Source organism: Cystobacter fuscus (genome assembly GCF_044360685.1).
GTDB classification, from domain to species: domain Bacteria; phylum Myxococcota; class Myxococcia; order Myxococcales; family Myxococcaceae; genus Cystobacter; species Cystobacter fuscus_C.
This window is the reverse complement of record NZ_CP043491.1, coordinates 5,976,946-6,034,076: the sequence shown is the minus strand read 5'-3', so window position 1 is coordinate 6,034,076 and position 57,131 is coordinate 5,976,946. Positions and strand designations below refer to the sequence as shown.

Below are 57,131 nucleotides of genomic sequence, written 5' to 3'. Positions count from 1 at the left end.
CGCCATCGCGAATGCCTCGAAGCCCTGGCCCAACGGCAGCCTCAAGCCACCGAGCAACTCCAGCGCCACATCCGGCGCCACGAGCGACTCGGCCGCCTCCAGCGCGATCTCGGCGCGCAGGCCTTCGCCGCGCGTGGCCACCACGAGCCCCTGCTCGAGCTCGCTTCCGAAGTTGCGGCCGGGCTCGACCTCCGTGGAGCGGATCCTCACGCCCGCGCTGGCACCCAGCGACACTGGACCCACCTCGCGTCCCACGGCCACCCGGGGCGCGAACTGGAACCCCGCCCAGCCATTCTGACGGCCGAACGCGCTCGCCGTTCCGCCGGGCAGTCCGATGTCCAGTCCCAGGCCGAGGAACACCGGCGCCCCGTCCTCACGGCGAAGCAGCGCATAGCGCGCGCCCAGCTCCGGCGTTCCCAGTCCGAAGGAGGTCGGCGCCGTCACGCCGACCAGCGACTCCGCGCCCGAGCCTCCCTGGGCGATGATGATGGGCAGCCGCGCGGACAGCTCCAGGCGCTCGACGGGAGACCAGGCCCCCGCGAGCCAGCCCGCGACGCGGTAGTCGATGATGGAGCGCTCCACGCCATCACTGCCCCTGAGCAGCAGGATGCCGCGCTCGTAGCCGGCCATGAGGAGCAGCCGATAGCTCCCCTCGGGGAGCACGTGGCCGGTGTCCACCAGCAGCGAGTCCGTCGCCGCGGGATTGAAGCGCAGGCGCTCCAGGTCCATCGGGAGGATGGGCCCGGCGCTCTGGGTCTGGGCATGGACGGAGGGGGCGAGGAAGGCGGCCAGGAGCGCGGCCAGCGCCGGGCCCTGAGCCTGGGTCCGCGAGGAGCGGCGACGGCGCGACCCGCTCCACCAGGCCAGCCCCAGCAGGAGCGCCAGCGACGAGACCGTCCCACTGCCCGTGCTCTGGCAGCCCCCGCCGGCAATGGACACCACCACCGCCTGGACCGAGACCTGGAAGGAGCACTGCGCGGAGTTGCCGGCCTCGTCCGTGGCGGTGACGGTGACGCGCGTGGCGCCATGTCTGAAGACGCTGCCCGAGGCCGGCGAGGCGGTCACCGTCGAAGAGGAGACGGCGTCCGTGGACGCGGGAAGCTCGAACGTCACGGACGTGCCCGAGGCATCATCCGAGCGCACCTGGATGTCCGCCGGGCACGTCACGGACGGGGGCGTCGTGTCCTGGACGGTGTACTGGAACGCGCACGACGCCGTGTTGCCCGAGGTGTCCGTCGCCGTGGCCGTGACGGTCGTGCTCCCGAGAGGGAAGGTGCTCTCGCGGGGCGGCGAATAGGTCACGGTGGGAGGGGTGGGATCCGTGTCGGTGGCCGTGGCGGACGGCCAGTTGCCCGGGGCTCCGTCGGGGCCCACGGCTTCGCTCACGGTGTCCGCGGGGCAGGTGATGACGGGAGGCGGATTCAGGACGCCGATGTCCACGGTGGCGACGTTGCTGTCCTGGCCGCAGTCCCGGACCTTGAAGGTGAAGCTGTCGGGGCCCTCGTAGCCCGGTTCGGGCGTGTAGGTGAGGGACGGCGGCGTGCCGCTCAGCGTCCCATGGGATGGGGGAGTGACGAGGGTCCAGCTCAACGTCTGCCCCACATCCGGATCGCTCCCGACGAGGGTGATGGCCACGGGCGTGCCGGTGGTCGTGGAGACCGTCTGGGACTGCGCCGTGGGCACGGTATTGGGGAGCACCGTCACCATGCGCCCACCCGGAATGGCATTGGCGAAGACGGACAGGGCATACGCCCCTTGCGGAACATCGGCCGGGACGGTCACCGTCGCGCTCGTGGCGGACATGTCCGTCGCAGGAAGCGTCCACATCCGCCCCCCCTCGGCGCCTCGCAGGCGCACCAGGGGGAAGTCCGTCGGGGAGTCACCGCCGCTGCCGCCGCTCGCGCCCGAGATGCCCCGGAAGCGCAGGCCCTGGAGGACGCTCGGACAGGCGGAGAAGAGGACGTCCGGCTGATTCACCACCGGGCGCCACGCGGGTTGGGCGCCGGTGTCCTCGTACAGCTCGGCTCCCGTCGCGGCCGAGCCACCCGCGAGGAGCACCTCGCCCGAGGGCAGGGCGGCCGCGACGAGCCCTCCGCCCGTGGACGGAGCACTGACGGTGGTCCAATCATGAAGGGCGGGGTCATAGACATCCGCCGAGGTGGAGGGCGTGCCCGGCGCGCTCAGGCCGCCCGCGACCAGGACCTTGCCCGAGGGCGCGAGCGTCGCGGTGTGGAACGCATGCGCCTGGGAGAGCGCGGGCCCGGCGGACCACGTGTTGGAGCCAGCGTCATACAGCTCCGTGGACGTGCGGCCCACGGCGCCCGAGAGCCCTCCCGCCGCCAGGAGCTGGCCGGAGGGCAGCAGCGTCAGCGTGAGTCCTTCGCGGCCCTGGGCCAGCCCCGCGGCGGGGACCCAGGTATTGCTGGCCGGGTCGTACACCTCGGCCGAGGCGAGCGCCGCGCCCGCGCCGTTGCGTCCCCCGGCGACGAGCACCCGGCCATCGGGAAGCAGCGCGGCGGCATGCGCGGACCGGACCGTGGCCAGGGAGCCCGCCGGAGTCCACGTGTTGGCGGCGGGGTCATAGAGTTCCGCCGACCCGAGCACCGTGGTGTCGCGCTGCCCGCCCACGACGAGCACCCTGCCGTCGGTGAGGAGCGTGGCGGTGTGGAAGAACCTGGCGCCGGCGAGCGGCGCGGTCGGGCTCCAGGCATTGGCGGCCTCGTCGTAGCGCTCGGTCGAGCCCACCGAGCTGCCCGCGCTCAGGCCGCCGACGACGAGCACCGAGCCCGAGCGCAGCAGCGTCGCCGTGGCGCGCTCACGCGGAATGGAGAGGGCCGGCGCGGACGTCCAGGCGTTGCCCGCCCGGTCGTAGAGCTGCGCCGAGGCGAGCGACGCACCGCCGCCGTCGCGGCCTCCGGCGACGAGGACGCGGCCGGAGGGCAGCAGCGCCACCAGGGGATCCGCCCGGGTGCCTCCCAGCGCGCCAGCCGGGGTCCACCCATTGACGCCCGGGTCATACAGCTCCGTGCTCGCGAAGAAGAGGGGGCCCGCCACGTTGTTGCCGCCCGTGGCCAGCACCTTGCCGGACGGCAGCAGCGTCGCGGTGTGATTCTCCCGCCCGACCACCAGGGGGCCCCCGGAGGACCACGCGCCGGTGGCGGGGTCATAGATCTCCGAGACCTGCTGCGGAGCCTGGCCGCTGATGGAGCCGCCGGTCACCAGGACCTTGCCATTGGGCAGCAGCGTGGCCGTATGGCCCGAGCGCGCGGAGGCCAGGCTGCCCGTGGCGGTCCACGTGTTGCTCGCCGGATCGTACAGCTCGGCATCGGACAGGGCTCCGCTGGCGCCGAGGCCACCGGCGATCAGCACGCGGCCATCGGGCAGCAACGTGCTGGTGAAGAAGTGCCGCGCGACGAGGGGCGGCCTGGCGGCGGACCAGGTGCCGGTCGCGGGATCATAGAGGTCCGCGCCGGGGACCTCACCCGCCTGGTTGAGGCCACTCACGGCGAGCACCCTGCCGTCCTGGAGCCGCGTGGCGGAATGTGCCTCCCGGCCCAGCGTCATGCCGCCAGTGGGCGTGAACGTGTTGGTGACGGGATCGTACAGGTCGGCGGAGGTGAGCTGGACTCCAGAGGGATTCGTTCCACCGGCGACCAGCACCTGCCCCGACTCCAGGCGGGTGACGCTGGGCCGCACACGCTCCTCCGACAGATCACCCGTGGCCGTCCACGTGTCCGTGGCGGGATCATAGACGCTGCCCGTCAGGGAGCCCGCCAGCGCGAGCACCTTGCCATTGGGGAGCAGCACGGCGTGCGTGTTGCTGCCCCGGATGCCGGGCACCCCCGCGGAGGTCCACGTATCGGTGGCCGGGTCGTAGAGCTCCGCGCCGTTGATGGGGCCCAACCCGGTGACGCCATTGACGATCAGGAGCTTGCCGGAGCCGAGCAGGACGGCGGCATGCCGCGTGCGCGGACTGTCCATGGGCGCGGTGGAGGACCAACCGGGGGCCACGGCCAGGGGCGCGGTGATGGAAGCCACGGCGGCGTCGTTGGCGGGCGCCGGGGCTTCCTTCCCGCAGGACAGCAGGAGCGTGCTCCCCAAGAACACCAGCACCCTGCTGCGGACATCGCGAGGTAACAGCATCACGGGAACTCCAATACGAGGGACCGTTCGGTCTTATACACTCGATGGAGGCCGCCGGGATCTGATACTTGGATCAGCCCGACACATCACCAGGTGGCCTGGGTGTCGGGAATGCAGGGTTGGTAGAGGTAGCCGCTCGCGGTCGGTCCCACCAGTTCGAGGTCACGGCGGCTCGAATTGATGTGCCATTGGTTCGCGCGAGTGCAGTTCGGGTTGGTGTTGTATTCCAGTACGGCTACCGCTTCTTTCCTCACTTCAATTTCTTCACTCCATCACTCCTCGTCCTCGCAGGGCAGGTGGGCGCGGGCCATGAAGTCGGCCCGGTTGGCGACTCCGAAGGGCTTGAGCTTCTCGTAGATGTGACCCAGGTGCTTCTTCACGGTCCCGGGGCTGTTCTTCTCGCCCTTCTTGTTGAGGAGCCGATCGGCGATCTCCTTGTCGGACAGACCTTTGTACAGGAGGTTGGCGATCTCGATCTCCTTGGGCGTCAGGACCTTGAGCCAGACGATGAGCTGGGGATGCGTCACCTCCTGGAAGCGCAGCTGCCAGTACGACTTGTTCCCCACGGGCGGCAATTGGAAGTAGGTCACCCGCAGGGTCTTCCGGCTGCCCTCCATCTCCCAGACTCCCGTTCCGGTCTGCAGGAAGCTCGCCTGGCTCATCGCCTTGTTCAGCTTCTCCAGCAGGGCCAGGGGCAATTGCCCCGGGGGATCCGTGAACCACTTCTCCATCAGCCTGGCGATGGGACCCAGGCTCCGCACCACCTCGAAGCGGGTGGTCAGCACGAGGCTCGCCGTCTTCTGGGCCACCGTTTGCGCCTCCAACAGCCGGCCCGTCAGCTCCCGCTCCACGAACACCTGACAGCGCTGGATGGCCGAGGCGAGGTGCGGCGCGATGTACTGGATGAGGTCGCGCTCGTGGTCGGAGAAGGGCCGGGGCTTGAGGCGGTAGGCGCTGAAGCCACCATTGCCGTCCCAGCCCGCCTGGGTCAGATAGACCGACATGACGTGCTCGAGCGGTACGCCCATGTCCTGGCCGATCCGGTAGATCTTGGTGGCCTGCAGATCCTTGTGCGCGATGATGTCTCCATCCCGCATGACCCGGTTGGGGTTGCGCACGTTGGCGTCACGGATGAAGTCATCCTTCTTCCATTCCTCATACCGGGCGAAGTACACCTCGGGCATCTTCGCCACCAACCAGTCGTCCAGCGAGGGCTGTCCGATGCGCGAGGCGCACAGGGCCATGCAGTCCGCGGACGTCAATCGGATCAGGCTGTCCTCCGTGGTACGCACGACCTCCGAGAGGGTCTTGGCGTGGTTCAGCGCTTCCACCAGCTGGCCGATGAGCAAGCGCTCCTTGGGCTTCATGTGGATCTGATCCCGTTTCATCCTCCCGCCTTTCTTCCAGACCCGTGAGGTTGTTCCAGCTCCGAGCCGGATGTCCACTCGTGGATCTAATCCCCCCGCCGCGGGCTGTCCGTACCTCCCAAGGGGTATGGACAGGGGGCCCCCCATGCATTCTCGGCCTCGAGATGAGGGGAGGGTGCTGGAGCGGCGCCATCCGTCTCTCTTGACACGAGACCGCATGCTCATATTATGAGCGTAATATGAGTGGGTGCCGCGGCGGCGCGGCCCGGCACGAGGTTCCATCTAAGGTCCGCGCGTCGGCCTTCATGTCAGGGAGACGGAAATGCCATTGTGGAAGATCTATCACCCGGTGGGTGCATTCACCGGCGAGGACAAGCACGCCCTCTCCAAGAGAATCACGGAGATCTATTCGATCCTGCCGAAGTTCTATGTCGGTGTGATCTTCCAGGAGATCGCGGCGGACTCGTTTTATATTGGCGGAGAGCCGACGAAGAACTTTGTCAGGATTCATGCGGATCATATTGCCCGCACGCTGAATTCAGATGAGGCCAAGGCGAGATTCCTCGCCAGGGTCGATGCCGCTGTCGCTCCATTCATCAAGGACCGAGGCTTCGATTGGGAGTTCCACGTCGACGAGACGCCCTTCGAACTCTGGACGGTCCAGGGTTACCGGCCGCCACGCCCGGAAACGGAAGATGAGAAGCGGTGGATCGCGGAGAACAAGCCCTCACCCAGGACCCATGCCTGAGGCGGGCCGAGGAATCGAGATCATGAGCAAGGAAAAAGGCCTGGCGGTCGTCACGGGTGCTTCTTCGGGTATTGGTGCCATCTATGCCGCGCGGCTGGCGGCACGCGGCTACTCGCTCTTGCTGGTTGCGCGTCGGCCTGACCGCCTCGCCAGCCTCAAGGATGAATTGTCTCGCGCGCACCGGGTGGACGTGGAGACGCTCGTCGCGGATCTCGAGAGTCCCTCGGATCTGTCGGCCGTCGAGGCGCGCGTCGCGTCCGACGACGTTGCCTTCCTCGTCAACAACGCCGGCGCGGGCGGTCTGGGCAGAAGCGCCAACATGACCGCCGATCAGCTCGATCGCATCATCAAGTTGAACGTCACCGCCCTCACGCGCCTCTCGCACGCGGCGCTGTCGGCCTTCCGAAAGCGCAACGCGGGCGCTCTGGTGAACATCGGCTCGGTCATGGCGCATTCGCCATCGGCGAGTGGCGCCGCCTACAGCGCCTCGAAGGCCTATGTGCTGAACTTCACCCGGTCCTTGCAACTGGAGTACGCGGACAAGCCGATCCAGATTCAACTCGTCATGCCCGGGCCGATCCGCACCGAGTTCTTCTCGTCACAAGGCATGAGCGACGCGGTCTTTCCGAACGAGGCCTATCTCACCGCTGAACAGCTCGTGGACGCCGCGCTCGCCGGGCTCGACGCGGGGGAGGGCGTGACCGTGCCGTCCATGCCCGACGTGCGGACCTGGAACGCGTTGGAGGCGGCGCGCGTCGAGTTCATGAAGGCGACACTGTCGGGCAAGGTCGCGCCGCGCTACCACGGGTAACTTTCAAAACGGAACGCCAGGACCCCCATGCGCCCTGGCAACCGTTCACGGGCACGGAGGACCCCACCGCCCGTGTGTTACGAGCGTGGCCCCTGGTGCGCTACGAGAGGTGCTGAGACTTCAGGAGGAAGACGGCATGCGCGCTTCACATGAGTTCGAGCCGCGGGGGGCGGCGATGCTCCACGGCGATTCTCCACCGGTGGGGGTGCGGACGCGGCGAGGACCCGTCGAGTGTATCTCCCTGGGCGAGGGCCCGGCGGTGCTCGCGCTCCACGGAGCCATGGGAGGCCATGACCAGGCGTCGCTGCTCGCGCGCACGGCCGGAGTCCCGGGCTTCCAGTACATCGCGCCCTCCCGTCCCGGCTTTCTCGGGACGTCCCTCTCGCTCGGGCGGACGCCGACGGAGCAGGCGGAACTCTACCGTGACCTGCTCGACGCGCTCGGCATCGAGCGCGCGGCGGTGATGGCCATCTCCGGAGGCGGCCCTTCCGCGCTCCAGTTCGCGCTCAGCTACCCGGAGCGCTGCTGGGGGCTCGTCATCATCTCGTCGTTCCACTCCCGCTTCGCGGGGCGGCTGCCGATGGCCTGGCACGTCTTGAAGCTGGCCGTCCGCTTCGGCCCGTTCGTCGCCGCGATGCGAAAGAGGAAGGCCCGACAGGATCCGGAGCGGGCCTCGCGCCGGTCCATCACCGACCCCATCCTACGCGCTCGCACGGTAAACGACCCCGAAGCGGGCCCCCTGCTCCGCGAGCTGCAGCGGATCACGTATGACCAGATGCCCCTGCGGGTGGCCGGGACGGAGAACGACATCGCCCTCACGAGCAGCGAGCTGTCGTTTCCCCTCGAGCGGATAGAAGCCCCGATGCTCATCGTGCACGGCACGAAGGACAGCGCGGCGCCGTACGCCCAGGCGCGGCAACTCGCGGCACGCGTTCCCGGCGCCGAGCTGCTCACGCTCGACGGCGGCGAGCACTCCTGCATCTTCACCCACCGCGACGAGGTCCGCGCGCGGGTCGGGCACTTCCTGGGTGTACACGCGCCCAAGGCCGCGGCCTCGTGAGCACCTGAATCACCAGCCCCGCGGCACGTCGCGTGGGCGGCTCGAATAGCGCCGCTCTCGGCTATGGTGGTGTCCGCCATGACGGATACCCCCCTCGACCCGACCTCGCTTCCGCTGCAGCCGACCGCGCCTGGCTCCAGCGTGCGGCGCTTCACCAAGACGTTCCCCACGAAGCTCTCCCCCGAGGTGCTCTGGACGGAGTTCACGCGCACCCTGTCGGACTCGCGCGAGGGGGTGCTGTGGGCGAACAACATCTCCTGGATACGCGCCTTGAACGGCCCCCTGCGGGAGGGCACGGTCCTCGCCGAGCGCATGGAGCCCACGGGCGCCGTGCTGCACTACCGCCTGATGGAGTTCTCCCCCCCGAGGCAGCTGCGGTACGCCTCGCTCCAGGGCCATCCCCTGGCGGCGAGCGCCACGGTCTCCGTCGAGGCGTCCGAGGGGAAGGCCACGCTGCTCTGGCAGGGCGAGTATTTCGGTTCCGAGGCCCAGTTGCTGGGGTTGGACCGCGTCCACGCGGCGTTCTTCTCGCAGTTCGCCGCGCGACTGCAGCAGTTGGAAGCCGCGAGCTGAGTCAGCTCGTCGCGGGCCGCAGCTCCCGGCGGAGGATCTTCCCCACGTTGCTCTTGGGCAGCTCCGCGAGGAACTCGATGGACTTGGGCCGCTTGTAGCCGGTGAGCTGCTCGCGGCAGAAGTCGAGCACCTGGGTCTCGGTGAGGGCCGGATCCTTCTTCACCACGAAGAGCTTCACCGCCTCGCCCGAGTGCGCGTCGGGCACGCCCACGGCCGCCACCTCCAGGACTCCGGGGTGCGCGGCGACCACGCCCTCGACCTCGTTGGGGTAGACGTTGAAGCCCGACACGAGGATCATGTCCTTCTTGCGGTCCACGATGCGCAGGAAGCCGCGCTCGTCCCGGACGGCGATGTCGCCGGATTTGAGGAAGCCATCGGGCGTCATGACCCGGGCCGTCTCGTCCGGGCGGTTCCAGTAGCCGGCCATCACCTGGGGGCCGCGGATGCAGAGCTCCCCGGGCTCTCCGAGCGGCACGTCCTTTCCCTCGTCATCGCGCAGGGCCACCTCGGTGGAGGGCAGGGGCAGGCCGATGCCGCCGGAGTATTCCGTGTCGGTGAGCGGGTTGCAGGTCACCCCGGGGGAGGCCTCCGTCAGGCCGTAGCTCTCCAGGAGCGGCACGCCGGTCAGGGAGAACCACTTCTGCGCGACGGCCCGCTGCGCCGCCGCGCCACCGCAGGTGGTGATCAGCAGTTGGGAGAGGTCGAGCTTGCCGAGGTCGGGGTGGTGGACGAGCGCGTTGAAGAAGGTGTTGACGCCCGGCAGGGCATGGATGGGCCGCTGGGACAGGGTCTGGATGAAGCCGGTGATGTCTCGCGGGTTGGGGATGAGGATGTTCATCGCGCCCACGTGCATGCCCAGCAGCGCGCAATTGTTGAGCGCGTAGATGTGGTAGAGCGGCAGCACGCAGACGAAGGTGAGGGGCTGGCCCTGGCGCTTGCGCAGGACGGGTTGGAGCCAGGCCTCGGTCTGCAACATGCTGGCGACCAGGTTGCGGTGCAGCAGCATGGCGCCCTTGACCACGCCGGTGGTGCCCCCCGTGTATTGGAGGAAGGCGATGTCGTCGGGCGACACGTTGACGGGGGCGAGCGGCAGCGTCTGGCCCTCGGCCAGCACGCGCTCGAACGGGGTCGCCTGGGGCAGGGCAGGGGCGGTGCCCGGCGCGCCCGCGGCGATCGTCACCACGTGCCTCAAGGCGGTGTTCCCCAGGATCTTCTGGAGGGTGGGGGCGAAGCTTTCCAGGAGGAAGAGGGCCACGGCCCCGCTGTCCTTGAGCTGGTACTCCAGCTCGCGCGGGGTGTAGAGCGGGTTGACGTTCACCACGGTGCAGCCCGCGCGCAGGATGGCCGCGACACAGATGGGGTACTGCGTCAGGTTGGGCATCATGATGGCCACGGCCGAGCCGCGCCCGAGTCCCCGGGTCTGCAACCACGCCGCCACCTGGCGCGACATGGCATCGAGCTCGCGGTAGGTGATGGACCGGCCCATGCACTCGAACGCCGGGCGATCGGCGAACGTGCGGAACGACTCCTCCATGAGGTGGGCGAGCGAGGTGTAGCGCGTGCCATCGATCTCGGTGGGAACGCCCGGGGGATAATGCTCGAGCCAGCTCTTCTCCATGCGTGTTGCCTCGTCGATCCTGGGTGTGATGACCCCCGCATGATAGCCGCGCCCGGCCATCGTCGTGGCCTGTTGTGTGGCCTGGCGGCTGAAGAGGCTCGGCTCAGGCACCGTCACGCAAGGTCGGTGGAGGCCGCGAAGTCCTTCTGGGGCTCGATGTCCGCCAGACGCTCCCTGAGCGCCTTCACGAGAGCCGCGTACGCGTCGCCGCCGAGTACCAGGCGCTTGGGCGCGGGATGCTGCTCGACACTGGCGATCATGAGCTGGGCCATCCTGGCGGCGTCTCCCTGGGGAAGGCGCGACGTGTCCTCGAGGAGCGCGTGGACCCTGCCCGCGGGCGTGCCCTCGTAGACGGCCATCTTCGCGCCGACCTTCGCGCTCCCGAAGCGGAACTTCGTTCGCGCGCCGCCCGGCTCGACGATCGTGACGCCGATGTTGAACGGCGCGAGCTCCTGCATCATCGACTCGACGAAGCCTTCGATGCCCCACTTGCTCGCGTGGTAGAGCGATCCCCCGGCCCCGGCCGTCTGTCCGCCGTACGTCGAGACCTGGAGGATTCGCCCACCCCCTTGCGCGCGCAGGTGCGGAGTGGCGGCGCGAATGACCTGGATCGAGCCGAGCAGGTTGGTGTTGAGCTGGTGGATGATCTGCTCATCCGTGAGCGCCTCGGCGGCGCCGAAGAGGCCGTAGCCGGCGTTGTTGACGACCACGTCCACCCGCCCGAGTTCGGCGAACGCCCGGTTCACCACCTGCTTGATGGCCGGCGTATCGGTGACATCGAGGTGCGCGAGCCAGAGGCGCTCGCCGTGGCGGGTCGCGAGATCGTTCATCGAATCCAGCTGGCGAACGGTGCCCGCGACGCGGTCGCCGCGCGCCAGGAGCTGCTCCGTCATGTGGCGGCCGAAGCCACTGCCCACGCCCGTGATGAACCAGGTTCTCTGTGTCATGGCCATGTCCTTGTGAGGTGTTGCGAGGTAGAGGCGGCCATCTTTCGCATCCAGGGGAGACATGGACAATGCCCCCGGGAAGAGACACACTGGAACGCATGCCGTACCAATCAGAACACGCGCTCGAGGAGCTCCAGGCCTTCGTCGCGGTGGTCGAGGCCCAGGGGTTCAGCGCCGCCGCGCGGGCGACGCGGGGGAGGAAGGCGACGCTCAGCAAGCGCGTTCAGGAACTCGAGGCGCGCCTGGGCGTGCCCCTGCTCGTGCGGACCACGCGCTCGCTGAGGCTGACCGACGAGGGCCGCGCCTATTTCGAGCATGCGTCGCGCGCACTCGCCTCGGTGCGTGACGCCGAGGCCGTGGTCCTCTCCGCGAAGGCCGAGCCGCGCGGCGTCTTGCGTGTCACGACCTCGGCGTCGATGGCGGCCCTGGTGATGGACAGCGTGGTGGAGACCTACCTCGCCAGGCATGCGCGGGTGCGCGTCGAGCTCCACGTCTCGGAGCATCGCGGAGATCTCATCCGCGAGGGCTTCGACCTCGCCGTGTGGGCGGGCGCGCTCGAGGACTCATCGCTCATCGCGCGCAGGCTCGGCATCGCCGACGGGGGTTACTACGCCAGCCCGCGCTATCTCGCGCGGAGACCCGAGCCGACGTCGCCAGAAGAACTCTCGGCGCACGACACGATCGCGGTTCCCAAGGGCGATGCGCCGATGGACTGGACCTTCGTCGTCTCGGGACGGCCCAAGCGCGTCACGTTGCGCCCCCGCCTGGTCGTGTCTGATCTGGCGCTCGCGGCCCGGGCCGCGGCGGCGGGGATGGGGATCGTCCGCGCTCCTTATTCGGTCGTGGAGCCGTATGTCGCCAAGAAGCAGCTCGTGGCCATCCTGCGAGAGTCGACACCGCCCGGGCTCGAGGTGCATGCCGTCTTTCCCGCCGGCGGAGCACTCGTGCCCAAGACGCGCGTGTTCGTGGATCTGCTTCAGGCGTGGTTCGAGCGCGAGCCGCACGGAGCCAGGCGCGGCGACAGACAGCGCTGAGCGCGAGACCCGCGGGTTTGACCAGTAAGAGACGGCGCACAGGACACCTGGGCCGATGGCCAGCCCCCCCTCCTTCCTGTTCCATTGCCGCGTCTTCAAGTCGCGCGGGGGAGGGTTCATGAAAAAGGCATCCATTCCATTGATGTTGGCGCTCACCGTGGCGCTGCTGGCGGGCTGCTCGGCCTCTTCCTCCGAAACCGGCTCGGCGCGGTTCGCCGTCGCCGTGCCCCAAGCCCTCTCCTCCGAGATCGCCCGCGTCTCCGTCACTTCCAGCGCCTCGGACATTCCCTCCGTGACCGTGGAGCTGGCACCCACCCGGGGCATCTGGGGCGGCACCCTCGGCAACATCCCCGCGGGCGTCCATCGCTCATTCCTGGCACAGGCCTTCGACGCTTCGGGCCTCCTGCTCTTCCAGGGCGCTGCTTCCGGCGTCACCCTCGCTGAAAACCAGACGACCCTCGTTGTCATCACCCTCCAGGAAGTCAATCCTCCTCCCGCCTTCGACAACGAGGCCCCGCTCATTGATTTCCTGGAGGCCTCCGCCATCTCCGTGCCCGCTGGCGGCTCGCTTTCCCTGGTGGCCTCGGCCCATGATCCCAACCCGGGCGACCTCCTGTCCTATGACTGGACGGCCACCGCGGGCTCCTTCTCTTCACCCTCCAAGGCCTCCACTTCGTGGACGGCTCCCGCCTCCACTGGCATTCAGACCCTCACCCTCACCGTGACGGACTCCCGTGGCCTGTCCTCTCGCGTTGTCCTGGCCATCCAGGTCTCCCGCAACGGCGGAATGGCGGAGGCTCAGCTTTCCATCGCCTTCAACAGCTCTCCTCGGGTGGCCTCCCTCACGGCCTCTCCCACGCGGCTTCCCGTCGGGCAGACGACCTCTGTCTCCGTCTCCGCCTCCGATCCGGATGGCGACAGCCTCTCCTACGCGTGGAGCGCCTCCTGCGCCGGCTCCTGGACCCACGCCTCCTCCAGCTCCGCTCAATTCACCCCCTCGCTCCTGCCCGCTGGCGCCTGCAACAACTGCCGCCTGACTGTCTCTGTCTCGGACGGACACGGCGGGCTGAACACCGGCACCGTCGCCCTGTGCATCAGCAACACGCCGCCTTCCCAGTCGTTCCCTCCCGAGATCCTCCGGACCTACCGCTCCTCGGACTCCGCCACCCCGGGCCAGGTGCTCACCTATGAAGTGGTTGCCAGCGATCCGCAGGGCTCCGCGCTCTCCTTCTACTGGGAGGCCTCGACAGGCGTGCTGGACCCGCCGAGCCACGACACCTCGCGCAGCCGCGTCACCTGGACAGCCCCCTCCTCCTGTGTCAGCGATGGCGCGCCCCCTTCCATCACCGTCACCGTCGTCAACGACTTCTATCGAATCGCGACTCGGAGCTTCGCGGTGACGGGGCTGCCGGTCTGTCCTCCCCCCGTGGGCAGTTGGGCCCGGACGGGCTCCATGGTCCAACCCCGCCGCGCCCACAGGGCGACGGTGCTGCCCGATGGCAAGGTCCTCGTCAGCGGGGGAGTGCTCGAGGAATACGAGCTGGATGCGTACTCCTTCAAGACGGCGGAGGTGTACGACCCGGCCACGGGCACCTGGCGCCTGACCGGTTCCATGGCGGGTGAGCGCGCCTACCACACGTCGACACTGTTGCCCGATGGCAAGGTGCTCGTCGTGGGGGGAACCGGTCTCGACGCGGTGGAAGGAACGGTCGGCGGGGCTGAGACGGCGGAGGTGTATGACCCGGCCACGGGAGTCTGGAGCCCTACCGGTTCCATGGCGGACGAGCGCACCCACCACACGGCGACGCTGCTGCCCGACGGCAAGGTGCTCGTCGTGGGGGGCAGCAACCTCCCGACCGCGGAGGTGTATGACCCGGCCACCGGTACCTGGAGCGCTACCGGCTCCATGGCCGCACCTCGCTACAACCACACGGCGACGCCGCTGCCCGACGGCAAGGTGCTCGTCTCCGGGGGATGGAGCAGTACAAGCATTCTCGCGACGGCGGAGGTGTATGACCCGGCCACGGGTACCTGGAGCGCCACCGGCTCCATGGCCTCATCCCGCGAAGGCCACACGGCGACGCCGCTGCCCGACGGCAAGGTGCTCGTCGTGGGGGGCCGAAACCTCCCAACCGCGGAGGTGTATGACCCGGCCACGGGCACCTGGAGCGCTACCGGCTCCATGGCCGAAGGGCACTTCACCCACACGGCGACGCCGCTGCCCGACGGCAGGGTGCTCGTCGTGGGGGGATTCGGCGGCATCGAAGCGTCCCAGGTGACGGCGGAGGTGTACGACCCGGTCATGGGGACCTGGCGCCTCGCCGCCCCCATGCCCATCGCTCGCCAGAACCTCGCGGCGGTGTTGCTGCCCGACGGCAAGGTCCTCATCGCGGGGGGACATATCATCGATGGCGATATTCAACTCGCGGCGGCGGAGCTGTTCACACCCTGAAGCGTGTCCCCGCCCAGGACACCCGCGGCATCCCCGATGAGGCGGTGGCGCGCTCGCTCATCGTGGAAGTTTCCCGCCAGGTGTACGCGCACGCGACGCGCTGATCCCCTCGCCGGACACGGCCGCCGAATGGTATGGGCGCCCGCTCTTCTCTCGGAGGATGATTTCCTTGCGTCCACTGCTGTTTTCCCTCGTCCTGCTCGTCACGGGTTGTGCGACAGCCCCCCGGGCCAAGAGCGCCTCGGAGCGCCTCGCCGAACTCAAACGCGAGCGGCAGGGTGCCCCGGCTCCCGCGTCACCGGAGGCGCCTGCTCCGGAGGCGCCTCCCGAGCAGCCCGCTCCTCCCACGCCCCCCGAGGCGCCAGCGCCTCCCGTCGTCGAGGCGCCTCCGCCTCCCGCTCCCCCCGAGCCTCCGCCCGCGGAGCCCGCCGCACCGGAGGCCCCTGCCGCGCCGGAGGCTCCCGCGGCGCCAACCGCCCCCGTATCTTCCTCCGTGCCCGTCCAGGGGAACGGTCCGAACAAGGGCGCATTGGGCCTCCACGGCTCGCTGTTCGGCTCGGTGACCGGGACGACCACGAGCTCCGTCTCGATGGTGGGCGTGCGCTATTTCGTCGAGGACTGGGTGGGGCTCAATCTGGAGGCGGGCTTCTCCATCGGCGCGGCGGAGCAGGCGACGGTGTCCGGTCTGGGATTGGGCGTGGGGGTGAACCTCTATGGCAACAGCCCGGACCCCGCGCTGCGGCCCTACTTCACGACCGGCCTGGGGTTCACCAGCGTGACGGCCGGCAGCACCGGACTCATCAGCGTGGCCGTCTCGGCGGGAGGAGGACTGGAGTACTGGGTCCTCCCCCGGCTCTCGGTGAATGCGAGCCTCCTGATCAACCTCGCCGCGGTCCCGGAGGCCGATACCATCGCCCTGGCGACGGTCCGCCCGGGACTCGGCGTGACGCTCTACACCCCCTGACTCAGGGCGTCGCGGCCGTGGTGAAGGTGCGGGTCTCGGAAGTGCTGACGGCCAGGTCCCCCGTGCCCTGCTCGAGAGGGTTGCCCTGCTCCACCAGTCCGATCATGGCGTCCAGGGAGGCCGCGGGGCCAACGCCCTGGATCTGCCAGGTGAACTCGGTATTGGCGGGCAGGTCCATGCCGAACGCGCTCAGGTCCGGCAGCGTGGCCTGGGTCCCGCTCGTGTAGATCGTCACCGTGTAGGGCGTCTGGTTTTCGCTCTTGTCCTCCTGGAGCGTGAGCGCATGCACGCCGCCCGCGAACGGCGACCAGGAGAACCCGGTGGTCCGCGTCACGTCCTTCGCCGCGTCCGCGGGCTGGGCTGGACGCGCGGGCACCTGGAACTCCACCGAGACGTTGGTGGTACCGGCGGTCAATCCCCGCTTGAAGAGGATCGTTTGGGCCTCGTTATCCGCTCCCTGTGCGTCGCGTGGGCTGGCGGCCGCGAGAATCGAGAAGGTGGTCTGGGGAATCTGGGGCACCGCGTAGTCGAACGCGCCCGAGGGAGCGAACGCGAGGCCCAAGCCAAACTCGGAGCCCGGCTTGATGGCGAGGCTCAAGGTGCTCACCGAGAGGGCGTATCCCTCCGGCACGATGTAGTTGCCCGCGAGCCTGGAGTTCGTCACGGGGCTCAGGGCGATGTCCTGCGCGGGGAGCGTGGCGTCCTTGGAAACGGTCACGTTGTCGCGCTGTCCGAAGGCCAGATAGCGCGTGGGAAGAGAGAGGGGATTGCTGCTCTCCGATTGAAGGGCGTAGATCGTGCCCGAGACAGAGGTGGCACCGTTCCAGTCCACGTTCAGCGAGTAGGTCCCCGAGGGCTCCACGGAACCAGACGCGTCGCCGCCCGTCGAAGCGAACAGCAGGCTGGTCGTGGTGATGGATGAAGACGGCTGTTCACCGGTGACGGTCCCTTCCACGGTGGCCCGGTGTTCGGGGTCGGGTTGCTCGGCATCCAAGTCGAGGACGAGGGGAACCGTGAGGGTTTCGAGCGTCAGCCCCTTGAAGACGGTCGCGACCCGGCGCTCCTTGTCGGCCACGATGACATCGTAGGGCGGCGTGACGCCCGAGATGCTGAAGGCGCCGGAGCCGTCCACGGCCACCGGCTGTCTGCCATTGCCCGGGATGAGGATCGAGGCCTTCGAGACGGCCTGGAGCGATTCGCCGAGCACCTTTCCCTTGACGGTGATGGTGGTGGGAACGGGATGGGTGGGATTGGGATTACCGGGTTTGTCATCGTCCGGGCCGGGGCACGCGGACAGCACCAGCGCGGCACAGCAACTCCAAACCAAAGATGCTTTCTTCATCGAGGGTGTTCTCCCTGGGGTGTAGTCGACAGGCGTGGGAATTGACCGCCGCGCCTGGACGAGGGGAGGGCTGATTTATTCAGCCCTTTTTCACGATGCGCGAACATGGTCTATCTGCGTGCGATGCCGCCTCCGGTCGTCACCGTCCTGCTGCCCGCCCGAAACGCCGAGCGCACCGTGGCCCGCGCGGTGACGAGCCTCCTGGATGGCACGCTGCGCGACCTCCGGGTGCTGGCGGTGGACGACGGCTCGGCGGACGGGACGCGCGGCGTGCTCGAGGGATTGGCGGCGCGTGACGCCCGGGTGGAGGTGCTGGACGGGGGAGGGTGCGGACTGGTGGCGGCGCTCAACCTCGCGCTCGCGCGGGCCGCCTCGCCCTACGTGGCGCGCATGGACGCGGATGACGAGTCGCTTCCCCGGCGTCTGGAGGCGAGTGTCGCGGCGCTGGAGGCGGACCCGAGCCTGGGCGGCGTGGGCACCGGCGTGGAGCTCTTTCGCGAGGATCAGCCGGTGAGCCCCTCGATGAGGGACTACGCGGCGTGGCTCAACGGGCTCGACTCGCCCGAGCGGCTGCGCCGCGAGCGCTTCGTGGAGAGTCCCATCTGCCATCCCTCGGTGTGCCTGCGGCGGGAGGCGGTGGTGGCCGCGGGAGGGTGGGCGCACGGGGACTTCCCGGAGGACTACGAGCTGTGGCTGAGGCTCATCGACCGGGGCCACGGGATGTACAACCTGCCCGAGGTGCTGTTTCGCTGGCGGGACAGCGCGGAGCGGCTGACGCGCACGGATCCGAGGTACGCGCACAAGCGCTTCATCTGGGTGAAGGCGCGCTATCTGGCGCGCAGCCGCGAGGTGGCGGGGCGTCCGCTGACGGTGTGGGGCACGGGCCCGGGAGGGCTCATGCTCACGCGATTCCTGCTCGCCGAGGGCGCCCGGGTGGCGCGCTTCATCGACGTGCACCCGCGCAAGGTGGGCACGCGCATCCACGGGATTCCGGTGGACCGGCCCGAGTCCCTGGGAGCGCCACCGGAGGACACGCACCTCATCGCGGCGGTGGGCGTGCGCGGCATCCGCGACGAGATCCGCGCCACCCTCGGCGCGCTCGGCTGGATCGAGGGCGTGCACTTCACCTGCGCGGCATGAGCGAACGGACGAGGCTTACCTGATGACCGAGAACATGAAGGGACTGCTGCTGGAGGATCGCTGGGCGCCTCTCACGTCGGAGCTGGGCTTTCTGGAGACCGGTGTGGAGCACGCCGCGCGCGCCTTCGCGACGTGGCATGCAGGGCTGCTAGCGCCGCGCGGCATCAACGTGGAGGTGCGTCCGGTGTCAGGCTCCCTGGAGCAGGCCCTCTCCACGCTGCTGCCCATCACCACACCAGAGGTGCAACGGCAACTCTTCATCCCGACACGCAGTCCCTGGACGGCGTACATCGAGAACGGGTGGGGGGGAACTGATGCATCGAGCGCCATGCGTTACATGGCCCGGACGCTGGGCTGCCGGGGCCTGCGTGTGGTCGCCGTGCCCAACACCATTCGGAAGGACAAGGGCCGCTTTGGTGCCGTGATGCTCGAGGTGTACGGCCCGCAGCGAACGGAGTGGCTCAACTACGTGCGGGTCGTGAGTGCGTCCAATGACGGGGGCGAGTGGGTCTTCGACCAGTCCGGTGAGCCCTTTCCCTTCGAGAAGGTGGAGCAGTACCAGGCTCGCCGGGTGAAGGACCGGTTCACGTTCGACATGCTCAAGGACTACCTGCGTCACCTGGGGCTGTCGCCCTTCGAGGAGGACTTCTACCTGCCGGAGGGCTCCCCCGCCTGGCTGGTGGAGAGGAAGGGGCCGGTCCTTCCCACCCACGCGGAGTTCACCCTGGCCCAGGCCCGGGAGGAGTTCTGACGCGCTCGAATGGTAGGCTCGGGCCCAGGCCCGTCCCCATGCTCTTCAAACGCACCATCCTCGATCAGATCCAACGGCTCGACCCGGAGAAGGATGATCACCGGATCCTCTTCCTGAGCTGGTCCCACGACTTCGTCTGGGACAGCCGCAAGGCGCTGGAGTTCGCCCTGTTCCGCACCTACGCCGTGCCGAGCATCGGCAAGTTGCTCGACTCCACGGGCGAGTTCACCCGCCGCACCCAGAAGCGCTACGACGACACGGATCTGCTCATCGCCGAGTTCCTCGAGTCCGGCTACGACAGCGAGCGGGGCCGCCGCGCCATCCGGCGCATGAACCAGCTCCACCACCGCTTCGACATCTCCAACGACGACTACCTCTACGTCCTCTCCACCTTCGTCCTGGAGCCCATCCGGTGGATGGAGCGCTTCGGCTGGCGGCCCTACACGGACCACGAGCGGCTCGCCGGCTTCCACTTCTTCAAGCAGGTGGGACGGCGGATGAACATCCGCGGCATCCCCGCCACCCTCGAGGAGCTGCAGCGCTTCAACCTCCAGTACGAGCGCGAGCACTTCCGCTACACCGACGAGAGCCGCCGCGTGGGCGAGGCCACCCGCGACCTGTTCCTCGGCTGGTTCCTGCCCAAGCCGCTGCTCGGATATGGCGCACCCGCGGTGCATGCGCTGATGGATCCCCCGCTCCTGCGGGCCTTCGGTTTCCCCGAACCCCCCTCCTGGCTGCGACAGACGGTGATGGGGGCCATGAAGACCCGCGCACGGCTGCTGCGCCTCATGCCCGAGCGCAAGCGGCCCCACCTCACCACCCAGGTTCCCCATCCCACCTATCCCCACGGCTACCAGATCGAGCAGCTCGGGCCCGAGGGGGTTCCACCTCCGAGCGAGGAGAAGCCATGACGGAGCGCGCCTCCATCCTGGTGGTCGACGATGATCCGCACCTGCGCGAGGTGGTGGGGTTCGCCCTCACGCAGGCGGGCTTCCACGTCGAGCAGGCCCGCGACGGCCGCGAGGGTCTGGAGTTCGTGCGCCGCTCGGTGCCCACGCTCATCGTCCTGGACATCATGATGCCGGAGATGGACGGCCTGGAGATGTGCCGCGAGGTGCGCCGCTCCCACGACTGCCCCATCGTGTTCCTCTCCTCGCGCGATGACGAGGTGGACCGCATCCTCGGCCTGGAGCTGGGCGGCGACGACTACCTCACCAAGCCCTTCAGCCCCCGGGAGCTGGTGGCGCGGGTGAAGGCCGTGCTGCGGCGCTCCCGTGCCCTCGCGAGCCCGCCGCCCGCGGCTCCCTCTCCAGTACTACAGCGCGGCCCCCTGCGCCTGGACGTGGACCTGTGGCGCGCCTGGTGGAACGAGCACGAGGTGGTGCTCACCGTCACCGAGTTCCACCTGCTCGCCGCGCTCCTGCGCGCCCCCGGCAAGGCGTTCACCCGCGACGAGCTGATGACCCGCGTCTACGAGGACGTGGTGGTGAGCGATCGGACCATCGACAGCCACGTGCGGCACATCCGGCGCAAGTTCGCCGACGCCGGGGGCGAGGTCATCCAGACGGTGCACGGCCTTGGCTATCGGCTCGCGATCCCCTGACGGCGGGCGCTCCCGCCCGCGCTTGTGGCTGGTGTTCGCGGCGGTGGGCCTTGGCGCCTTCGTGCTCGCGCTGCTCGGCCTTCTGTTCGTGCGCATCTACGATGATCAGCTCATCCGCCAGACGGAGTCCGAGCTCATCACCCAGGGCGTCGTCGTCGCGGAGCTGTACCGCTCCCGGCTGCGCGAGCGCGTGGAGCCCGGCTACGGGCTGAGGGCCCTCTCGCCCGGTCCGTCCGTGCCCATCGCGGGCTCCTCGCTGCGGCCCATCTTTCCGTCCCTCCGGGCCTCGGACGAGGTGCTGCCCCCCGTGGAGGCACCACCCCCCCGGTCCATCCTCCCCGCCGAGCCCCGCGCCCTCGAGGCCGCCGAGCCCCTCTCCGCGCTGCTCCAGGAGGTGAACCGCTCCACCCTGGCGGGCATCCGCGTGGTGGACCTCCAGGGGGTGGTCGTCGCCAGCTCCTCCTCGGAGTCGGATCTGGGCGCCACCCTCATCGGCCGGCAGGAGGTCCAGGAGGCCCTGCGGGGGGAGTACCGCGCGGTGCTGCGGATGCGCCTGTCCTTCGCCGGCGATGCGCCCCTGGCGTCCGCCAGCCGGGACAACGTCGTGCGGGTGTTGGTGGTGCTGCCCGTGCGGGAGGGGGAGCGGGTCTGGGGCGCGGTGGTGCTCTCGCGCACGCCGATGACGCTCGTCAAGGCCGTCTACGCGGACCGCTGGAACCTCACCGCCATCGGGCTGGTGCTCCTGGGGGTGGTGACGCTCATGTCCCTGGCCGGCGCGGCACTGGTGGTCCGTCCCGTGCGGGCCCTGGTGCGGCAGACGCGCGACATCGCCACCGGCGCTCCCGAGGGCTTCGCGCCCATCTCCCACCCGGTGGTGCGCGAGCTCGCCGAGCTGTCCGAGTCGCTCGCGGGCATGGCCACCGCGCTCAGGGATCGCAACCAGTACATCCGCTCCTTCGCGGCCAACGTGTCGCACGAGTTCAAGACGCCGCTGGCCGCCATCCAGGGCGCGGTGGAGCTCCTGCGCGACAGCGCCGAGGGCATGTCCGCCGCCCAGCGCGAGCGCTTCCTCTCCAACATCGACGCCGACGCCCGGCGCCTCACCCGGCTGGTGCAACGGCTGCTGGAGCTCGCGCGCGCGGACTCCCTCGTGGCCCGGCCCTCGCGCACGCAAGTCGCCCCCGTGCTCGAGGCGCTCGCCGCCCGGGCCAGCGCCGAGGGGCTCGCGGTGGTGGAGGTGGGCCCCCTGCCTCCGGGGCTCGTCCTGGGACTGCCCGCCGAGGTGCTGGAGGATCTCCTCTGGCAGCTCATCACCAACGCGGCCCAGCACGGAGGCGAGGGGGTGCGCGTGCGGCTGGAGGCGGAAGGGGGGCCCGAGGGAGGAAGGGTGGTGGTGCGCGACGACGGTCGGGGCATCTCCGAGGCCAACCGGGCACGCGTCTTCGATGCCTTCTTCACGACGGCCCGGGAGCGGGGGGGCACGGGGCTCGGGCTGACCATCGCCCAGTCCATGTTGCGCGCCTTCGGGGCCCGGCTGGAACTGCTGCCCGCGGAGGGCAGGGGGGCCGCCTTCGCCGTGGTGGAGGGCACTTCCTGGAATTCCGGAGCAACTTCCGGCGCTCTGGTACGATAAGACAATGCCCTGGGCGGAGAGGGTTCACGCATGAGCATGCCGGGTATTCCAGTCGAGGTGCAGGCGGGCTTCCGTCTCGAGTCCCGTGCCGAGCGGGACATGCTCGCCCAGGCTCCAGCGGAGATGCGTCCGTTCCTGGAGGCCCAGATGAAGATGGCGATGGAGATGGAGATGTGCGAGTTCCTCACCCGCATGTTCAAGAGCGATCACGAACAGGCGACGACGGTGATGAAGAACATCGGCGGCTGACGCCGGCTCCCGGCTATGCCCCCGTCGCCTGCCGTGCGGCGTCCGGGGCGTCGGCGAGCCGCCAGCGCACCCCCACGAGCCCCGCCTCCTTCACGAGCCCCTCCACCAGGGGGCCGTAGTTCTCCTCCACCCATTGACGGAAGTAGGCGTCGGGGGCCGCGAGCACCAGGTGCCCGTCCTCCACGTCCACCGCGCGCGCCTGGGCCAGCCACGAGAGCGCGTAGCGCTTGCCGTTGTCCCGCAGCCACCCGAGGCACTCGTTCCACCGGCGGCCCGCCTCGGTGGACTCGTCCACGGACGGAACGGGGGACGGCTCGGAGACCGGCTCCAGGTAGCGCGCCCACACCCGGGGTGAGCAGAACGCCTGGGCCGTGCAGCGCGGCTCGCGCGTGCGTCCCCACTCCGAGTGCAGGTAGCCGCGCCACGCCGCCTGGAGCCGGCGCTCATCCCCCCCCACCTTGTCCAGGGCGAAGCGGTACCAGGCGCTCCACGTCCGGGGACGCTCCTCGGCGGGGATGCCGGGCAGCGTCTGGCCGCGCTCACGCTGGCAGGCCTCGAAGAAGGCCTCGGCCTGGGCCTCTTCCGCCGCCGGGCAGGGCTCGGCGTCCGTGGACGTGCTCCGGGCCGTCAGGGCGGTGGCGGCCGCCTGGAGCCGCACCTCCGGGGGCGGAGAGGCCGGCACCATGTGCATGCCCGGCAGGCAGCGCTGGATGGGCGTCGTCTCCTCGGGCACGTCCTCCACGGCGGGTGGGGGCACGGGCAGGAGCCTGCTCGCGGACGTCCCCGTTTCCCTGACCTCCGCCGCGGCAGCAGCAGAAGAAGTCTTCTTCTCACTCTCTCTTTCCTTCTTCTTTCTGGGCGAGGACGTCCCGGACGCGTCCGCCGGACGTCCCGCGGACACGCCGGAGGCCTTGGCGGCGCGCTCCTTCCTCTTGCGCTCGGCTTCCTTCTGCCTCTTTTCGAGGACTTGCACGTAGCGATCGCACAGCGTGAGGCGGACCGAGTCCCCCTCCCGGACGAGGATCCGGGCGCGCAGCAACGCGTCCCAGAAGGCGCCGGGGGTGCCGGTCCACCGGACCGCGCCTTCCAGGGCCTCGCACCACACCGCCTCGTCCGCGGACGCGTCCAACTCCTGTCCGCCGGACCGTCCGCCGGACGTGGCGAAGGGCTCGAAGCGCCCGGAGGGCAGCGCCTGCACCGCCCAGATCTGCAGTTCCACGATGGAGCCCAGGAAGGCCCGCCGATCCATCCCCAGGGTGCGTGCCGCACACACCGCCTCGAGGCTCATGGGAAAGCCCACGTCGACCTGTACCCAGTCCAATCCGGCCATGTCATCGCCTCCCGTGGAACCGCCGCGCGTCCGCCGCTCTGTCTCCGGGAGCACAGAGCTGATCCCCTCGGGGGGCTCGCTCGGGGAGGACGCTGATCGCCGGGTGATCCACGTTCGCGATCTGAGGCGTCCCCGCCCGGCCGTCTACCCCCCGGGGTTCCCAGCCCTCCAGGATCAGCGGATCCGCGCGCTCCAAGTGTCGCCTGGCCTCGGGAGCGGTAGTGGGCGGTAGCGGGCGCGACAGCCCGCTACAGGTTGTCTCCTGTTAGGAAGAGGTCTCATGAGCATTGGAAAGAAGATCGCCCTGGGCTTTGGCTTGTCGCTGCTGGTGCTGCTGATCGTGGCGCTGGTGGCGTTCCAGGGCGCCCGGCAGCTACAGGAGACCACCGAGGGCCTGGTGGACAGCCGCGATCAGGGCCGCCGCATGTCCATGGTCCTCTCGCTCATCGTGGACGCCGAGACGAGCCAGCGCGGCTTCGTCATCACCGGCGATCCGAGCTATCTGGAGCCCTACCGTCGGGCCCTTCAGCAGCTGGACGAGGATCTCCTGCTCTTGCGCCGCGACCTGGCCGGCTCTCCCGAGCAACTGGCGCGCCTGGAGCGGCTCGAGCCCATCATCCGCGAGCGGCTCGCCACCCTGGAGCGCACGCGCCAGTTGCGCGAACAGTCCGGAGGCATGGATGCCGTGGCCCAGGCCGTTCGTGCGAGCTCGGGCCGGGGCCGGCAGTTGATGGACGAGGTGCGCCGGGGACTCGGTGAGATGTTGAAGTACGAGGATCTGCGCTGGGCGGAGTTCGAGAGCCAGGCCCGGGAGAGCGCCTGGCGCAGCATCTGGGTGCTGGCCTCGGGCACGCTCGTGGGCCTGCTCATCGTGGCCCTGGGCAGTTTCATCATCACCCGGAGCATCACCGGCCCGCTGGACAAGCTGGTGAAGGGCACCGTGCAACTGGGCCGCGGCAATCTCGAGCACCGCATCGAGGTGCACAACCGCGACGAGACCGGGGAGCTGGCGCGCGCCTTCAATGACATGGCCGAGCGCCGCAAGGCCGCCGAGGCCCAGCTCGCCGAGCAGTCCCGGCAGCGCGAGCACACCCTGCGGACGGTGGCCGAGTTCGTCAACCAGCTCGCGGGCACCACGTCGGAGATATTGGTGAGCACCACCCAGCAGGTGGCCAGCACCCAGGAGCAGGGCAGCGCGGTGGCCGAGACGGTGAGCACCATCGAGGAGATCGCCCAGACGTCCGAGGAGGCGGCGGGACGCGCGCGCGGGGTGAGCGAGTCGGCGCGCCATGCCGAGGAGGTGGGCCGCAACGGCCGACGCACGGTGGAGGAAGCGGTGGAGGCCATGTCCACCGTGCGCGCGCAGGTGGAGTCCATCGCCTCGCGCATCCTCGCCCTGGCCGAGCAGGCCCAGGCCATCGGCGACATCATCACCACCGTCAACGACATCTCCGAGCAGACGCACATGCTCGCCCTCAACGCCTCCATCGAGGCCAGCCGCGCGGGCGAGCACGGCCGGGGCTTCGCCGTGGTGGCCGCCGAGGTGAAGGCGCTCGCGGACCAGTCCAAGAAGTCCACCACCCAGGTGCGGCAGATCCTGGGGCAGATCCAGAAGGCCACCCAGGGCGCGGTGATGACCACGGAGGAGGGCACCAAGAGCGTGGGCGCGGCCGTGCGCGTGGTGTCGCAGGCGGGCAGCACCATCCAGACGCTGGGGGAGCTGCTCGGCCAGGCGTCGCTCACCGCGGCGCAGATCTCCGCTTCCGCCATCCAGCAGGCCACCGGCATCGGGCAGATCCGCCAGGCCATGCGCGACGTGAGTCAGGCCACCCAGCAGATGCTCACCAGCACCCGGCAGACCGAGCACGCCATGCAGGCCCTCAACGCCATGGGCCAGAAGCTCAAGGGTCTGCTGGGCGAGTACGAGCGCGCCGCGTGAGCGGGGCTCACAGCGCCGAGCAGTCCTTCCAGGTGAGGCCCGTGTCCCGGGCGAAGTCCAGCAGCCGGGGCACCGCCTCGTGCACCTTGTCGTGCACGTCGTGGAAGAGGACGATGCCGCGCCGCCACAGCAACATCAGGGTGACGACCCGATCCGTGGTGGGCCCGGGCGCGACGGTGGCGTTCCAGTCCTGGGAGTCGATGTTCCAGAGCATCACCTCGCCGCCCTGGCCCGACAACCACCGGGTCAACTCCGGCGAGCGCTGTCCATAGGGCGGGCGGAAGAGGACCTTCCGGGAGCCCGCCAGGCCCAGGGTGGAGATCCGCTCGCGCGAGCCCTCCACCGGCTCCTTCCACGTGGCCAGCTTCTGGTGCGACACGTGCCGCTGTCCGTGGGATCCGACGCACTGTCCCTGGTACAGCGCCTGGAGTGACGCCGCGCTCGTCCTGCCCAGGCGCGTCTCGAGCGCGTCGCCGAGCACGAAGAAGACGCCCTTGGCCTCCCGTGCGTTGAGCAGCGCCACCAACCGGTCCGTGCCCTTGCCCGCGGGCGTGGGGCCATCGTCGAAGGTCAGCAGGAACTGCCGGTCCGGCCAGTCCGAGCCGGTGACTTCTCCCGGCCCGAGCGGGAGGATCTCACTGGTCGGGGAGGGGAACAGGGCCGCCAGCCGCAGCTGCTCCTTCACATAGAGGGTGTAGAAGCGCGAGTCCATCGCCAGCCAGGCCTGGTACTCGGGGCCGAGGCCCGCCACGAACGCGCCGCCCAGCCGCACGAGGTTCGCCGCGGTGGGCTCCTCCGCGCCGCAGCCCGGCTCGGACGGAGCGCCACAGGCCGTCCGGGCCGCGCGCAGGTTGCGCGCCACGGTGTCCTTCACGCCCTCGAGCCAGCGGCGCACCGACTCGTCATGCACCTGCTTGACGCCGAGCAGGGCCGGAAACCCTTCCGCTTGGGCCTCCAGCTCACCGAGCACGTGGGCGAACACGAGGTTCTCCGCGCGCGAGGCGAGATCGAAGTCCTGGGACGAGCGCAGCGGCCGGGGCCAGAGGGAGCGATCCGCGACCGCGACCTCCTTGGGACCCGCGGCCCGGGAGGAGGCACCGGACAGCAGCGCGAGGAGGGGGAGGGCGAGTGACAGTGAGCGGAGGTTCATGGGGTGGGGAGTCCGGGGTCGGTTCTGGCCGAGCTTCTGCTTCATCTTCTCGTAGAGGTACTCCGCGTCCACGTGGCCGGGGAGCCTCACGGGCCCATACGACCTCAGCGGAAGTAGCTCTGGGAGATGTCCACCGAGTAGCCCAGTTCCAGCGTGGGCGCCGAGGCCGCCACGAGGTACTGGCGGAAGTGGAGCACCTTGCCGGGCAGGGGCGTCGACGTGTCCGGGGCGTCCTCGGTCTTCGCCTCGTCGGGCTCCATGCTGCCGCCCTCGCGCTGGTAGTTGAAGACGGCGGGGAAGTGCGCCCGCGCTCGAATCGACGCCACCGGCCAGGACACCCGGGGCAGTGCCAGCTTCAACCGGCCCGACAGGTGGAAGATGCCCAGGTCCCGCGTCAGCACCACCTCCAGCGTGGCCTCCGTCTCTCCCACCCGCGTCGGGGCCACCTTCACGAGCAACCGGCCCTCCTTCTCCTCGGGCACGAGCGGCGCGGAGTCGAGCAGCACCCGCTCGAGGTGATGACCCTCGGGCAGCGTCAGCTCCAGCGGCTGCTCACGGTCCAGACGCAGTGCGTAGCGCACCCGCAGGCTGGCCTTGCCCTCGAGCGTGGACACCCAGGTGGCGTGGGCCTCGGGAATGCTCGGCTCGAGCGGAGGACGAATCACCTGGCGCGCCACCTTCGGCGCCACGGTGGTGCGCCAGCCCACCCGCAGCACGCCCTGCCGGGGATACACGTCCACCTCCTCGCTCGAGGTGAGCACCGGCTCCGTCAGGGTGAAGGCCGTGGCATCCGCCTCCAACCGCAGTGGCACCGGCGTGACGTGGGGGCCAAAACGCAGTTGAGCCAGACGCTCGGAGCCCGCCACCGTGGGCCGCAGGGTGAAGCTCACGTCGAAGACATGACGGCCGGACTGCCGCGTCACCAACGTCAGGTGCGCGTCCAGGGCCGCCACCGTGGCGCCCTCCAGCGTGGGCAACTCGGTCAGGTACGTGTCCGCGTCGAGCCGCAGCAGCTTCACCTGCGTCCAGCTTCCGTCGGCGAGCACCTCTACCTCGAAGTGCGCCTCCACCAGCAGGGCCTCCGCGGTGAGACGTCCCTTGAGCTGGCTCTTCACCACCAGGGCACGTGCGGGGGGCTCGGGGGGAGCGGCCTCGTGTTCCTTCTTCCCGTAGAGCGAGATCAACTCCTGGAGGGGCACCGTCGCCGAGCCCGAGGGCGGGGCATCCGCCGTGGTCAACAACAACCCGAGTACGAGAGCAGGCATCCACATGGGTCACATCGCTTCCTGAGGAGAGGAGGGGGCACGCGGCGGCTCACCGCCTGGGGGGAGATCCGACAGCAGGGCGCGCACTTCGGCGCGGGTGGACAGGGCCATGAGCCCGAGCAGCGCCGCGAGGATCTCCAGGGTGTAGACGAGGCCGGTGTAGCCCTGGAGGATGACGGCGGTGGTGGGCACCACGAGCGTGGCGGCCCAGACGGCGGCCAGCCGGGAGGTGCGCTCCTGGGGGTAGAGGCGCCGGGCGTAGAGCACCACGGCGGCGCCCATTCCCCCGGTGGCCAGGACATAGGCCACATAGAAGTTCATGAAGGCGGCGAGGTAGGCGAGCAGCACGAAGTAGAAGCCATACGCGGCGGCGAAGAGGTAGGCCTCGTAGATGGCGAGGGGCCGCCGGTGGTGGAGGCTGAAGGCGGCCAGCAGCGCCATCAATCCGAGGAAGGGCACCCAGGCGCGGCGGGCCATGGTGGAGATGAGCTCGTCATAGGCCTCCACCGAGGGGAGGATGACGCCCAGGCTCACCCCGGACTCGAGCGACTGGAAGGCCCAGTCGAGCGCCACGGTGCCGCGGCTGGTCTCCACCTTGCTGGCGGCGAGGACCTGGGGTGGATAGTCGTAGTTCTCGCCGCCCGTCACGTTCAGCTGCAGACGCACGTCGTGGGCGGGCAGGGAGGGGTCCAGCTTGTACAGGAAGGAGTCGAGGCCCCGGGCGCGGTAGCGGATGGAGAAGCGGCGCGTGGCGCCCTGGGGGATGCGGCCCGTCCAGACGAGCCGGTTGCCGGACTCGCCCATGTCCAGGTCCGCCTCGGCCCCATCCACGAGGAAGCTCAAGTCGGACAGGAGCACCTGGGACTTGTCCATCTCGATGGGGAAGATGAAGGCCACGTCGATGTCATGGCCCTCGCGGTTGACGGCGGCGTAGTCGGCCGAGAGGTTGAAGTCGAAGCCGGAGAAGTAGCGCAGGCCTCGCTTGCGGTAGTTCATCTCCGCCTGCACCTGCACGTGCTGTTGAGCGAAGGGCAGGGGCTTGAGCTCGGTGAAGAGGGTGCCGCTCTGCACGTAGCGCAGCGAGGGCGCGGGCTGCACGACGGGGGCACCCCAGCGCTCCATGACGCCGCGCTCCAGCTCCGAGCTGGCGAAGTCCGTCCGGTCCACCATCTGGCCGGAGATGACGGCGGTGGCGAAGAGGACGATGGCGAGGCTGCCGAGGACGTGGTGCCGGATGAGCCACGCGCCGGCGCGCCGGGCGAGGCTTGGGGCCGGTCGCGGAGGAGGAGGAGGAGGCGTGTCGAGGATCATGGAGCCGGAGAGTGGACCTCCGGCGTGCAACCCGGATGGGGGAGCGGTGCACCCGCCGAGGAATGTTCGTGCAGAATTCGTGGCGGCGCGGCCTGAGGCGGACACGGAATTCGCCGCCGGCCGCTGGTGGCTCCTGGCGAGGCGCGGAGCGGCTTGGGCTCAACCCTCGACGGCGCAGAACTCGACGTTGACGTCCGTGTAGTAGAGCGACGTCCCACCATGCTGGAAGGCGGTGTTGGAGTCGCAATTGCACTCCCAACGGCCGACCTCGGTGAGCTTCGCCGGCTCCGCGTAGAAGATCCGCTCGAACTGCTTGTGGTTGCATGCCGGGAGCATGTCCGTCCGCGTGGCGAGGTCCGTCTGCTCGTCCATGGGCGCCTCGACACCGCCACAGCCCACGAGCCAGCCGGCACCCACCAGTGCGACGATCCTTGTCATCTTCATGTATGGCGTCCTTGTTGGATTCCCGAATTGTTTGTGTGCATGGGGTATCCACCGAGGAAGGTAATACATTTTTGGCGCGCGCCTGCCTCGGCTCCAGTCCTTCAGTCGGGTGTTTCTAGTTAATCTTGATTTGATGGGGTAGAGCGGTGTATCAAGCGGAGGGCCTCCGCCGCCACTCCTCGTCGATCGTCATCGCGTGGCCCGCCTTCTTTGGTGTGCGTCAACGATGTCGAACTCGGGGAGAGAGTGACTCATGAAGATCGACCGATGGGCCCGGTGGGCGCCTGTCTTCGCCATGACCTTGACGGCGTGGGGGGTGTGCCGCCCCACGGCGGCCCTGGCGGCTGGACTCTCCTGGCCCGCGAATCAGGTGCTCCCGTCCTTCACCGCGCCCGCGGCGACGCTGGACGTGATGGACCTGACCGCCGCCAGTCAGGACGACGCAGCGCTCTTCACGACCCTCAAGGGGCTCGTCAACAGGACCCAGCCCCGCATCTTCACGTACGACACCGCCGTGCGCGGCCAGGATGGCCGGTACGGTTGGCTCAACTCCCTGGGGCTTGGCTACACGGACGTCGCCGACAACTGGAGCCTCCTGAGCAAGTACAGGAGCGAGGTCGCGGGCATCGTCGTCTACGACACCGCGGTGCCCGACACGCTGAACCTGGCCACCACCATCGCGGGTCTGGGCAATGGCGTCGTCGCTTCCCCGGCACTGGTCGCCCGACTGACGTCCGCGCCCTACAACCTGCCCATCCTGGTGGATCTGCGCGGCCGGTTCACGACGAAGCTCCAGGTCTACCAGTACCTGTACGACAACTACTGGTCCCAGGTGACGCACCGGGTGCTCATCGGGCTCGCGCCGGACATCAAGGGCTTCCTGCGCGACTACGCCACGGCCACGAAGATGGCCGTCGTGTGGTTGGATCCACGGGTCGCCGCGGAGGATTCGCTGCTCAGGAAGTTCCTGGTGGCCATGCCCTACGGCAGCGGGGGCATCTACATGGGCTGGTGGCCGGAAGAAGCCTCGGGCGTCCAGCGCGTCTCCGAATACGGCATCTCCACGGTGGCCAGTGACTTCGCCTCGAACCTGACGGTGTTCGGCGGCACGTCCCGGGCGGTGAGCGTCAAACCCGTTCCCAACAAGCCCCCCCTGAACAACAAGATCTACATCACGCTCATCCTGAGCGATGGGGACAACCTCCAATATGTGGAGCACCTCTTCAAGAAGTTCTGGGACAGCCCCGCCCGGGGACAGGTGCCCATCGGGTGGACCATCTCACCCGCCATGCTGGATGCCATGCCCGGCGTGCTCAACTACCTGCATGCCACCGCCACGCCCAATGACAACCTCATCTCGGGCCCGACCGGACTGGGCTACACCTATCCCAACTACTGGGGGAACGCGTCCCATCTGGACAACTACGTGACGCTGACCGGCGACTACATGAACCGCTCGGGGTTGAAGGTCCTCACCGTGTGGAACAAGATCGACGGGGCCACGAACACCAACGTGGGAAATTCCTTCGCCTACAACGCGCCGTCCCTGTTGGGGCTGACCGCGCAGAACGCGGGCGGCGGCATCACCGTGTACAACAACGTCATGCCGAGCCAGGGCCTCAATGCCACGTACTGCCCCACGGAGAGCTCGATGATCTCGGAGATCAACAAAGCCATCTCCGGCTGGAACGGCACGTCTCCCCGGTTCGTCAGCATCCAGGCCAATCCGTGGGAGGGCAACAGCGTCCAGAGCTTCGTCAACGTGGTGAACACCTTCAAGGGCAACGGCAACATCGTCTTTGTCAGGCCTGACAACTACTTCCAGCTCATGCGCGAGTCCTACCTCCTGCCCACGGACCCCTCCACGGTGGTGAAGACGTACGAGGCGGAGACGACGAGCTATGCCGCCTCGCCCTTCTCGCACACGGTTGGCCGGTCGAGCGACAATGGCTGGACGGCCAACGTCTCCCAGGACAACGCCGGCATGATGCTCTACGGCCCCTATGTCACGACCTTCCCGGCCGGGCCGCTCTCCACCACGTTCAAGATGAAGATCGACGTCAACACCGGCAACAACGATCACGTCGTGACGCTCGACATCCGGGATGCCACCACGGGGCTCGTGTTGACGTCGTTCGATGTCTACCGCCACCAGTTCAAGGCCGCTGGCGTCTACCAGGACTTCAGCCTGACCTATGAGAACGTCGCCGGCCATCAACTCGAGTTCCGGGCCGACTACAAGGACAAGGCGGCCATCAACATCGACAAGGTCACCACCACGACCCGCCTCGGCCAGTACGAGGCGGAAGGGGCCGTGGTGGCGCATCACGCCGGACGCTCGAGCGGCGACGGCTGGCAGGCCTCGCCCTCGCTCGACGCGGCCGGGCACATGGTCTACGGCCCCTATGACGCCCAGGTGCCAGTGGGCCCCCGGAAGGTGACGTTCCGGGTGAAGACGGACAACAACTCGCTCGGCGCCCAGGTGGTCGCGACCGTGGACGTGAGGGACAACACCACGGGGGCCGTTCTGGCCAGCATGGACCTGACGTCTCAACAGTTCTCCGCCGCCCACCAGTACCAGGACTTCCGCCTGGGCTTCCAGCAGACGGCGCTCAACCGCGTGCTCGAATACCGGGTCCACTTCCCCAGGACCGCGACGATCACCGTCGACAGGATCATGCTCCACTGAGCATGGAACACGCCGTGTCGGCCGGGGCGAAGCCGCGGAGGGTTGTCTCCGCTTCGCGGATCACATGCAGGGCGGTGGCGACATCCTCGGTCCCGTCCACCTGGCGGAGGGCCTCGTTGAACGCCCGGCCCGCGTGTGTCTGTCCCACGAAGTCCTCGAGGAAGTGAGGGACGCCGGCCACCACCGGGAGCGCCGGCTCCGGATGGGCGAGCAGCATTTCTACCGGCACCAGCCTGATGGAGTTCGTGCGCCTGGGCGTCTCGTTCAGCATCGTCCGGCACTGCGCCTCCACCAACGCCCCCAGCTCCGCCTCGGCTCGAGGCGGCAGGGCGAGCGCCGAGGCGAGGCTCGTGGTCAGCATCTCCCCGAGCGCTCCCGCGTCATGGAGCCAGTGCGAGGGCGGAAACCGCGCGCGCAGGGCCTCGGCCGTATCCCGGAGGAAGCGACGCTCCAGCTCGCCCGCGTCCGGTGCGCTCCGGCCGAGCCACTCCAGCCGGTCCACCAGGAAGGCGAGGAAGGTGCGGACCTGCCGCAGGCAGCGCAGCACCTCACACCCAACGACGGGCCGGGAGTCCGCCGGGTCCAGCGACACGGGCAGCTTGCCCGGCGCGGCGAGCACCCCGAGGAAGGGGCCTCCAAAGATGACGGGGGTCTCCAGATCCAGGAACCGGCCATCCGCGGTGAAGTTGTTGTGGAAGGAGCCCCAGTAGACGCCCGCGTGGAAGAACCGCTCGAAATGGTGGACCAGCCGCTCGGTGGCGCGCTCCAGCTGCCGTGCGATCACCTCCGGGGTGAGGTCGCCAGGGCGCGGTTGCGGCTCGGAGGGGCCACCCAGGTACCGGGCCATCCTCAGGAAAAGCTCGATGAGGAACGGGGCTCCGCACCGCCATTGCGAGAGCGCCCAGGCGAAGTTGGACATGCGCGCGAACCCCGCCTCCTTGACGGTGATGGCCTGAAGCCGCCGATCCACTGGGGCGAGGTGGTGCGTCTCCCAGCCGGGAAGGAGCGACGCGACGTAGCGCTCGGCCTCCGGTGGCAACGGCGCGAGGAGCAACCCCTCGCACCGCACGAGGGTCTCGCCCGCCTGGCGCCCTTCCAGATAGCAGCTCGCGAGGTACTCCCTCGCGGCGGCGGAGGGCAGCAGGTGCCCGCTGTTGTGGTAGCCGTCCTCGGAGTCGCTCCAGTTCGCCGCGAGCAGGGTGCGGCCCACGCCCTTCAGGTACTTGCCGGCGTGGACGCCCGCCCGGCCCGCGCCCAGCCGGCGGGCCACGTTGTTGTCCGCGTTGGTCTGGAGGTCCGCGTACAAGAGTTCCGCCTCCCGCCGCGGCGGCGCCGAGAATCCGAAGGGGCCGATGCGGCCCAGGTCGACCTGGACGGCGTACCGGGCATGGCGCGCGTGTAACGGGGTGAACCGCGCGGGCGCGACCGGAACGGGGACCATCCAGGGGTCCGCCGGGTGGCTGGAAGGGTTTGGGTGGCTCGAGGACAAGGTCTACTCCTCCGGGGGCTCCGGGCGGTCCGCTAATTGAGGACGAACAAATCCCGTGGCTCGGCTCCCACGGGGGCAACGCGCTCCGCCTGCTCGATGAGCCGCGACACTTCTGCGTGCTCCTCACGCTTGAACGCACGCGCGATGGCCCGCCGGGTCTCCTGGGACACGCTGTCGAAGTCCGTGGCCGAGACGCGCTGCAGGGCGTGGTAGCGCGAGCTCTCGGGAGAGGGCACGGCTTCTGGCGGAAGTGGGACGACGTTGGCGTTCACGAAGCGGAAGTCGGGCTGGCGCTCCCTCGGGCTCGTGGGAGGCTCATTCCGGAAGCGGAGCACGAGCCCGCTGTCCGAGTCCTCCTTGATCTTGGCGAACATCACGAGTCCCAGCTCGTGCATCAGCTGCTGCTTCCACTTCTCCTGGACGGAGACCGGGGCGGCCAGCTTCTGGGGCTCATAGGCAATCTCCTCGGCGGCCAGGAAGGACAGCCAGAGCCGGGCGTACTCGCGCTGAGTGGCGCCGTAACTCAGCTCGTGCGCGAGCCACTTGCGGATCTGCGGGCTCCTGCGCAGGTCCTGCACGCTGAAGCCATTGAAGACTCCCGAGCAATAGAACCGGGCGAGTTGGCCGAAGAAGCCGGGGCGCTGCGCGTCCCAGGCCGGGCAGAACCGGCGGTACTCGGAGACGTTGCGCTCGTGATAGCTGACCGTGAGGGTCGTGATCGTGGTGCCCATCGGTATCTGCTCGGCGAGGTGGATGGTCGACAAGAACCAGTAGTCGAGCGCGACCGCGGCGGCCTCCGTCAGCAGATGACAGAAGACGAAGTCCTCGATGTTGTCGCGGAGGATGGGGCCGGTAGCGAACCGGACCCAGGGGGCGAGCACGGCGATGACCTCCGCGGACCAGCAGTGCAGGTAGTCGTGGGCGGCGAACAGCACCTCCCGGACGAGGTTGTCGTTGTCGTTGAAGTCCCGGGTGGAGCCGTGCGGAGCGGCGAGCCAGTGCGAGAGGGCCGAGTTCTTCGCGTAGAAGATGCCGCGCAGGAAGGGGTTGAAGCCCGCCAGGGACACCGGAACGATGCCCTCGTAGTACCACCGCTGGTCGATGGCGCGCGGCACGAACCGCACCAATGGATCCGAGAGCATCCGGCGCACGATGGGCAGCCGCACGAGAGACTCGGGATGGGGCTCGGAAGGAGTGAAGACGGGAGCAGCGCTGAGCATGAGGGGGGACCTGCCATGGGCAGCGGCGCGGTCAGGTGCCGCCGCTCCTCGAGGATGACGGAGGGGAACTGGCCCGCGGGAGAGGGGCTCGCCAAGACGAAGCCCCTCTCCCGGTGCCAGAGGGATCAACCCACGACGATCTTGTTCCCCTTGTTGTCCTCGAGCTCAATCGAGCCGCCCGAGACCAGGGCGAGATCCTCCAGGGACAACTGCTTGCCTTCCAGAGCCTCCTGCTCCGTCGGGTGCTTCACGTCCTGCGACTGGGTCTCATCCATCTTCTGATTCATGACTGACTCCCTACGGCTCTGGCGCATGGGTCTCGGGGAGTGAGCGCGGCGCCATCACGGCCACTCATCTACGATGGAATGCGGAGTGGCTGTTTGTGATGGTGCGAAGGTGCCGCGCCGGAAGAAATCGCCGATGCCGAGCGATGGGGATCGGAGAGGGCGGGTCCTCTGTCTCCCCGGTCGCCAACCAGGCACGAGCCTCGAGCCGCACCAGGAACGCAGCGCCGAGCACGGGGATGGAAATGCCACGAGGTGGTGGCACGCTCAGGCGCCACCACCTCGCTTGGGTGCCAGTGACCGATGGGGAACTGGCCCGTGGGGGAGGGGCCCGCCATGCGAAGCGCCTCCCCCCGGTGCCAGGGGGCTCAACCCACTTCGATCCGGTTGTTGCAGCTGTCCTCGAGCAGAATCTTGCCGCCCGAGACCAGGGCCAGATCCTCGAGGGTCAGCTGCTTGCCCTCCAGGGACTGCTGCTCCGCCGAGTGCTTCGCGTCCTGCGACTGGGTCTGCTCCATCTTGCTATTCATGGCTGGACTCCTACGGACCTGGCGCCTGGGTTGTGATGAGTGAGCGCAGCGCCAACGCGGCCACTCATCCACGATGGAGGGAGGCCAGGCCATTTGTGATGGCCGGTCAGGTGCTCCGCCTTCTTCCTTGTGGTGTATACGTGGGGGGTGCCAGACGAACCGACGATGGAGCCCACTTCCCCGCGCGTCGACGAGGGCCGGAACCGGCGCCTCCGGCCCCTCTTCATGGCGACCGGTTTCGTGTGTGTCGGCCTGGGGATGCTCGGCGCGTTCCTGCCGCTGCTGCCCGCGACGCCCTTCCTGCTCCTGGCGTTGTGGGCGTTCTCGCGCAGCTCGCCCCGCTTCCATCACTGGCTGTACACGCACCCGCGCTTCGGGCCCCGGCTCCAGGAATGGACCCAGTACGGCACCGTGCCGGTGAAGGTGAAGGCGAGCGCGATCTCCGCCATGGGGGTGAGCTTCGCGCTCATGGCCTTCGTCCTGCGGGTGAAGTGGCCCGTGCTGGCTGTCTCCGGGTCACTGATGCTCATCGGGGCGGCCTACATTCTCAGCCGCCCCAGCCGTCCACCCGGCTGAGTGCGCCTAGAGGACTCGCTCCATCCGGAAGTTGCGCAGCACCTCCCCGGCGACGGGCACGTCCTGGGCCGCGATGACCGTGAAGCCGCGGCGCTCGAAGAACGGCCGGGCGGTGAGGCTGGCCTCGGTGTACAGACGCCCGAGGCCCGCCGCCTTCGCGCGGCCCAGGATGTGGTCGAACAGGGCCGAGGCGACACCCCGTCCCTGATGGTCCGCGTGGACGAACAGCATGTCGATGTGGCCGTCCGGTTCCAGGTCGCTGAAGCCGGCGGGTTGGCCGCCCACCTCGGCGACGAAGGTCGGCCTGGCGGCCAGGCGCTCGAGCCAGCGCGCCCGGTCCATCCGCCCGGCCCAGGCGCGCACCTGGGCCTCGGTGTAGTCGCGCCGTGCCACCTGGATCACCGCGGTGCGGAACAGGGCCATCAGGGCGTCCACGTCCGTGGGGCGGTAGTCACGCACGGCAATGGTGGTGGAGGTCCGGTCCATGGGTCAGCGGCAGTTCGGGAAGTAGTCGGCATTCACCGCGGCCGCTCGCGTCCAGGAGTCGGCCCCCTTGCGAATGGACCCGGCCTTCACCGCTTTCAACAGGGCCGACAGATACGCCATTTTGAAGCAACTGGCCTTCGCCTTGTCATCACCCGTGCGCGAGTCCTTGCACCACTTCTTCCCGATTCCCTCCAGGAGCGCCCGGCTCAGCTCCTTCCCCGGCTGGAACAGCGCATCCAGCTCCTTGCCAATGATATACACCGGGCGGTGTTGTCCTTCCGGGAGCAGCTTTGAAGTCTTGCGCGCGAGCTGCGAGGACTCCAGCCGCTGCCCGATGGCGGCCATGCAGCGGGTGAAGCTCTCCTCTTCCTTCAGGCAGTTCGCCTTGTCCTTGCCCATCTCCTCGGAGAGGACGTTGATGCCCACGGCATCATCACTGACGCTTTGGATGTCGCCGCTCGGCTCTCCGGTGGCGAACTGCACCGAAACGCCTCCGATCTCCAGGATCGAGAAGGGAGCCTTCTCCGCCGTGGGCTGTGTGGCCAGCCAGGCCAGCTCACCCTCCGTCTTCCCCGAGATGATCTCCACCTGTTGGACGTGTCTGGCGAGGCGCTCCCGCAGCTCCCGCATCTTGCGCTCCCCCTGCATTCCCTTCTGGCGGAAGCCCCCTGTGCCCAGCAGCACCACACGGGTCGGCGCCAGGGCCGTGATCCGTTCACCCAGCTCCTGTTCCGCCATCTTCACGTCCATGTCCGCCAGGGCTCCGAGCGTGGAATCCTTCTTCTGCTCCTGCGCCTTGGGGGGAGTGAGCTGACAGCCCTGGGGACCCCGCGCCACCTCGTAGAGCAGGAGCCGGGTGCCAGAAGAGCCCGCGTCGATGACGAGGTGCTCGAAGGGGGGCTGGGCACACTGGCAGCTGGAGGCCTTCTCCGGGAGCGCCGTCCGCCACTGGCCCGTCCAGTACTCATTCTGGGTGGAGCAGGTCGAGGGGCACTTGTCCTGGGCGTCGGGGCCGTCACGAAGGAGCTCCGTCTCCACGTCATGCGAGCTGGCCTCGGCCCGTTGTCCGAGGACGAGCGCCGCCGACACCGCGAGTGACAGCGCGCCGAACCGCCTCTTCATGGTCTCTCTCCTGGCATGAGCGCGTAGGATTATCGCGTCAGGGGCCGGCGGATCCACGGCCCCGACGTGAATCAGCCCATGCTCTGGTGAGGGTGTCGTGGGCCTTGCGCAGGGACGGAGAGAACCATGAGGTTGGATGTTTTCTCGGAGATGCAGTACCCGAAGGAGCTGTGGGGCGACGGGGGGCACGAGCAACGGCTGATCCAGGAGACCCTGGCGCAGGCGAGGCTGGCCGACGAGCTGGGCTACGGGGTGTGGTGGCAGGTGGAGCACCATGGGGCGGTGGAGTTCAGCTACAGCTCGGCCCCCGAGCTGATGCTGACGGCCATCGCCATGGGCACGAAGAACCTGCACGTGGGCCATGCGTCGGTGCTGGCTCCCTCGCGGTTCAACCACCCGATCCGTGTCGCCGAGCGCGCGGCCTTTCTCGATCACCTGAGCCGGGGGCGCTGCCAGCTGGGCCTCGCGCGGAGCACCGTCCCCGAGTGGCGCACCTTCAACATCCACCCGGACTCGACACGGGGGCAGTTGCAGCAGGCCTTCGAGATGATTCCGAAGATGTGGACCCGGGAGGCGTTCTCCTGGGACAGCCCCGACTTCCAGATCAAGAACCTCAACATCGTCCCCAAGCCGTACCGCCGGCCCCACCCGCCGCTGTGGCAGGCCTGCTCCAGCCCGGCCTCGTTCGAGCAGGCGGGGCGCAACGGCGTGGGGGCGCTGGGGGTGACGCTGTGGGCCTCGCTGGAGGAGGCCGCGGAGATGATCCACCTCTACCGGGAAGCGCTGCGCACCCGGTGCGAGCCGGTGGGCGAGTTCGTGAACGACCAGGTGGCCTTCTTCACCTTCGTGCACTGCGCGGACAGCGAGCAGGAGGCCATGGAGAACGGCGCGGCGAGGGCGGCGGCCTGGTACACGAGCGGCTCCTTCACCTTCTTCGAGGCGAAGGATCAATTCGTCAAGACGGCCGCCGAGCTCGAGGCGCTGGCGAAGGATCCCGCCGGCGGAGGGCTGACGGGCCAGTACGTGCGCAAGAAGGATCCGAACGCCCCCCAGTCCCGGGCCCAGCGGTTGCTCGGCCGGGTGATGTCGAACGAGGCCGTGCCGGACCAGGAGATCTGGGAGGTGCTCAGCGAGCAGGAGTCGCTGATCGTCGGCACGAAGGATCAGGTGCGCCGGAGGATGAAGCGCTACGAGGCGCTCGGCATCGACGCCCTGATGTCCTTCCACCAGGTCGGTGCCCTCCGGCATGAACAGGTCATGAAGAGCCTGCGCCTCACGGGCGAGCTGATTCCGGAGTTCAGCGCGCCGCGGGTGCCTTGACGTCAGCCCACGACCGCGGTGGCTTCGATCTCGACGAGGACACCCGGCTCGAAGAGCACGGAGACTCCGATCAGCGAGGCAGGCGCCGGCACGATCTTCAACTCCTCGGCGACCTGCTCGATGCCGGCGAGGAAGTCGGGGAGCATCTCGCGCTTCCAGTCGACCACATAGAACGTCAGCCGGACGATGTCGCTGCACGTCGCCCCGGCAGCCGCGAGGGCAATGGCGACGTTGCGGTAGGCCTGCGCCACCTGTCCAGCCAGGTCACCGCGCGCGACGAGTTGGCCATTCGCGTCATACGCGACCTGCCCGGCGATGTGCACCTGCCGGGTGCCGGTGGCAATCGCCACCTGTCGGTATCGGAGCGCGTCGGTATTCAGGAGTCCTTCGGGGTTGAGCAGGGTCACGGGCATGGGAGATCTCCAGTTGAAGGGGTGCTTGCCGGACTCGTATACCGAGCCCATTGACGAACGGACGTCCCCATTCCGGCGACCAGGACTCCACAAAGGAAAGCCACCCATGAAGCGCGCCAACCTGGATGAGATCTTCGCCTTCATGTCCGTCGTGGACGCGGGCAGCTTCGTGGGCGGCGGCCGGGCCATCGGCCTGACGCGCTCGGCGGCTGGCAAGGCCTTGGCCCGGCTGGAATCCCGCCTCGGGGTGCGTCTGCTCAATCGCACGACGCGCCACCTGAGCCTCACCGACGATGGCCGTGTCTTCCATGAGCATTGCATGAAAGTCCTGGCGGCCCTGGACGAAGCGGAGGCCAGCGTCGGGCAGCGCACGGGCACCCCCCGGGGCGTCCTGCGGCTCACCGTGCCCGACGCCTTCGGCAGACTGCATGTCCTTCCCTTGTTGCGGGACTATCTGCGGACCTGGCCCGAGGTGCAGGCGGAGGTGAGCTTCACCGACAGCGTCGCGGATATCATCGAGGAGGGTTATGACCTGGCCGTGCGCATCGATGCCTCCAGCACCGATACGCGCCTGATTTCCCGGCTCGTGGCTCAACACCGGGCGATCGTCTGCGCCGCGCCCTCCTACCTCGAGGCGCGCGGTGAACCCGAAACACCGGAGGAACTCGCGGCGCATGATTGTCTGATATTCAGCAGCCGGACGCGACGACAGAGCTGGCGTCTGCGCCAGAAGGGTGGCCCCTGGGTGAAGGTGGAGGGGCGCGGCCGTCTTCGGCTCGACAGTGGCGAGGCGATCCGGGACGCGGCCGTCGCGGGACTGGGCATCGCCTATCTTCCCGGCTTCCTGGTCGACGAAGATCTGGCGAGTGGGCGGCTCAAGGCGCTGCTGCCGTCTTGCGAGCAGGTGGACGTGCCGATCATGGCCATCTACCCAAGCAAACGTCACCTGCCGGCGAAGGTGCGGCGCTTCATCGATCTGATGGTCGAGCGATGGAGCGCGAAGCCGCGCTAATCCAATCGTTCAGCGTGTCAGGAGAAACCTGGGCGTTCAATTCTTCTTACGAATACGGCTTTTCTGGAGTATTTATCTTTCGCTTGCCTGCCATGGCAGGTTTTCTTGCCCCCCGAGAAAACAAGAAAGACATCCTCCATGAAACATTTCAAGCACGGGTTCCTGGTGCGTCCCTTCGTGGGCGCGGTGATGTGTACGCTCACGCTCGCGGCGGGCTGCGGCCCGGCGACGGAGCAGGCCGCGGAGAAGGGCGCGCTCGGAGAGAAGAAGAGCGAGGTCGTCTATGGCACGGACGATCGGCTGGACGTCTACGCCCACCCGGACGCCACGCTGCGCGCGCGGGCACAGCAGTCCACCGTGGCGCTGATGCATCCCCCGCTCATCGACGCGACGGATCCCAACCACGTCGTCTTCACCGGCCAGACGCTGGGCGAAGGCCGCAACCTCTGCACCACCGAGCGCTTCCGGGATGACCCGCGGGCGGCCTTCTGCTCCGGCACGCTCATCGACGATGATCTGGTGCTCACCGCGGCCCACTGTGTCCCCACCCCCGAGGAGTGCGCCAACACCCGCTTCGTCTTCAACTTCTACCGGACCGCGGAGGGCCAGCTGCAGCAGGTCACCACGCAGGACATCTTCCGCTGCACCGCCATCGTGGCGCATGAGCTGAGCTGGTACATGGACTACTCCATCCTGCGCCTGGACCGGCCGGCCACGCCGCGCTTCACCCCGGCACCGGTCCGCAAGGGCAACACCCCGCTGGCCGTCGGGCAGAAGCTGGCCGTCATCGGCAGCAGCAGCGCCATCCCCTTCAAGATCGCCTCCGGTGGCACGGTGCGCGACGCGAACGAGAACTCGCTGGACTACCTGGTGTCCACCACGGACACCTTCGCGGGCAACTCGGGCTCGGCCGTGTACGAGATGGACAACTACACGGTGGCGAGCATCGCCGTGCGCGGTGACGCGGACTATGTCGCCAACGGGACCTGCAACGTGGTGAACACGTGCCCCGAGACGGGCTGCACCGGCGAGCACAGCACCTACGTCTACAACGCCATCCGCACCTTGTGCGCCGCGACCAGCAACGCCAGCCCTCGGCTGTGCGCCGACATGCCGCCCCAGAACCGCCCGGCCACCTCGTTCACCTACTTCACGGGCGAGACCAACAATGCCCAACAGAACACGACGGACAAGGTGATCAGTCTCTCCGCGGGTGATGTGGTGGAAGTGGGCACCTGCACCCTGCCGGGCGCCTACGCCGCCGGTGACACCTCGCTGCGCCTCTCCGACGCACAAGGCACCCAGATCGCCGCCAACTCGTGTTACTTCAAGCACAGGGTGGGGGCCTCGGGCGACTACACCATTCGCGCCGGCTGCACCAACAGCGATCTCTGCGGTGGCGTCGTGGTGTGGAAGGTGACCCCGAACGCCAACCTCGTCCGGGGCACGTTCTCCTTCAACCTCACCAACACCAGCAGCGGCACGCGCAACACCGCCAACCACAACGTGACGCTGTCGTATGGCCAGACCCTCGATGTGGGCACCTGCGGCGTGGAGGGCGCCTCTGGCGTCGGTGACACCATCCTGCGGGTGCACGAGGCGTCGGGCTCGGTGGCGGCCGAGAACGACGACACCTTCGGCACCTGCGGGAGCCTCTCGCACGTCGTCTACCGCGTGAACGTGTTGGGCCAGAACATGCCGCATCAAATCCGTGTCGGCTGCTTCCGCGACACGAGCTGCAGCGGTACGGCCTCCTACGTCATCTACTGAGGAAGTGAGGACGCGGTGCTCGCTCCCGATGAGGACGTCGGGGGCGAGCCCCTCTCCGCTCACCCGGGAGGCGCGACTCTGGGGCAGACTCGGAGAATGCGCTCATCCTTTCCTCCCCAGGTCCGACCCTTCCACCTCCTCGCGGGCACCGTGCTGGCCCTGCTCGCGGCGTGCGCGGTCCAGCCCCGGACCCTCCCGCCCGCGAGCGAGCCCCGCGTCCTGCGCGTGGGAACAAGCAGCGACTACCCGCCCTTCAGCACCCTGCGCGATGGGCAAGCGTCCGGCTTCGACGCCGAGCTCATGCAAGCCTATGCGTCCGATCGCGGCTACCGCCTCGAATGGGTGCGCTTCCGCTGGCCGGAGCTGGTGGCGGACCTCGGCGCCCACCGCTTCGACGTGGCGACCAGTGGCATCACCGTCCGGCCTGATCGCTCGCTGACCGGGCGCTACACCGTTCCGGTGGCCCGCAACGGGGCCCTGCTGCTGCTGCGACGCCCGGCCTGGGCACCTCCGCCCGCGAGTCCCCCCGAAGAGCCGCTCGCGCTCCTGCGCGCGCTCGACCGGCCCGAGTTCCGCCTGGCGGTGAACCGGGGTGGACACCTGGAGCGCGTGGCCCGCGCCCACTTCCACCACGCGAGCATCCGCGCCATTCCCGACAACGCGGCGGTGCGCGAAGCGCTGGCCAAGGGGGAGGCCGACGCGGCGCTCACCAACACCTTCGAGGGGCCCCGCTGGGCCGAGGGCCTCTCCGGCATCGAGCGGGTGGGCCCGTTCACCCGGGACGTGGTGGCGCTCTACGTGGAGCCCTCGCGGGCCGATCTGGCCACGGATTTGGACACGTGGCTCCTGCAACAGGAGACGAGCGGCGTGCTCGAGCGGATCCGTGCGCGGCACCTGGGCCCCGGCGCCACCGGGCCCACCGCGACGCCGGTGGACGCGCTGCTCGCCGCGACGGCCGAGCGGCTGGCGCTGATGCCCCGGGTGGCCACGGCCAAGCGCCGCGCGGGCCAGCCCATCGAGGTGCTCGCGCAGGAGGCGCGGGTGCTGGAGACCGCCCGGAAGGAGGTCCACGAGGCCGCGGCGGCCCTGGGCCTCGCGCCGCCCAGGGACGAGGCCATCACCGCGTTCTTCCAGGCGCAGATGGACGCGGCCAAGCAGATTCAATTCCGCGCCCCGGACACCGCGGAGGCGCCCGTGCACTCCCTGGATGGAGAGCTGCGGCCAGCGCTCGCGCGGATCAGCGCGCGCATCAGCACCCTCGTGCCGCGCGTTCCCGGTGGCTTGGATCGCGAGGCCACGCGGCGCAAGGCCCGCGAGGAACTCGCGTCCACCGGGCTGGAGGGCGCGGAGATGGATCGCCTCGCCGATGCGCTGGTGGAACTCGGCACGGGCCGTTGAGCCCCGGCAGTGGTGGACAGGTGGCGTCCAGGAGCGGCGTCACTTCACACCGATCTGGATTTCGAACGCGTTGGCCGTGGAGTCCGCCGATGTCCATCCATGCCAGACCTCGCGGCTCTCTCCGCTGAATTCCCGCCCGGCCTGGGTGATCGCCTCGATGACGCCTCCGTAGCCCGCGCGGAGGTTCTCCTCGGAGGGCCTGCCCGTGTGCAGGGTGAAGAAGCAGGGGAACGGGTCGAGTGTACGGACCTGAAAAGTTCCTCTGTACCGTTCTGGGTTGCCGACGGGCACACAATAGTCGTGACGGAACCTCCTGCTCGTGTCGCCATCACGTCCGTAGGAGATGAAGAGCCAGGGTCCAGTCACCGAGAGCCCATAGCGCTCGATTTCCGTCATCATGATCGGCGTGAGCTTTTCGCCCCAAGCTCCTATCTCTTGCACATTCAGGAATTCGGTCGCGGAGATGACTGTCATTGACGGTACGACCTTGAAGCTCAAGGAGATCTCCTGTCGGGATGTTGGCCATCAAGCATCCTACACGCGACAGATCTTCACCCTGGCCGACAATTCGCGCGGGTGGCTACTTCGGGCCGGAGTCCGCGGTGCCACCGGAGACGCCAGCTCCCAGCTTCCGCTTGAGCGCCTCCCAGCCCTTGCCGCCCGCCTCGCGGGCCGCGCCGAGCGCGTCTCCCGCGCCGCTCGCCACCTGCTCCGGTGAGACCTCGCCCATGCCCTGGCGCACCCGGTCCAGCCAGGCCAGGGGTGAGTAGACCTCCTTCGCCCGCTCGGGGCCGAGCAGGGTGATGAGGATTCCCTCCGGCCCGCCCGCGCGGGCGATGAGCGCCTGCCCCAGGATGATGGCGGCGCGGGCCTGGAGGAAGATGGGCAGCCGGTCGCCGTGTCCGCGCAGTTCCCGCGCAGAGCCATGGATCTCCTGGCGCTCCTTCTCGCCGAGATACGGGCTGGCGGCCAGTTTGTCGAGGGAGGCCGCGGACTCCTCGTAGCGCTCGCGCCGGAAGTGGATGAAGGCCCAGCCCCACCACGTCAGCTCGTTCTCCACGCCCAGCTTCTCCAGGGAGTGCAGCGCGCGCTCGATGTCGTCCTCCGCGGCGCGCTCACGGTCGAGCGCCATGCGGTTCCACGCGCGCAGGAAGTAGCCGGTGGCCAGTACTGCCTCACGCGTCTGCTCCCGCCCCGCGCCCCGGTAGGAGGGGAAGTCGGCCGGGGGCAGGGCCTCCGCCTCGGACAAGAAGGCGTTCAGCTCCTCCTCGGCCGCGTAGTGGTACTTCGCCTCGCAGAACGCGAAGCCGCGGTTGGCGTGGATGGCGACGCGGAACAGCGGATCCCACGTCGGCTGGGGCGTGGCGCGAGACAGCTCGTAGAACACCAGCTCGGTGGCCGGGACCCGATTGCCCCGATCCGCGCTGTCGAGCAGGAGCCAGGCGGTGGCCAGCAAGGCGTGCTCCTGCCCGATGTCATACGCCGGGAGGGGAGGAGGCTTGTCCGGGCTCCAGCGGGTCCACAACAGGGGGAACTCGTCCTCGTCCCGCTTCTCGAGGATCCTCTTCGCCTTGTAGAAGGCGACACCCAGGTCCAGGTACTCCCCGGCGATCTGGCGAGCCTCCTCCTTCGTGACGGCCTTGTCGGGCAGCGCCCGCGTCGCCTCGAGGGCCTTCCACAGCGCGGCGATCTCCTCGGGGGCGTGGGGTTGCCCCTCGGCGCGGAGAGTCAGCTTGAGCGCCCGGTAGGGCACCAGCGTGTAGGAGTCGCGAAGCTTCTCTTCAATCTTCGCGCGCTCCTCGGCGGCCCGCTCGGCGTCCGACTTGCGGCAGCCCCCCAACAAGGTCAGGAGCACGAGGGACAGCGCGGCGACATGAGCGGCGGACGCGAGCGGGGCAACCATCGGGCGGGACGTTATCACGCGGCCCTCCGCCCCCAGGCCGCGCGAGGCGCTCGTGCATCAGAAGCCGCTGAGCACCACCTTGCCCAGGGCCCGGCCACTCTCGATGAGCTCGTGAGCCTGCTTGAGGTGGGCCGCGTTGATGGTGCCCAGGTTCGTCTTGATCGTGCTGCGCACCTGGCCCGCGTCCACGAGCTGGGCCACCTCGTTGAGCAGCTGGTGCTGGGCAATCATGTCCGGCGTCTGGAAGCGCGAGCGGGTGAACATGAACTCCCAGTGCAGCGAGATGCTCTTGCCCTTGAGCTTGTTGATGGGCAGCGGTTCGGCGGGATCGTCGATCAGCGAGAGCGCCCCCTGGGGCTTGAGCACCTCGACGATCTCATCGAAGTGCTGCTCGGTGTGGGTGAGCGCGAGCACGTAATCCACCCCCTCCGGGACGAGCTGCTTCACCTTCGCGGCCCAGGGCTCGCGGTGATCCACCACGTGGTGCGCGCCCAGCTCGCGCACCCAGGTCTGGGTCTCCGGACGGGACGCCGTGGCGATGACCGTCAGCCCCGTGAGCCGCCGCGCCAGTTGGATGGCGATGGAGCCCACGCCGCCCGCGCCCCCGAGCACCAGCACCGACTGTCCCTTCGAGCCCTCTCCGCGTGCGACCCGCAGACGATCGAACAGCATCTCCCAGGCGGTGATGGCGGTGAGGGGCAGGGCGGCCGCCTCGGCGAAGTTCAGCGAGCGGGGCTTGTGGCCGACGATCCGCTCGTCCACCAGGTGCTGCTCCGCGTTGGTGCCCGGGCGCTCCAGCGAGCCGGCGTAGTACACGGCGTCGCCCACCTTGAACAACTTCGCCTCGGGGCCCACGGCCACCACCGTGCCCGCCGCATCCCAGCCGAGCTGTTTGTTCTCGCCCTTCGGGTCCGCCCGCATGCGCACCTTCACGTCCACGGGGTTCACCGAGATGGCCTCCACCCGCACCAGCAGATCCCTCCCGGTCGGGGCCGCCGGGGCGGGAACGTCCACGTCGATCAGGCTCTCGGCGTGGGTGATGGGCAGCGACTGACGGTAGGCGACGGCTTTCATGGGCTTCTCCTCGGCGGCGCTCGGTGCGCCGCGTTCACGTGTCGCTAGATAAACCCCTCGAAGGATATGCGTGATTGATAGTTGATATGCGCCCCATAAACGCTGAATATGGAGCACATGGGGTACACGGACCTGGACATGGATCTGCTCCGCTCCTTCGTGACGGTGGTGGACGCGGGGGGGTTCACGGCGGCGGGGGCGAAGCTCGGACGGACCCAGGCGGCGATGAGCATCCGCATCAAGCGGCTCGAGGAGCTGCTGGAGCGGCGGGTGTTCGACCGCGGCAGCCGCCTGCCTTCGCTGACGGCCGACGGCGAGCTGCTCTTGAGCTACGCGCGGCAGATCCTCAAGCTGAATGACGAGACGGTGCAGCGCTTCGCCGAGCCGGACAGCGCGGGGGAGCTGCGCCTGGGCGTGGCGGAGTATTTCGTGCCGCAGCACCTGCCCGGCATCCTGTCGCGCTTCTCCCAGAGCCATCCCCGCGTGCACATCCAGGTGAAGGTGGGCCTCAACGAGGGCCTGTTCGAGGCGCAGCAGCGCGGGGAGCTCGACGTGGTGATCGCCCTGTGCGCCAACCCGGGGCAGGGCGGTGGCCGGCTGTTGCGCCGGGAGCGGCTGCTCTGGGTGTGCGCGCGCGAGTTCCGGGTCGACGCGGCGGCGCCGGTGCCCATCTGCACGCTGCCGCCGCCGTGCATCTTCCGCGCGCGAGGCTTCGAGGCGCTGGAGGCGCTCGGACGGGCCTGGCGGGTGCTCTACACGAGCGAGAGCATCATGGGCGTCACGGCGGCGGTGCGCGCGGGCCTGGGCGTCGCCGCGCTCCCGGAGTGCTGCATGACCGAGAACATGCGGGCCCTGTCCGTCGACGAGGGCTTCCCGGAGCTCGAGGGCATCGAGCTCAAACTCTACGGAGAGAACCGGGAGCGCGGCCACCTGATGACGCCCCTGTTGCGCTTCATCGACGAGAGCCTGCGTCCGGGGGCCCGCGTGTCGCTCGACCACTGACGCACGGGGTGCCCGGAGGCGTCAGGGCAGCTCGCGGGGATCCCACCCGGTGTACAGGTCTTCATTCAGCCCATCGAGCTGGCGCATGTCCTCGGGCGACAGGGAGAAATCATAGACGGTGGCGTTCTCCCGGATGCGCGCCGCGTGGGTGGACTTGGGGATGACGATCATGTCGTGCTGGAGGCACCAGCGGATGAGCACCTGCGCGGTGGATCTGCCGTGCCGGCGGGCCACCTCCACGAGCCGGGGATCCGTGAGCCGCAAGCCCTTGGTGAGGGGGCTGTAGGCCTCCACCGCGATGCCCTTGTCCGCGCAATGGCGCAAGAGCGAGGGCTGGTGGAGGAAGGGGTGCTGTTCCACCTGGTTGACGGCGGGCACCACCTGGGCGCGCGCGAGCAACTCGTCGAGGTGGTGCTCCATGAAGTTGCTCACCCCGATGGCGCGGCAGCGCCCGTCGCGCAGCAGGGTCTCCAGGGCCCGCCACGAGTCCAACCGCCGGCCCGGCACCGGCCAGTGGATGAGGTACAGGTCCACGTACTCCAGGCCCAGCTCCTTCAAGCTGCGCGCACAGGCCTGGAGCGCGGAGTCGTAGCCCTGATCCGAGTTCCACAGCTTGGTGGTGACGAAGATGTGCTCGCGGGGCAGACCGCTCTCGCGCACCGCGGCGCCCACGTCCCGCTCGTTGCCATAGACGCGCGCCGTGTCGATGTGCCGGTAGCCCGCGGCGAGCGCCGCCCGCACCGCCTGGCGCGTCTCCTCGCCCCGGGAAGCGAGGTAGACACCAAGCCCCAACCGGGGAATCTCGACGCCATTGTTCAACGTCACGGTGGACTGGAGGTTCAGTTCCATGAGCGGCTCCTTGGGTGGCACTCGGTGGATCGTGCGTAGCTTGACTCCCTGGTGTCCAACACCCGAAAAAAAAGTCTCCGAGCCACCGAGTGCCGACGATGGGCAGGCGAGGGGGCCTACTCGATGGTGAAGTTCACGGGGATGGTGACGGGGGCGTAGTTGCGGCCGGTCAGCGTCACCTCCGCGGCATAGGTGCCCGGGGGCAGCTCGTTGCCCTGGATGATGACGTGGAAGCGCGACACGGTGCCCGCCTTCATCCAGAGGGGATAGGCCTGGGGGCAGGTGGAGAACAGGCAGGAGATCCACTCGCCAATGGCGAGGAAGGGCGTGACGATGGCGATGGGCACGGCGAGCACGGGGCCGACGATCCCCGCGTCCTCCACCGCGTCCCAGAGCTCTCCCACCAGCGTCTCCGGCTTGTCGATCGCGACGCGCACCGCCTGCTTGCCGCTGCCGGTGACCTGGAGATCGGCGAGCACGGCGTCCCCCCGCAACGTCTTCTCCTGGTAGACGACCGTGAGCAGCTCCCGCCCGTGCTGGGGGACCTTGATGGGCTTCTTGTCGAAGGCCACCTGCACCTCGGCCGGAACGAGCAGGCCCGACTCCGTCATGGCCTGGGTGAGCTGGAAGGAGCCCTCGCTGCGGGCGCTCCCGGGTTGCAAGAGCACGCGGCCCTGCATGCCCACGAGCCCGCCGGGCAGCGGCGGTGGGGAGGAGAGCTCCGACGACGCGAGCGCGCCAGCTCGAGGCACGCCACCGAGCGCGAACCGGGAGGATTCGATCACGCTCGCCTGGTTCTCGATGAACGAAGTGGTGTACCAGTACATGTGTTTCGCGGAGTCCACCTTCACGCTTCCGGAGATCGCCGTGGAGCCGCTCGCGGTGACCAGCACGCCCCGGGTGAAACCAGACAGGCTCAGGCCGCTGGGTTGGATGGCCACGGGATCGGAGAAGAACAGGGCCTTCTGGGCCAGGCTCCAGTCCTCCGGGAACGTGACCTGGGGATCGCTCACGCTGGAGGCCATCCGGGTCTTCAGCTCGACGGCGGGCGCCGCGCTTCCATCCTCCCGATGCGTGCGCGCCGTCGCCTTGGAGAGCGCCACGGCGCCCAGCGTGCCCGCGGTGACGGAGATCCGCTCTCCCTCCAGCAGCAACAGTCCCGTCTGCGCGCCGACCTGGGCCTCGGAGAAGAAGACGTAGTACTTGTCATCCGGGAAGCTGGCACCCGGCACCAGCGCGCAGGGGGCGTCGACGCGCGCGGTGCCTTCCGTGGTGAGGATCAGCGGGCTGCCGGACAAATCGAAGGTGGCCGCGTGTCCCACCGGACGGCCCGCATGCTCGGAGGTCCAACGCGTCTGGAGCTGCTCGGGCGTAAGCCCCTCCTCGAGATTCTCATCGGAGCCCCCACAGCCGGACTGGCCCACGAGGACGGCTACGGCCGACATCACCCCAAACGTTTTCATGAAGCGTCGCACGGCGTTCCCCCACGGTTGGATGCTGCAGGTGCCCCCATTCTTGGCGGCAGCCCCACTGTTTGGATCTCCACGATGCATCTGTCCATGGCCCCTGGGTGTACCGGCGTTGACCCGATGCGTCAGCGATTCCTGGAAAATCATTTATTAGGAAGTTTACTCGAAATCATGTTAAACGGCTTTTCCCTCGCGGGCGCCACGCCGACGTGATGCGCCGGGGTGAGGGGAAATCCCGACATGAACATGATCTCCAATTCGAAGCGTCTGAGTGGGTTCAAGCATCTGCTGGCATGCGGTCTGGGCGGCGCTTTGCTGGTCACCGCTGGGTGTGGAGCCGGTGCCGAGCAGCCCATCGAGGAGACGGCCACGAAGCAGGAGGAAAAACCCCTGGCCGGCTGGGTGCAGATCTGGAGCGACGAGTTCGACGGCACCAGCGTGAACACCTCCAACTGGTCGTACGTCACCAACGTCCACGTCAACAACGAGCAGCAGCAATACACCACCTCGTCCCAGAACGTGTCGGTGAGCAACGGCACGCTCAAGATCACCGCCCGCCTCCAGTCCAACAACGGCTATCCCTTCACCTCGGGCCGTCTGGAGAGCGCCGGCAAGCGTCAGTTCGGCCATACCCGCATCGAGTCGCGCATCAAGCTGCCCGTGGGCGCGGGCCTCTGGCCGGCGTTCTGGCTGCTCGGCCATGACATCAATACGGTGGGCTGGCCCGCGTGCGGGGAGCTCGACATCATGGAGAACGTCGGCTACAGCAACTGGACCTCGGGTGCCCTGCACGGCCCGGGCTACTCGGGCAATACGCCCATCAACAGCCGCTTCTATCCCAACTCCTCCGTCGCCAACTTCCACGTGTACCGCACCGAGTACTCGCCCTCGGACATCAAGTGGTACATCGATGGCGTGCTGGTGAAGACCACGCTCAAGTCCGAGGTCACCCGGTACGGCAACTGGGTGTATGACAAGCCTTTCTACATCATCCTCAACCTGGCCGTCGGTGGCAGCTATCCGCAGGGCGTGAACGGCGCCACCTACCCGTACCCTGGCGTGCCGCAGTCCACGGTGGACCTCATCCGCAACACGCCCCAGACGATGGAAGTCGACTGGGTGCGCGTCTACCAGTGGCAGTAGTTCCCTGAGGGGAGTCCCCGGGCCCGGGTCCGCTCCTGGGACCCGCCCGGCGCGGCTCTCGCTTCGCCCACCGGGGGAGGGCTCATGACGCGCTCCGTCATCTCCTCCGGGCCCGCGGGATGGAAGCCGGAATGCCGGCCCGCTCGGTCTGCCGCCGAGGAGAAAAGGGGGGGTCTCGCAACCCGCCGCGAGTTTTGCCGATAATCGGGAAAACCCGCCTTATTTCCTGAACGGTAGGAGTCTCTCCCATGTCCCGCCCCGTTGACTCTGGCGCCGCCGAGGCCGCCGCCCGTCGTGCCGCCGCCGAGGCCGCCGCCCGCCGTGCCGCCGAGGAAGCCGCCCGCCGTGCCGCCGAGAAGGCCGCGGCCGAGGCCGCCGCGAAGGCCGCCGCCCGTCAGCAGGCGGAGTCCCAGCAGCCCCAGACACAGAAGATCCAGGCGCAGAAGCCCCAGACGCAGCTCTTCGAGCGCAACCAGTTCGCCGCGGGCGACAACCGGGCGCAGAACCGGCTGAGCGGCGAGCCCCCGGTGTCGGCCACCGGCACCCCCACGGCCACGGGCTCCACCACGGTTCGCCAGCTGGCGACGACGTCCGCTGCCCCCACCGCGCGCAATGCCGCCCGGACCGGGGAGACCCCGCCGGAGCGCGCCGACGCGCTGCCCGAGAATCCGAAGGATCTGCCCAAGCTCTTCCCGGAGCTCCAGGGCAAGGGCAAGGAGGAGATCAAGAAGGCGTACGACTCGCTCAACAAGCTGGCCACCGGCTCCTTCTCGGAGAAGGCCACGGCGCTCGGGGAGCTGGCCTCGCAGTTTCCCCAGACGGTGCCCAACGCGCTGGAGCGGCTGGGCGTGAAGGACTCGAAGCTGGCGAAGCTGGCCACCAACTCCGAGGCCCTGGGCGCACTGGGCACCCTGAGCAACCCGGACAAGTCCGCGGTGGACAAGGCCAAGGCCAGTCTCACGCTGGCGAAGGCCGCTGGTGACATCCTCAAGCCGGCCGATCTCAAGGGCGTGCTGGACACCACGCTCAAGGGCCTGCCCTCGGCGGAGAAGCTCATTGGTGCCGTGTCGAAGTGGGCGGACCCCAACGCGTCCGGCGTGGACAAGGCCAAGGCCACGCTCGAGCTGGGCAAGGCGCTCAAGGACTTCGCGGGCGAGCAGTTCCCGGATCTCGCCAATGACTTGCGCAAGCTGGACGGCCCGCTGCGCGCGGCCGGCGCCGCCATCACCCTCTTCGATCCCAAGGCCTCCGTGCAGGACAAGGCCCTGGCCGCCGCGCAGCTCGCCGCCGAGCTGCCCGACTTGAAGAAGAACGTCACCGGGTTCGCCCAGCTGCTGCGCAACGCGGGCGTCTCCCAGGCCGACGAGGTGGCCCAGCAGGGCGCGCGTCTGGCCGAGGTCGCCGTGAAGGGGTTGGATCCGGCGCTGGCCTCGAAGCTGTCGCCCGCGCAGCTGGACAAGCTGAAGGCCGCCGCCACGAAGCTGGGAGGCCCGGACTCGCTCGAGTCCGTCCTCGGGGGCGTCACGGATCCCAAGGCGCTCGACAATCTGGTGGGACAGCTCGACTCGCTGGACGCCGCCGCGGGCAAGCGGCTGGTGGGGGCGCTGGGCGGCCTGGAGCACTCGGTGCTCAACGAGACGCTCGCTGATCCGAAGGTGGCCGGGCAGCTCTCCCAGCTCGCCACCAAGCTGGATGACGACGCGGGCAAGGTGCTGGCCAACGCCGTGAAGGACATGGACGGGGAGGCGCTCAAGTCGCTGCTGCGCTTCACCGACGGGGTGGGGGCCGACGCCCTCAACACGACCATCAAGGGCCTGGGCCCGCTGGTGGACAAGGCGGGCAGCAAGCTCGTGGGCCAGGGCCTGAAGGTGCTGGACAAGGCGCTGGGCAAGATGGGCGTGGAGATCACCGCCGAGGTGGCCGGCAAGGTCTTCAAGAACCTGGCGAAGGCCATCCCGGTGGCGGGCGCGGTGCCCAACGCCATCGACGCGGTGAAGTACGAGAAGGAAGCGCTGGAGCTGCGCGGCAAGAACAATGACCTGGGCTACTTCGCGCACACGGCCGCCTCGTTGAATGTCGTGGACGCGGGCGTGGGCATCGCGCTGGACGTCGCCGGCGTGTTCACCGGAGGCGCGGGCGTGGCCGTGGACGTGGGCACGAGCGTGGCGTTCGGCGCGGCCGAGCTGGCGATGGACATCGGCTTCGATCAGGAGAAGGCGAAGTACGAGGCGGATCCGGAGAACTACGAGGCGCCGGGGTGGATGAAGGCCGTCAACCTGGCCGGAGCCGCGGCGCAGGGCCCGGCGGGCATGGCGCAGCTGGCCGCCTACTACGGCCCCGAGGGCGCCGCCGAGCTGGCGCAGTGGGGCGTGGAGACGGGCGCCAAGGGCGCCGTGAAGCTGGCCGAGTTCGCGGGTGTGTCGGCGGCGGAGGCCACGGGTGACGGCCTGAAGCTGACCGCGGGCTTCATCCACAAGATGGCGGACGTGGTGCGCAATCCCTCGCGCTACGGCGAGGCGGTGGCGCGGCAGGCCACCGAGGCCTTCAACGCCGCGATCGCCAAGGGAGGCGAGATCGCGAAGGAGGCCCAGAAGGTCCTCGACAACGTCATCACCGAGGCCAAGGAGCTGGGCACCAAGGGCCTGGAGACACTCAAGTACCTCGCCGAGAACCCGGGTGAGGTCGCGAAGAAGGCGCTCGACGGCATCCAGAGCCTCGTCAACTCGGGCATCGACTTGACGACGAAGTTCGGCAAGGACCTCTACAAGAAGGCCGTGGACACGCTCGAGGGCCTGAAGGCCGGCTGGGAGAAGCTCGAGGGCGCCGCGAAGCAGAAGGCCCAGGAGCTCATCAACGGCGCGAGGGATCTCGTCACCTCCACGGTGAACAAGGCGAAGGAGCTGGGCGAGAAGGGCCTGGAGCTGCTGGCGTGGACGGCGTCCCACCCGGGCGAGGCCGCGGAGAACGCGAAGCGGTTCCTCTCCGACACGCTGGCCAAGGGCGGCGAGCTGGCGAAGAAGGCGTGGGACTCGGTGAGCGCGCTGGGCGAGCAGGGCTTGGCGGTGGCCGAGGACGTCGTGCGCGGCCTGGCCCAGGCGGGCGAGGCGGCGGTGGACACGCTGCGCTACGTGGCGGAGCACCCGGGCGAGGCCGCCGCGAAGGTGCGCGACTGGGCGGGCCAGACGCTGTCGGACCTGGCGCGCAAGGGAGGCGAGGCGGCCAAGGCCGCGGCCACCGCCGTGAAGGACTTCGTCGATCGGCGCGCGGACTGGGCGAAGAAGTTCGCCAGGGATCTGCTCAAGGATGGCGTGGAGTCCTTCAAGGAGGTCGCCAAGGCCTGGAAGGACAACCTGACCGAGGGAGGCAAGGAAGTGATGGGGGCCCTGGCCGACCTGGGCGACGCGGGAGTGGACGCGCTGAAGGATCTGGCTGGCGCGGGTGGGCAGCTCGCAGAGGCGGCGGTGGGCCACCTCGACAACCTGGCGCGCGCGGGCGTGGGCGTGGCGAAGGACGCGCTGGAGGGCTTGGCGGACCTGGGCGGCGACGTGGGCAAGCTCGCCGGCGACGCCTTCGACTCCGTGACGGACTTCCTCGAGGACAAGATCCGCGACGCCGTTCCGTTCATCTGACTTCTAGTGAAAGCGGTCCCTGCCCCGGAACCGTCTGCGAGCGCGCGCCCACTGGCACCGCTACCACCCTGGGAGTCCTCCACAGGCCCGAGCTGCGGCTGCCGTGTGCCGCTGCCCCCGCGTACTCGTCCCTCGCTGTCGGGGCGTGCTGGCATACTCCCCAACGGGCCCGACTTGCTCCTGCCCCCTCGCTTGATGGAAGGACGTGACGATGCGCTTGCGAACCTGGAGCGTGCTCCTGGTGCTGCTCTCCGCCTGCGCGAGCGCGCCCGCCCCACGGCCGATGCCAAGGCCCCACGCCTTCGCGTCGACTCCCACTTCGGGCCCGCGCATCCGGCTCGTTTCCGCGCCGATGGAGCCGGCACCGGAACGGTCGTGGATTGGAAAGGTGGACCTGGACAAGGCCAGGGCACTGCTGTCTCGAGCGCGCGAAGACATCGAGCCGCGTCAGTGGGAACAGTTGGACCGCAAGCTCACCGCGGCGGAACGGGCCTTCGAGCGCTTCTCCCGCGCCGCGAGGACGAGCGGGCAAGCCGCGGAGGTGGCGAGGGGGGCCGAGAGCCTCGCGCGGGCTGGACGCGCCGGGACGTTGGCTGAAGCGCTCCCCCGAGTGGGCCCGTTACTCGCGGTCCTCGTCCTGCTCTATCCCTCCAGCACCGCCGGGCCGGAGATCGACCGTCGCCCGCCCTGGGTCGACGCTCAGCGGGAGTTCGAGGCACGGCTGCGGGATGTCTCGGAGTCCTCGCGGCAACTCATGGTGGAACTCGAGGCCCAGCCTCGTGCGGCGAAAGCACCGGCTCGGGAGCCCTCGCCGCAGAAGCAGCTCGCGTCCGCCATCGTGGAGGAAGACGACCCGAGATGCAAGCCCCTCCCGATGCCGCATCGAGGCGGAAACAACGATCATAATAAGTGCGCCGACAGAATTCCGTACAACAGCTTCTCCGGTTGGGACGTGCTCGTTAATGGCAAGCAATTTGATGCGCTACAACTGGCCACGCGCACGTTGTGGGAGGTAAAGACCGATGATTTCGATATACACTCGCCCCGCTCGCAAGCGTTCTTCGCCAAAGTGAAGTTGCCGGAAATACGACACGAAGCCAGACTCGCCAAGGAGTGTGGCTATAACTTCGCTGTTGGCGTCAAAAGCACCGCACACAAAGACGCTCTTGAGAAATTGGATAGAACCCTCACCATTGTCGTCATGGAGTGGTGTTGATATGGAGTTTGCTCTAAAGGACATTACCGTCAGCGTGTACGCGCCCGCGCTCGTAGGCGATGATGGGCGCCCGCTTGCTATAGTTCATGGAGTGGAGCGTGCGTTTCCTGGATTGCGCTTGCGGTGGACAACCTCGGAGAAGGACGACCTCATCGCAGCACCCCACCGCGATGCGTGGGTCGCGTCCGACAGGACAGACGGAGGGTTTCCGTTCCTTTGCAACGATGACGACGCCCACCCTGTGACGATTTTTGGGCTCGAAAACCCGAACGGTCTTTCCGCGGAAGGCCCGCCGCATTTTGAAGTGCATGCGTCGCTGCCAGCGCATGCAGCCGGCCTTGCGGCGGCAGCGGATGTGCTGGCGGCCGTAGGGGAAGGCGCACGTGCGTACTGGGGGCACGCCACGCCCTCCAACGCGACCGTGGAGATTTCGCGGCAGACGACCGATCCGGTGCGTAAGCCAGGAGTTCCGCCACGAGGGCTGCCAGCGCTCTGGTTCCCAGACTACATCCCCGCGCCCGAGATTCCGCATAACCTCGGGTGGTTGAACTATTGGTCGGAAGCTGCCGCACGAGCCATCGGCTTTCCAGACCCCGCCCGCGACGCGGACCTGCTCTCGCGCTCACGGCGCACTGCGACGGGCGGGTGGGTTGTGCAGCTCAC

At 68.8% G+C, this 57,131-nt stretch carries 47 protein-coding genes (2 of these 47 only partly in view); 25 read left to right on the top strand and 22 right to left on the bottom strand.

Annotation, left to right across the window (positions count from 1 at the left end):
• Positions 1-4,143: the 5' portion of a kelch repeat-containing protein gene (locus F0U63_RS24815; RefSeq protein WP_395833029.1), read on the bottom strand. Its footprint begins 846 nt before the window's first position; only the first 4,143 of its 4,989 coding nucleotides appear in the window; the start codon lies at positions 4,141-4,143; its stop codon lies off the left edge, out of view.
• Positions 4,144-4,415: 272 nt separating this feature from the next.
• Positions 4,416-5,531, bottom strand: a complete 1,116-nt coding sequence (locus F0U63_RS24810; protein WP_395833027.1) for a LuxR C-terminal-related transcriptional regulator — start codon at positions 5,529-5,531, stop codon at positions 4,416-4,418.
• A 301-nt stretch (positions 5,532-5,832) separates the two neighbouring features.
• Between F0U63_RS24810 and F0U63_RS24805 the strand changes: the two genes are divergently transcribed.
• From F0U63_RS24805 to F0U63_RS24790, 4 genes are all read left to right on the top strand, one after another.
• Positions 5,833-6,258, top strand: a complete 426-nt coding sequence (locus F0U63_RS24805; protein WP_395833025.1) for a tautomerase family protein — start codon at positions 5,833-5,835, stop codon at positions 6,256-6,258.
• 22 nt (positions 6,259-6,280) lie between these two features.
• Complete coding sequence (locus tag F0U63_RS24800; RefSeq protein ID WP_395833023.1) at positions 6,281-7,069, top strand: SDR family NAD(P)-dependent oxidoreductase; 789 nt, start codon at positions 6,281-6,283, stop codon at positions 7,067-7,069.
• 136 nt (positions 7,070-7,205) lie between these two features.
• Complete coding sequence (locus F0U63_RS24795) at positions 7,206-8,129, top strand: alpha/beta fold hydrolase (RefSeq protein WP_395833021.1); 924 nt, start codon at positions 7,206-7,208, stop codon at positions 8,127-8,129.
• Positions 8,130-8,207: 78 nt separating this feature from the next.
• A complete protein-coding gene (locus F0U63_RS24790; protein WP_395833019.1) occupies positions 8,208-8,702 on the top strand; it encodes a hypothetical protein in 495 nt (164 codons plus the stop codon).
• Position 8,703: 1 nt separating this feature from the next.
• On the opposite strand, the gene F0U63_RS24785 is transcribed toward F0U63_RS24790, so the two are convergent.
• Both F0U63_RS24785 and F0U63_RS24780 read right to left on the bottom strand, forming a co-directional pair.
• The gene (locus F0U63_RS24785; protein WP_395833017.1) at positions 8,704-10,320 is read right to left on the bottom strand and encodes an AMP-binding protein; all 1,617 of its coding nucleotides are present in this window, start codon (positions 10,318-10,320) and stop codon (positions 8,704-8,706) included.
• A gap of 113 nt (positions 10,321-10,433) precedes the next feature.
• Positions 10,434-11,267 carry an SDR family oxidoreductase gene (locus tag F0U63_RS24780; protein WP_395833015.1) on the bottom strand — a complete coding sequence of 278 codons (834 nt, stop codon included), beginning with the start codon at positions 11,265-11,267 and terminating at the stop codon, positions 10,434-10,436.
• A 98-nt stretch (positions 11,268-11,365) separates the two neighbouring features.
• Between F0U63_RS24780 and F0U63_RS24775 the strand changes: the two genes are divergently transcribed.
• The 3 genes from F0U63_RS24775 to F0U63_RS24765 all read left to right on the top strand — a co-directional run bounded on the left by F0U63_RS24775 (position 11,366) and on the right by F0U63_RS24765 (position 15,717).
• Entirely contained in the window at positions 11,366-12,301 is a 936-nt protein-coding gene (locus F0U63_RS24775) for a LysR family transcriptional regulator (RefSeq protein WP_395833013.1), read from the top strand.
• Between the two features lie 118 nt (positions 12,302-12,419).
• On the top strand, positions 12,420-14,753 hold the full coding sequence (locus F0U63_RS24770; RefSeq protein ID WP_395833011.1) for a kelch repeat-containing protein: 2,334 nt from the start codon (positions 12,420-12,422) through the stop codon (positions 14,751-14,753).
• A 169-nt stretch (positions 14,754-14,922) separates the two neighbouring features.
• Positions 14,923-15,717, top strand: a complete 795-nt coding sequence (locus F0U63_RS24765) for an outer membrane beta-barrel protein (protein WP_395833009.1) — start codon at positions 14,923-14,925, stop codon at positions 15,715-15,717.
• A 1-nt stretch (position 15,718) separates the two neighbouring features.
• Here F0U63_RS24765 and F0U63_RS24760 read toward each other — a convergent pair whose 3' ends face one another.
• Positions 15,719-17,059 (bottom strand): hypothetical protein, encoded by a 1,341-nt coding sequence (locus F0U63_RS24760; RefSeq protein ID WP_395833007.1) that lies wholly within the window; start codon positions 17,057-17,059, stop codon positions 15,719-15,721.
• A gap of 105 nt (positions 17,060-17,164) precedes the next feature.
• On the opposite strand from F0U63_RS24760, the gene F0U63_RS24755 reads away from it, so the two are divergent.
• From F0U63_RS24755 to F0U63_RS24730, 6 genes are read left to right on the top strand one after another with little or no spacing between them, the layout of a single operon-like run.
• Positions 17,165-18,199 carry a glycosyltransferase family 2 protein gene (locus tag F0U63_RS24755; protein ID WP_395833005.1) on the top strand — a complete coding sequence of 345 codons (1,035 nt, stop codon included), beginning with the start codon at positions 17,165-17,167 and terminating at the stop codon, positions 18,197-18,199.
• Positions 18,200-18,221: 22 nt separating this feature from the next.
• Complete coding sequence (locus tag F0U63_RS24750; protein ID WP_395833003.1) at positions 18,222-18,950, top strand: hypothetical protein; 729 nt, start codon at positions 18,222-18,224, stop codon at positions 18,948-18,950.
• A gap of 38 nt (positions 18,951-18,988) precedes the next feature.
• Positions 18,989-19,861 carry an oxygenase MpaB family protein gene (locus F0U63_RS24745; RefSeq protein ID WP_395833001.1) on the top strand — a complete coding sequence of 291 codons (873 nt, stop codon included), beginning with the start codon at positions 18,989-18,991 and terminating at the stop codon, positions 19,859-19,861.
• On the top strand, positions 19,858-20,553 hold the full coding sequence (locus tag F0U63_RS24740; RefSeq protein ID WP_395832999.1) for a response regulator transcription factor: 696 nt from the start codon (positions 19,858-19,860) through the stop codon (positions 20,551-20,553). The genes F0U63_RS24745 and F0U63_RS24740 overlap by 4 nt, the downstream gene beginning before the upstream one ends.
• Before the next feature lie 31 nt (positions 20,554-20,584).
• The gene (locus tag F0U63_RS24735; protein WP_395848419.1) at positions 20,585-22,186 is read left to right on the top strand and encodes a sensor histidine kinase; all 1,602 of its coding nucleotides are present in this window, start codon (positions 20,585-20,587) and stop codon (positions 22,184-22,186) included.
• A 30-nt stretch (positions 22,187-22,216) separates the two neighbouring features.
• On the top strand, positions 22,217-22,435 hold the full coding sequence (locus tag F0U63_RS24730; protein ID WP_395832997.1) for a hypothetical protein: 219 nt from the start codon (positions 22,217-22,219) through the stop codon (positions 22,433-22,435).
• A 13-nt stretch (positions 22,436-22,448) separates the two neighbouring features.
• On the opposite strand, the gene F0U63_RS24725 is transcribed toward F0U63_RS24730, so the two are convergent.
• Positions 22,449-23,765, bottom strand: coding sequence for a DnaA N-terminal domain-containing protein (locus F0U63_RS24725; protein ID WP_395832995.1), 1,317 nt, complete (start codon positions 23,763-23,765; stop codon positions 22,449-22,451).
• A gap of 280 nt (positions 23,766-24,045) precedes the next feature.
• Between F0U63_RS24725 and F0U63_RS24720 the strand changes: the two genes are divergently transcribed.
• Positions 24,046-25,704, top strand: coding sequence for a methyl-accepting chemotaxis protein (locus F0U63_RS24720; RefSeq protein WP_395832993.1), 1,659 nt, complete (start codon positions 24,046-24,048; stop codon positions 25,702-25,704).
• 7 nt (positions 25,705-25,711) lie between these two features.
• On the opposite strand, the gene F0U63_RS24715 is transcribed toward F0U63_RS24720, so the two are convergent.
• The 4 genes from F0U63_RS24715 to F0U63_RS24700 form a co-directional block, all read right to left on the bottom strand.
• Positions 25,712-26,944: a polysaccharide deacetylase family protein gene (locus F0U63_RS24715; protein WP_395832991.1), complete on the bottom strand. Its 1,233-nt coding sequence runs from the start codon at positions 26,942-26,944 to the stop codon at positions 25,712-25,714.
• Between the two features lie 14 nt (positions 26,945-26,958).
• Positions 26,959-28,125 carry a hypothetical protein gene (locus F0U63_RS24710; protein WP_395832989.1) on the bottom strand — a complete coding sequence of 389 codons (1,167 nt, stop codon included), beginning with the start codon at positions 28,123-28,125 and terminating at the stop codon, positions 26,959-26,961.
• A gap of 3 nt (positions 28,126-28,128) precedes the next feature.
• Entirely contained in the window at positions 28,129-29,430 is a 1,302-nt protein-coding gene (locus tag F0U63_RS24705) for a hypothetical protein (RefSeq protein ID WP_395832987.1), read from the bottom strand.
• A gap of 159 nt (positions 29,431-29,589) precedes the next feature.
• Positions 29,590-29,874 carry a hypothetical protein gene (locus tag F0U63_RS24700; protein ID WP_395832985.1) on the bottom strand — a complete coding sequence of 95 codons (285 nt, stop codon included), beginning with the start codon at positions 29,872-29,874 and terminating at the stop codon, positions 29,590-29,592.
• Positions 29,875-30,127: 253 nt separating this feature from the next.
• On the opposite strand from F0U63_RS24700, the gene F0U63_RS24695 reads away from it, so the two are divergent.
• Positions 30,128-32,563, top strand: a complete 2,436-nt coding sequence (locus F0U63_RS24695; protein WP_395832983.1) for a hypothetical protein — start codon at positions 30,128-30,130, stop codon at positions 32,561-32,563.
• Here F0U63_RS24695 and F0U63_RS24690 read toward each other — a convergent pair.
• The 4 genes from F0U63_RS24690 to F0U63_RS24675 form a co-directional block, all read right to left on the bottom strand.
• Positions 32,550-34,004, bottom strand: coding sequence for a hypothetical protein (locus F0U63_RS24690; protein WP_395832981.1), 1,455 nt, complete (start codon positions 34,002-34,004; stop codon positions 32,550-32,552). The genes F0U63_RS24695 and F0U63_RS24690 overlap by 14 nt on opposite strands.
• Positions 34,005-34,084: 80 nt before the next feature.
• Positions 34,085-35,272 (bottom strand): hypothetical protein, encoded by a 1,188-nt coding sequence (locus F0U63_RS24685; protein WP_395832979.1) that lies wholly within the window; start codon positions 35,270-35,272, stop codon positions 34,085-34,087.
• Between the two features lie 125 nt (positions 35,273-35,397).
• Positions 35,398-35,559 (bottom strand): hypothetical protein, encoded by a 162-nt coding sequence (locus tag F0U63_RS24680; RefSeq protein ID WP_395832977.1) that lies wholly within the window; start codon positions 35,557-35,559, stop codon positions 35,398-35,400.
• 365 nt (positions 35,560-35,924) lie between these two features.
• Positions 35,925-36,086, bottom strand: a complete 162-nt coding sequence (locus tag F0U63_RS24675; protein ID WP_395832975.1) for a hypothetical protein — start codon at positions 36,084-36,086, stop codon at positions 35,925-35,927.
• A gap of 165 nt (positions 36,087-36,251) precedes the next feature.
• Between F0U63_RS24675 and F0U63_RS24670 the strand changes: the two genes are divergently transcribed.
• The gene (locus F0U63_RS24670; RefSeq protein WP_395832973.1) at positions 36,252-36,662 is read left to right on the top strand and encodes a YbaN family protein; all 411 of its coding nucleotides are present in this window, start codon (positions 36,252-36,254) and stop codon (positions 36,660-36,662) included.
• A gap of 6 nt (positions 36,663-36,668) precedes the next feature.
• Here F0U63_RS24670 and F0U63_RS24665 read toward each other — a convergent pair whose 3' ends face one another.
• Both F0U63_RS24665 and F0U63_RS24660 read right to left on the bottom strand, forming a co-directional pair.
• Entirely contained in the window at positions 36,669-37,148 is a 480-nt protein-coding gene (locus F0U63_RS24665) for a GNAT family N-acetyltransferase (RefSeq protein ID WP_395832971.1), read from the bottom strand.
• Positions 37,149-37,151: 3 nt separating this feature from the next.
• Entirely contained in the window at positions 37,152-38,270 is a 1,119-nt protein-coding gene (locus F0U63_RS24660; protein ID WP_395832969.1) for a mannan-binding protein, read from the bottom strand.
• A gap of 126 nt (positions 38,271-38,396) precedes the next feature.
• Between F0U63_RS24660 and F0U63_RS24655 the strand changes: the two genes are divergently transcribed.
• Positions 38,397-39,590, top strand: a complete 1,194-nt coding sequence (locus F0U63_RS24655; protein WP_395832967.1) for an LLM class flavin-dependent oxidoreductase — start codon at positions 38,397-38,399, stop codon at positions 39,588-39,590.
• 2 nt (positions 39,591-39,592) lie between these two features.
• On the opposite strand, the gene F0U63_RS24650 is transcribed toward F0U63_RS24655, so the two are convergent.
• Positions 39,593-40,003, bottom strand: a complete 411-nt coding sequence (locus F0U63_RS24650; RefSeq protein ID WP_395832965.1) for a RidA family protein — start codon at positions 40,001-40,003, stop codon at positions 39,593-39,595.
• A gap of 106 nt (positions 40,004-40,109) precedes the next feature.
• On the opposite strand from F0U63_RS24650, the gene F0U63_RS24645 reads away from it, so the two are divergent.
• The 3 genes from F0U63_RS24645 (at position 40,110) to F0U63_RS24635 (ending at position 44,183) form a co-directional block, all read left to right on the top strand.
• A complete protein-coding gene (locus F0U63_RS24645) occupies positions 40,110-41,015 on the top strand; it encodes a LysR family transcriptional regulator (RefSeq protein WP_395832963.1) in 906 nt (301 codons plus the stop codon).
• Positions 41,016-41,153: 138 nt separating this feature from the next.
• On the top strand, positions 41,154-42,785 hold the full coding sequence (locus tag F0U63_RS24640) for a trypsin-like serine peptidase (RefSeq protein WP_395832961.1): 1,632 nt from the start codon (positions 41,154-41,156) through the stop codon (positions 42,783-42,785).
• Between the two features lie 96 nt (positions 42,786-42,881).
• On the top strand, positions 42,882-44,183 hold the full coding sequence (locus F0U63_RS24635; RefSeq protein WP_395832959.1) for a transporter substrate-binding domain-containing protein: 1,302 nt from the start codon (positions 42,882-42,884) through the stop codon (positions 44,181-44,183).
• A gap of 39 nt (positions 44,184-44,222) precedes the next feature.
• On the opposite strand, the gene F0U63_RS24630 is transcribed toward F0U63_RS24635, so the two are convergent.
• From F0U63_RS24630 to F0U63_RS24620, 3 genes are all read right to left on the bottom strand, one after another.
• The gene (locus F0U63_RS24630; protein ID WP_395832957.1) at positions 44,223-44,681 is read right to left on the bottom strand and encodes a hypothetical protein; all 459 of its coding nucleotides are present in this window, start codon (positions 44,679-44,681) and stop codon (positions 44,223-44,225) included.
• A gap of 82 nt (positions 44,682-44,763) precedes the next feature.
• A complete protein-coding gene (locus F0U63_RS24625) occupies positions 44,764-46,104 on the bottom strand; it encodes a hypothetical protein (protein WP_395832955.1) in 1,341 nt (446 codons plus the stop codon).
• 39 nt (positions 46,105-46,143) lie between these two features.
• Entirely contained in the window at positions 46,144-47,160 is a 1,017-nt protein-coding gene (locus tag F0U63_RS24620; RefSeq protein WP_395832953.1) for a zinc-binding alcohol dehydrogenase family protein, read from the bottom strand.
• A gap of 117 nt (positions 47,161-47,277) precedes the next feature.
• Between F0U63_RS24620 and F0U63_RS24615 the strand changes: the two genes are divergently transcribed.
• Complete coding sequence (locus F0U63_RS24615) at positions 47,278-48,162, top strand: LysR substrate-binding domain-containing protein (RefSeq protein ID WP_395832951.1); 885 nt, start codon at positions 47,278-47,280, stop codon at positions 48,160-48,162.
• Positions 48,163-48,183: 21 nt separating this feature from the next.
• Here F0U63_RS24615 and F0U63_RS24610 read toward each other — a convergent pair whose 3' ends face one another.
• Complete coding sequence (locus F0U63_RS24610; protein WP_395832949.1) at positions 48,184-49,011, bottom strand: aldo/keto reductase; 828 nt, start codon at positions 49,009-49,011, stop codon at positions 48,184-48,186.
• Positions 49,012-49,127: 116 nt separating this feature from the next.
• Entirely contained in the window at positions 49,128-50,456 is a 1,329-nt protein-coding gene (locus F0U63_RS24605; RefSeq protein ID WP_395832947.1) for a hypothetical protein, read from the bottom strand.
• 264 nt (positions 50,457-50,720) lie between these two features.
• On the opposite strand from F0U63_RS24605, the gene F0U63_RS24600 reads away from it, so the two are divergent.
• The 4 genes from F0U63_RS24600 to F0U63_RS24585 form a co-directional block, all read left to right on the top strand.
• Positions 50,721-51,623, top strand: coding sequence for a family 16 glycosylhydrolase (locus tag F0U63_RS24600; protein ID WP_395832945.1), 903 nt, complete (start codon positions 50,721-50,723; stop codon positions 51,621-51,623).
• 248 nt (positions 51,624-51,871) lie between these two features.
• Positions 51,872-55,252 carry a Dauer Up-regulated gene (locus F0U63_RS24595; protein WP_395832943.1) on the top strand — a complete coding sequence of 1,127 codons (3,381 nt, stop codon included), beginning with the start codon at positions 51,872-51,874 and terminating at the stop codon, positions 55,250-55,252.
• A 388-nt stretch (positions 55,253-55,640) separates the two neighbouring features.
• Positions 55,641-56,468, top strand: coding sequence for a DUF6310 domain-containing protein (locus F0U63_RS24590; RefSeq protein ID WP_395832941.1), 828 nt, complete (start codon positions 55,641-55,643; stop codon positions 56,466-56,468).
• Between the two features lies 1 nt (position 56,469).
• Positions 56,470-57,131 carry the 5' portion of a DUF5953 family protein gene (locus F0U63_RS24585; RefSeq protein ID WP_395832939.1) on the top strand. Its footprint extends 97 nt past the window's final position, so the window shows 662 of its 759 coding nt (coding positions 1-662); it begins with the start codon at positions 56,470-56,472; its stop codon lies off the right edge, out of view.

Coding starts and splice junctions, on each gene's coding strand:
- F0U63_RS24810 (WP_395833027.1), bottom strand. CDS start 5,531: ATGAAACGGGATCAGATCCACATGAAGCCCAAGGAGCGCTTGCTCATC.
- F0U63_RS24805 (WP_395833025.1), top strand. CDS start 5,833: ATGCCATTGTGGAAGATCTATCACCCGGTGGGTGCATTCACCGGCGAG.
- F0U63_RS24800 (WP_395833023.1), top strand. CDS start 6,281: ATGAGCAAGGAAAAAGGCCTGGCGGTCGTCACGGGTGCTTCTTCGGGT.
- F0U63_RS24795 (WP_395833021.1), top strand. CDS start 7,206: ATGCGCGCTTCACATGAGTTCGAGCCGCGGGGGGCGGCGATGCTCCAC.
- F0U63_RS24790 (WP_395833019.1), top strand. CDS start 8,208: ATGACGGATACCCCCCTCGACCCGACCTCGCTTCCGCTGCAGCCGACC.
- F0U63_RS24785 (WP_395833017.1), bottom strand. CDS start 10,320: ATGGAGAAGAGCTGGCTCGAGCATTATCCCCCGGGCGTTCCCACCGAG.
- F0U63_RS24780 (WP_395833015.1), bottom strand. CDS start 11,267: ATGACACAGAGAACCTGGTTCATCACGGGCGTGGGCAGTGGCTTCGGC.
- F0U63_RS24775 (WP_395833013.1), top strand. CDS start 11,366: ATGCCGTACCAATCAGAACACGCGCTCGAGGAGCTCCAGGCCTTCGTC.
- F0U63_RS24770 (WP_395833011.1), top strand. CDS start 12,420: ATGAAAAAGGCATCCATTCCATTGATGTTGGCGCTCACCGTGGCGCTG.
- F0U63_RS24760 (WP_395833007.1), bottom strand. CDS start 17,059: ATGAAGAAAGCATCTTTGGTTTGGAGTTGCTGTGCCGCGCTGGTGCTG.
- F0U63_RS24755 (WP_395833005.1), top strand. CDS start 17,165: ATGGTCTATCTGCGTGCGATGCCGCCTCCGGTCGTCACCGTCCTGCTG.
- F0U63_RS24750 (WP_395833003.1), top strand. CDS start 18,222: ATGACCGAGAACATGAAGGGACTGCTGCTGGAGGATCGCTGGGCGCCT.
- F0U63_RS24745 (WP_395833001.1), top strand. CDS start 18,989: ATGCTCTTCAAACGCACCATCCTCGATCAGATCCAACGGCTCGACCCG.
- F0U63_RS24740 (WP_395832999.1), top strand. CDS start 19,858: ATGACGGAGCGCGCCTCCATCCTGGTGGTCGACGATGATCCGCACCTG.
- F0U63_RS24730 (WP_395832997.1), top strand. CDS start 22,217: ATGAGCATGCCGGGTATTCCAGTCGAGGTGCAGGCGGGCTTCCGTCTC.
- F0U63_RS24725 (WP_395832995.1), bottom strand. CDS start 23,765: ATGGCCGGATTGGACTGGGTACAGGTCGACGTGGGCTTTCCCATGAGC.
- F0U63_RS24720 (WP_395832993.1), top strand. CDS start 24,046: ATGAGCATTGGAAAGAAGATCGCCCTGGGCTTTGGCTTGTCGCTGCTG.
- F0U63_RS24710 (WP_395832989.1), bottom strand. CDS start 28,125: ATGTGGATGCCTGCTCTCGTACTCGGGTTGTTGTTGACCACGGCGGAT.
- F0U63_RS24705 (WP_395832987.1), bottom strand. CDS start 29,430: ATGATCCTCGACACGCCTCCTCCTCCTCCTCCGCGACCGGCCCCAAGC.
- F0U63_RS24700 (WP_395832985.1), bottom strand. CDS start 29,874: ATGAAGATGACAAGGATCGTCGCACTGGTGGGTGCCGGCTGGCTCGTG.
- F0U63_RS24695 (WP_395832983.1), top strand. CDS start 30,128: ATGAAGATCGACCGATGGGCCCGGTGGGCGCCTGTCTTCGCCATGACC.
- F0U63_RS24690 (WP_395832981.1), bottom strand. CDS start 34,004: ATGGTCCCCGTTCCGGTCGCGCCCGCGCGGTTCACCCCGTTACACGCG.
- F0U63_RS24685 (WP_395832979.1), bottom strand. CDS start 35,272: ATGCTCAGCGCTGCTCCCGTCTTCACTCCTTCCGAGCCCCATCCCGAG.
- F0U63_RS24680 (WP_395832977.1), bottom strand. CDS start 35,559: ATGAATCAGAAGATGGATGAGACCCAGTCGCAGGACGTGAAGCACCCG.
- F0U63_RS24675 (WP_395832975.1), bottom strand. CDS start 36,086: ATGAATAGCAAGATGGAGCAGACCCAGTCGCAGGACGCGAAGCACTCG.
- F0U63_RS24670 (WP_395832973.1), top strand. CDS start 36,252: ATGGAGCCCACTTCCCCGCGCGTCGACGAGGGCCGGAACCGGCGCCTC.
- F0U63_RS24665 (WP_395832971.1), bottom strand. CDS start 37,148: ATGGACCGGACCTCCACCACCATTGCCGTGCGTGACTACCGCCCCACG.
- F0U63_RS24660 (WP_395832969.1), bottom strand. CDS start 38,270: ATGAAGAGGCGGTTCGGCGCGCTGTCACTCGCGGTGTCGGCGGCGCTC.
- F0U63_RS24655 (WP_395832967.1), top strand. CDS start 38,397: ATGAGGTTGGATGTTTTCTCGGAGATGCAGTACCCGAAGGAGCTGTGG.
- F0U63_RS24650 (WP_395832965.1), bottom strand. CDS start 40,003: ATGCCCGTGACCCTGCTCAACCCCGAAGGACTCCTGAATACCGACGCG.
- F0U63_RS24645 (WP_395832963.1), top strand. CDS start 40,110: ATGAAGCGCGCCAACCTGGATGAGATCTTCGCCTTCATGTCCGTCGTG.
- F0U63_RS24640 (WP_395832961.1), top strand. CDS start 41,154: ATGAAACATTTCAAGCACGGGTTCCTGGTGCGTCCCTTCGTGGGCGCG.
- F0U63_RS24635 (WP_395832959.1), top strand. CDS start 42,882: ATGCGCTCATCCTTTCCTCCCCAGGTCCGACCCTTCCACCTCCTCGCG.
- F0U63_RS24620 (WP_395832953.1), bottom strand. CDS start 47,160: ATGAAAGCCGTCGCCTACCGTCAGTCGCTGCCCATCACCCACGCCGAG.
- F0U63_RS24615 (WP_395832951.1), top strand. CDS start 47,278: ATGGGGTACACGGACCTGGACATGGATCTGCTCCGCTCCTTCGTGACG.
- F0U63_RS24610 (WP_395832949.1), bottom strand. CDS start 49,011: ATGGAACTGAACCTCCAGTCCACCGTGACGTTGAACAATGGCGTCGAG.
- F0U63_RS24605 (WP_395832947.1), bottom strand. CDS start 50,456: ATGTCGGCCGTAGCCGTCCTCGTGGGCCAGTCCGGCTGTGGGGGCTCC.
- F0U63_RS24600 (WP_395832945.1), top strand. CDS start 50,721: ATGAACATGATCTCCAATTCGAAGCGTCTGAGTGGGTTCAAGCATCTG.
- F0U63_RS24595 (WP_395832943.1), top strand. CDS start 51,872: ATGTCCCGCCCCGTTGACTCTGGCGCCGCCGAGGCCGCCGCCCGTCGT.